Below are 57,671 nucleotides of genomic sequence, written 5' to 3' on the forward strand. Positions count from 1 at the left end.
TTTTAAAGAACTTAATTTTAAACCGTATCGGTCAAATTGGACGGGAATTATAATAGGATTTTTTAGCTTTGTCAAGAGGTTTAACTTAAATTTAGCTTAAATTTTGGGATTCTTTTTGATTTACCTTTTATTTACTAAATTTATATATTATAATGTCCATACTTAATAAAATTTATTAAGTGAAATTTTGTTTTAAACTTTATAATAAGGAAGGGAAAATGTACAACAGAGATTATTTAACTAATCAATCATCTGAATATTCACAAGAATCATCTCAAGCTTCGATAATGAGTTTTCTAAAAGCTACTTATCAACTTTTTGCTGGTTCACTTTTAGCTGCAACTGCAGGAGCATATATAGGATTAGGAATTGTTAATATTTTAGCAGGTCCAATGAAATGGGTTCTATTTGCAATTGAAATTGCTTTAATTTGGTTTGTAATTCCAAGAGTTAAACATACTCCAGGTGTTAATTTGGCTGTATTATTTGTATTTACATTTATAACTGGTCTTACAATAGCACCTTTATTGTATTCAATTTTTGCAATGCCTGATGGTGCAGCTATTGTTGGTCAAGCATTTTTAATGACATCAATTGCTTTTGGTGGAATTTCAATGTTTGCCATGACAACTAAAAAAGATTTTAGTTTTATGGGTAAATTTTTATTTATTGCTTTAATTATAATGATTGTTGCAGGAATTTCAAATATTTTTATTCAATCATCTATGATGCAACTAGTAATAGCAAGTGGTGGTGCTTTACTTTTCTCTGCATTTATTTTGTATGATACGCAAAATATAATCAAAGGAAACTATGATTCACCTGTTGAAGCAGCACTTTCTTTATACTTAGATTTCTTTAATCTATTTATATCTTTACTTCAAATTCTAGGAATTATGAAAAGCGAAGATTAATTAAAGGCTAGACTTTCTAGCCTTTATAAATATAACTTCAAACTCTAAATAATTTAAATCATACTCTTTATATAGTTTTTTTGCCTTTTCAAAAGACAATTCACTACTTCCACTAACACCAGATTTTTTAATATAATCAAACAACTCTTTTTTATTATCAAACTCTAATTTATATGCAATTGTTTCAAACTCACAAATAAAATATTTTGAAAATGCATCTTTGATACTTTTTTCATCTAAAATTGGAGAGTTGTTGTTTGTTATTTCTTGTATTGTTTTAAAAGTATTAGAAGTAAATAAAACAGCATTTATCTCATCTGTTATATCTTTTAATGTACAAACTATTTTTTCCAAATTATTTGACCATTGAAGAGCAGAAGATGACAAAACCATATCATATTTATCTTGTTTTATAAAATCAAAAAACTCAACACTATCAAAATTTAGGCATTCTATCTCAAGGTTTTCTGCCTTTGGATGAAGATTACACATCTCTTGTGAGCCATCAATTGCTAGATATTTTTCAAATTCCCAAGATATATTTGAAAAAACTTGTCCACTACCACAACCTATTTCCAAGATTTTTTTTGGTTTTGTTTTAAGTTCTCTTACAAGTGATTTTGCACAGATTTGCTGGATGATATTGTATGATCTATACTCTTTGGCATATTTTGAAAATTGGTTTTTTACTTGCATCTATCTTTTTTGTTATTTTTATTTTAACAATATTTTAACAAGTTTTAGATAAAATAGACACCATTTTTAAAAAAGGAATATAGATAATGACATCTACACTTTTAATAGTTCAATTTGTTTTAGCAGTACTTATTGTAATTGTTGTATTACTTCAAAAAAGTTCAAGCATGGGGCTAGGAGCTTATAGCGGAAGCAATGAATCACTTTTTGGGGCAAAAGGTCCTGCTAATTTTTTATCAAAAGCAACTATGATTTTAGGTTTAGTATTTGTTTTAAATACACTTTTCTTAGGTTATACATATAATCAAGAGAGAAATAAAAGTGCTATTGATAAAGTAAATCAAGAGTCTTTAATACCAGCAAATCCTATTCCAGTACAAACTGCACCAACGGCTCCAGTTGCACCTACAACTGAAAACAAAGTTCCTGAAAGCAAATAGTTTTAAGCAATGAAGTATTTTTTACTTCTCTTTTTTTTACCTTTGTATCTCTTTGCAGATGCAAAGGTTTTTGTTTATCATAGATTTGATGACTCAAAACACCAAAGCACAAATACAAGTTTAAAAGAGTTAAGAAAAAACTTTGAATATTTCAAAAACAATGGTTATAAAGTTGTAAAGCTTGAAGAGATTTTTGAAAAACTAAAAAACAAAGAAGAGATTCCTTCAAACTGGGTAGCTTTTACTATTGATGATGCTTATAAAAGTTTTTATCAAAATGGTTTAAAAGTTTTCAAAGAGTATAACTACCCTTTTACACTATTTGTTTATGTTAAAGCAACAGATGATAAATATGGCGATTTTATGACTTGGGATGAGCTAAAAGAGACTTCAAAATATGGAAATATTGAACTTCACTCATATAATCACAAATCATTAGTAAAATTAAGCAATGAAGAGATTATTGAAGATACAAAAAAGGCTGCTTTAATATTTGAAAAAAATATGGGCTATAAAGCTAAATATTATACTTACCCTTATGGTGAATATGATGAAAAATCTAAAGAGATTTTAAAAACTTTTGGCTTTGAGGCAATTTTAAATCAAAACAATGGTTCAATCAATAAAAATAGTGATATTTTTGATATAAATCGAATAGCTCTTGTTGGCAATGTTGATATAAATGAAAAAATAAAATACAAAACATTAGATGCAACTTGGATTGAACCAAAAGAGTATCCAAAAGATGGTATTTTAAAAGATATTAAAGTACAAATTGACCCAAGTATTAAAAATGCAAAAATCTTTGTATCAACTTATGGTTGGCAAGATGTAAAAGTAAATAATGGTATAATTGAACTTAAATTTAACAAAAAGCTAAACCTAGCTAGAAATAGAGTTGCTGTTAGTACAGATTATTATACTATTTCAAATAAATTATTAATTAAATAAAGGAGAAACTATGTTGAGTGAAGTTTATTCACAAACTAAAGAGCAAATGGAGAAATCTATTGATGCTTTAAAAAGAGATTACAAAACTCTAAGAACTGGTAAGGTAAATGTAAATATTTTGGATAATATCAAAGTTGATTATTATGGAACAATGACTGATTTATCACAAGTTGGTTCTGTTTTGGCAACTGATGCAACAACAATTACAATTAATCCTTGGGAAAAAAATCTTCTAAGTATTATTGAAAAAGCTATTCAAACTGCAAATATTGGAGTAAATCCAAACAACAACGGTGAAGTAATTAAACTATTCTTCCCTCCAATGACTGTTGAACAAAGACAAGAAACTGCAAAACAAGCTAAAGTTATGACTGATAATGCAAAGGTTGCTATTAGAAACATTAGACAAAATGCAAATACAAAAATTAAAAATATGCTAAAAGATAAAGAGATAACTGAAGACGATAGCAAAAAAGCACAAGATGAAGTTCAAAAAATCACTGATGGTTTTGTAGCAAAAGCTGATGAAACTCTAAAAACAAAAGAAAAAGAAATTTTAACGGTATAAATATGAATATAGAACAAATTTATAAAAACTCTGATGCTCTACTTGAGGGGCATTTCAAACTAAGTAGTGGTAACCACTCACAATTTTATCTACAAAGTGCAAAAGTTTTGGAAGACCCAAAAACTGCTAAACTTTTGGCTGTTGCATTAGCAGATGAGATAAAAAAATCTGGAATTAAAATAGATGCTGTTTGTGCACCTGCTTTAGGTGGATTAATAGCTGGTTTTGCACTTGCAACTGCTTTAGATGTAAGATTTATTTTTGCTGAAAGAGTTGATGGACAAATGAGTATTAGAAGAGGTTTTGAAGTAAAATCTGGTGAGAAATACTTAGTTTGTGAAGATATTATTACAACTGGTGGAAGTGCTTTAGAGGCGGCTGCTTGTATCACTCAAGCTGGTGGAGAAATCGTAGCTTATGCAGCACTAGCCAATAGAGGATTTTGCCAAAGAGTTGGAAGTGATTTAAGCAGAAAAGACAACTGTAAACTTCCACTAGATAAACCTTTCTTCGCTTTAGAAGATTTTGCTTTTGATATGTATAGCCCTGATAATTGTCCACTATGTAAAGATGGAAGTGTTGCTATAAAACCAGGAAGCAGAGGAAATTAATGGCAAAGTGGAGAGATGTTAAAAACAATAGAGTTTCAAAAGAGAATTTAAAAAAAGACTCTTTTAACTCTAACTCTTCACAAAACCTAGCAACATTAGCTCAAAGATTTAAAGCATTTTTAACTGATTTTTTTTTAATCACTACTCCAATTATGTATATTGTTATTTATATAATTATGGGAAGTGGTGATGGATTTGCTCAAAATAGAACTCTTGGTTGGAGTATTATTTTGGGTACTACATTTGTGATTATTGGAATTTTTTGGCTTAAAAATGGTCAAACTCCAGGATTAAAATCTTATGATATAAAACTTGTTGATAATAAAACAGGAGATAGAATCTCAGTTTTACAAGCTCTTGCAAGATATATTGCAACTTTTTTTGCGATTATTTTAATAGCTCCACTTTTTTACTGCTACTTTAATAAAGATAGAAAAACTTTTCAAGATATAGTTTCAAATACAAAAATAATCAAACAAAACTAAATGCTATTTTTTAATATTTCAGCTTTTTATTTCTTCTATTTTGCTGCTGTTGGAATTTATGTAATATTTTTACCAAAGGTTCTAAGCGATATTGGTTATAGTGCTTTTGATATTGGTATTATTTTAGCGGTTGCTCCTTTGATGAAGTTTTTAATGCCATTTTTGTTTTTAAAACATATTAGTTTAAATAAAGAGATGTTTAAAAAAGCTCTTTTCTTAACAGTTTTAACAGTTGCACTTTTTTATCTTACAATAGAGAATTTTTATATATTTATGCTAAATAATGCCGTTTTAGCGGCTTGTTTATCTTTGATTTTGCCATATTTAGAAGTTAGTACCGTTACACTTTTGGGAAAAGATAGATATGGGAAAGCTAGGCTTTTTGGCTCTATTGGATTTACTATTATTGCTTTGGTTTTGGCTAAAGTTCTAACAACTCCTTTTGTGGCACTTCACTACTATTTAGCTGTTGTTGTATTTACAGTTATTTTTGCTCTGCTTTTACTAAAGCATGATTTTGAAGACAAAATCAATCAAACAAGCGATGAAGTTTTCTCATTTTTAAAACATCTTGCATTTTGGGTAAGTATATTTTTTATGCAAGTAAGCTTTGGAAGTTTTTATAACTTCTTTACAATATATGAGCTAGAGCATGGGCTTTCACTGGAGACAATCTCATATTTGTGGGCTTTTGGAGTACTTTGTGAGATTTTAATGCTCTATTTTCAAGCTCCAATTTTAAAAAACAATCTTCTAAGCATAATAAAATTTTGTGTAGGAATTACAGCTTTTAGATGGTTACTTCTGTACTTGTATCCAAATTCACTAGAAATTGTATATTTTACTCAAGCAATTCATGCCTTTTCATTTGCTCTATTTCACAGTGCAGTTGTGATTTATCTATACTCTCTTTATGATAATAAAAAACTAGCACAGCAGTTTATGTTTGGTGTTGGATATGGTTTGGGTGGATTTGTTGGGGCTTTGTTTTCAGGTGCTGTGTATGGAGAAAATCTATTTTTATATAGTACATTTTTTGCTCTTTTATCTTTTATATCTCTTTATTTTATAAAAAAATAATATTTGGCTTTTTGGCAAATATTAAATCCACTTACTTCTTTTAAATATATAAAATTGAAAACTCACAACAAACAGTAAAATCAAGCTAAATATATAAAAGGCATTTTCATTCGATGCACCTGGAATTCCACCAACATTTATCCCTAAAAGTCCTGTTAAAAATGTAAGTGGTAAAAAAATAGCTGAAATTATTGCCATTATGTACATTTTATTATTTAATTCATGGCTTAATCTATTTGTTAATTCATCTTGAATTAAAGTTATTTTATCTCTAATTGCATCGAGTTCTTCTATATGTCTTATTAATTGGTCGTTTGTCTCTCTTAGCTCATTTTTTTGATACTCATTTAACCATGAAATTTTTTCATTGTAAAGTTTTATCAAAGCATCTTTTTGTGGGGCTAAATATCTTTTTAGAATTATAATCTCCTTTCTAATTCCTAAAATATCAATTCTTTGTTCTTTATCTTTAATTTCAAAAATATCATCTTCTAAAATATCGCTTCTATCATGAATATTTTCAATTACATTATCTATTCTATCTATCATTTTATAGGTAAGTTCAACTAAAAATTCTGAAGCACTTTTTACTCCAATACCTTGCTTTAACTCATTAATCATCTCTCTAACAGACAAAATATCTCTTCTACTACAACTAATAATTAAGTTTTCAGATATAAAAAGTCTAATAGATTTCATATCTTCAGGCTTTGAATTAGGGTCAAGATTTACACCTCTTAAAGCCAATAGTAAATTATCTCCTAAAACTATGGTTCTAGGTCTTGTTTCATCAGCTAAAAGTGCATCTATTGCAATATTATCTATTTTACTTTTTTTGCTAATCCACTCTTTTGCTTCGCTTTTTGTGTAGTTAAAATGTAACCATAAAAGCTCATTTGCTTTTTTATATTTGGGTATTTCATCAATATTTATCTCTTTTGCAGAACCCTCTTTGTCAAGTACAAAACCACAAAAAACCTTTGTTTTCATCTTCTATCCTATATTATATTTTCTCATAAAACTTCTCAACAAACTCAACAATCTTATCTAAAACTCTAGTTACAATTTTTTTTCTTTCAAGATATTTTGGAGCATCAATTAAAGTTTTTGCTACATCATTTGCAAGTGGAACTCTTTGTTCATAAATATATGTTTCTATTACTTTTTTTAACTCATCAGGTTTTAAATTTTCATCTTTTACTATAATATCAAATGCTTTTTGTTTTTCCACATCCCAAAACTTATCAAACTCATCTTCAATATTTTCAACATCTACTATATTTACAAGGTTTTCATTTATAAACTTCTCAATTAGCTCTCTTTTACTTCTTAGTTGTGGGTTATTATTTAAAATATTAGTGATATTTTCTCTTTGTTTATTTACTTCATCTTTATCTTGCGTATCTTTTAGTTTTCCTAATAGTTTTAAAATATAAACTACATTTATCTCATCTTTATGGATTAACTCTAGCTCAAAATCAACATCTTCTAATATTGAAACTCTCTCTTTATCTCTATTTGTACTAGGTTTTAAATCAAGATATTTACTCTTATAATCTTCAAACTCTTGTTCACTCATTTTTAAATCAGACCATTTAAAATCACTAAATCCACCCAAAATATTTTTAACTCTTAAAAGCTCTCTAAAAGCCTTTACAAACTCTAGTTTTTCTTCTTCTCCAAATAGCTCACCAACACTTTCAACTGTTGGAGCTATTAGTTTTAGGACATCGTATTTCTCATCAAAGCTTTTTACATAACTCTCATAAGGTTGCATAATTATTATCTCTTTTGCATCTTTATTTGAAAAAAGTGCTATTGAATCATCTGTTGCTTGTTTTAGATTTCTAAAACAAACTATATTTCCTTGAGATTTTTGCTCATTTAGTATTCTATTTGTTCGTGAAAATGCTTGTATTAGTCCATGATATTTTAGATTTTTATCTACATAAAGAGTGTTTAATGTTTTACTATCAAATCCTGTTAAAAACATATTTACAACAAGTAAAATATCTATCTCTTTTTGTTTTACTCTTTTTGAAATATCATTATAGTAGTTGTAAAAGCTTTGTGAATCTTTTGTTGAGTATTTACAAGAAAACATTTTATTATAATCTTCAATAAACTCATCTAGTTTCTCTCTTGAGTGCTTGTTTATATGTGTTTCATCTATAAATGCACCTTCAGATTCTTCAAGTTCTACAATTCCTGTTGCATCCTTATCATCTTCATTTGCACTATATGAAAATATTGTTGCTATTTTTAGATTATGCTCTGTTGCCTTAAAAGTTTCATAATATTTTATTAACATATCAACACTACTTACACTCATCATCGCTGTAAACTCTTTTGAGTGAGTTTTTCTATCATGATTTGCTAAGATATAATCAACTATTTTTGTAACTCTATCACTACTTTCTAATAGCTCTTTTGTATCAATATCTTCAACATCAATATCTATATTTGTGGCACTAGATTCTTTTTGTTTATATCTTCCAATATACTCAACACTAAACTTTAAAACATTTTCATCATTTATAGCATCAGTTATTACATATTTATGCAAACACTCATCAAAAAGCTCTTTTGTAGTTCTTTTACCAAGTGCATTTCCTACTGCATTTTCCACAAAAATTGGAGTTCCTGTAAATCCAATCATCTGATTATTTGTAAAGAATTTTGTAATATTAAGATGAGTTTCACCAAACTGGCTTCTATGACACTCATCAAAAATAAACACTATATTTTTATCTTTTATTTTATTCATTTTTTCTAAATAGTGCTTTTTTGAAATAGCAGTATTTAGTTTTTGAATTGTTGTAACAATTAGTTTTGTATCATCTCCAAACTGTTTTACAAGGGTATTTGTATTATCAGTTCCATCTACACTTCCATCACTAAAGCTATTAAACTCTTTTGTAGTTTGAAAATCCAAATCTTTTCTATCTACCACAAACACAACTTTAAATACTTTTGGAAGTTTCATAAGAATTTGTGCTGTTTTAAAAGATGTTAGAGTTTTTCCACTTCCTGTTGTATGCCAAATATAACCATTTTTATTTGTATCTCTAACTCTTTCAATAATAGCTTCAACTGCCCAAAACTGATAAGGTCTTAAAATCATCAAAATTTTTGGAACTTCTGCTAAAACTATATATTTACAAATCATCTTTGATAAATGACACTTTTCCAAAAAGAGTTGTGCAAAATCTTTTAAACAATCTATTCTATTGTTATTCTTATCACTCCAAAAAAATGTTTGTTTGAAATTCATAGCTTCTAGTTTGCTATTTGCATAATATTTTGTATTTACACCATTTGAGATTACAAATAGTTGTATATAGTTAAAAAGTGCATTGTTTGCACCATAAGAGTGTCTTTTATATCGTAAAGTTTGATTAAAAGCCTCTTTTAGTTCTAATCCACTTCTTTTTAACTCTATTTGACAAAGTGGAAGCCCGTTTATTAGAAGTGTTACATCATATCTATTTTTATAAACTCCATTTACACTTACTTGTGAAGTTACTTGAAATATATTTTGACACCAATGTTCAGAATCTAAAAACTCTATATATTTACTAGTTCCATCATCACAAAGCAGGGCAAATTTATCTCTTAAAATCTTTGCTTTTTCAAAAACATTTCCTTTGTTTAGATGATTTAAAACTCTTTTAAATTCATTGTCGCTAAAAGTTGTTTTATTGTGAATTTCAAGCTGTTTTTTTAGGTTATTTTCTAGCTCTTTATCATCTTTTATAACAACTCTTTCATATCCTAAAGTTTGGAGTTGTTTAATTAAATTCTCTTCTAGTGTTGCTTCATTTTGTGGGTTCATATTTCTACCTTAAGTATATTTTAACTTAATAATTTTATGTTCTGAATCTATATTGTTTATCGCTTCTTTTAAGTTAAATCCTATGTGAAGTAATATTAACTCAATATCTTCAATAATTTTATGTCTTCTTTGTCTAGTTTTATGAAATGGTTTGTGGTGTGCATTATCATTTCTTACTTTTCGTATATCTTCAAAAAGTTTTTCAAAAGTTCTTTTTCCTATTTTAGGGAAATTATGTCCATTAGCTATTTTTTCTTCAAATAAATGTGATAAATCTCTCCAAAAATCTATATAAAGCGATTGTAATTGTCCCAGCATAATATAATCAAAGATTTCAAAACTATCTAAATTATTTATATTTTCTCCATCTTGCAATATCTTTTTTGTAGCTTCTTCTAAAGGTTTTTTTATTTTATTTGGAGTTAAAGTTGAATTATGTAACCAATCATCAGAGTTTAAAGAACTATATTTTAATGACAATTCAACTGCACATTTAGAACGAATAGCTGTTTCAAAAATATTGAATAACAAAAACATAACTTGATGTTCTCTAAGATGTTTATTATAAAGGCTCATCAAAAAATTAAAATTTGAACTTATCTCTTTTTTGGGATTATTCTTCTTTATATTATAAAACTCTTTTAATGCAATTTTTAAATAAGCTTGATTGACAACTGTAACCAATTTTTGAAATTTATAATACTCTTTGTCTAAACTATCAATTTGTAAGCTAGAACATAAATTTTCTAAACTTTTTTGATTTATATTCAAATAATTTTTCCTTATTTTAAACATTTTCTTATACTAACTATTATATAATCCCTTTACTTAGGCTTTCCAACGAACAAGCATAGTTTGGTACTGATTTATCAGCCGAAAGCCAAGTCTTCATTTTAAAATTTCACTCATTGCAAATTTCATACAAACATCTGTTGAAAAAGAGATTTTTTAAACTCTTTTGCTTTTTCTAATACTTTTTGGTTTTCTTCTATTTTATCATCTATATTAGATAAAAAGTTTGCTATTTTATTTTGTTCTTCAATGCAAGGTATCTGCAATATAACAGTTCTTAATATACTAAAGTGTCTTTTATATCCTTCAGCTTGAATATTATTGTAAAGTAGATTGTAGTACATATACTTTAGATTATTGCTTTTTATTGTAGTTAATAGTTTAGTACCATCGGCTCCAACAATAAAATCAAAATCAATATATTTTACTATTGTTGTGTGGTCTCCATATACTATTATTTCTCCATTTCGATAAACCTTATTGTCATCGTTACAATAACCCGCAACTTTATTTTGACCTTGGTCTATGACTTTATAAGTCCCTTTTTCAAGAATATCAGTACTTTTAATCTGATATAATTTAGTTGATACTGTTGATAAAACATCTTCTAGCCTTTTATTTTCCCACTTTGAAAACTCATCACCATTATCATCTCTAAATCTAATCTCTTGATTAAATATTTTTTGCATAATAGATTTTTTGTATTGTTGTAAAAGTTCATCTTTTTTAGATAGTTTTTCTATCTTTTCATCAACACTAGTTAAAAAAGAAGCAATTTTTTCTTGTTCTTGTTTTGAAGGAAAAGAAACTAATAGTTTTCTTATATCTTGAAGTTGTAAATCCATAATAGTAGACTGATTAACTTTAGATATAGCTGTTCTATAAAAACTTTGGGTTTTAAATGTTTGGAGTATAAACTGATGACTATACTTTTCATTTGGTACTCTAATAACTGCTATATTTTGTGTTATAGCTATAGGAAAATCTTCATTAACATATGCACTAAGTCCTACTGTTCCTGTTTTTGTTAAGAAGATATCACCTTTTTTAGCTTTAGCTTTTTCTGATAAATCATTATAAGAATCTTCTGAAATCTTTGGAGCAATATCATAATCAATATTTCCACTTCTAAGCTCTCTAGCTTAGATTAAAGGTATTCCCGTTTCAATATAATCAGGTCTTACAGTCAAACCATAAGATATTTGCTTAGATACACTGCCTAATGTTTTTTCTTCCCATTCTCCAATAAACTCTTTAAATCTCAAGTTTGGTACATTTATATTTTTACTCATTTTAACCTATCCAAAATATCAAAGGTCGAAATTTTCGACCTTAAAAATTCATCATCTTCTTTTTTAAGTTCAAAATAAAAATCATTTAGAAATTTAAGACTCATTGAGTCTTGAATTGTAAATTTGGAACTCACTGTGTACCATTTCTTTTTTATATTTTTACTCATTTTTTCTTCTTTCATTTAGGATTAATTCAAAATTAATCCTAAATATATCATAATGCTTTCACTGGATTGCAGATTGGCGATCGGCATTTAGCCTCAGAGGATTCTCTGGGGCTTTTTGCTTTTTAGGGAAATATTTTAAGCCCAACACCATCTACTTTTCCATTTCCATTTTTATGAAACTTATTTTTCAATATTTCATAAGCTCTATTTTCTTGCTCTGGTTTTAAAACTTTTAATCCAATAGGCCTAGCAACCAAATCAGCTAGTTGTAAACCTGCTGAATTACTCATTTTATTTGCTAAAATTATTTCAAAAGGAAAACTAATATTTCGATAATTTTTACTATCACAAATTCTTCTAAACTCCAACTCTAGTTCTAAATCTTCATTTTTTCCTCTTTGTTCTACTACAATATGAGTGATTTTTTTCTCTTCATTTTTAGATTCTAAAAATCTATATGTTCTTTCCAAACAATATTTTAAAGCAATATCATAAGGGCTATATTTTTGACTCATTAGCTTTTCTTTTTGAATTACAGTAGCAATAATTGTAAAATCTTCATTTTCAATTATTTTAGTTAGTTCTTCTAAAAAACTATCTTTTTTATCTTTAGAATTTAATACTCTAAAATACCCTTTATCTCTTCTTATCTCATTTTCATGCAAGATTACCATGTCATGTCCAAAATGTTTAAACTTAAACTCTTTTAGTTTTTCAACAGCACTTTTTGTATATCTATTTTTTTCAAAAATACAAAAAGCTAAAACAAATATCGGATAATCTTTATTTATCGATGTTAAAGAGTGATCACCACTTTCATCAACATAAACTATATAATCACTATAATTCATAACTCTCTCCTAAAACGGTGTAGGAATACCAAGTTCACTGCAAAAAGCTTCTATTGTTTCATCTGTTTTTTTCATACTAATTTCAAGCTCTTTTAACTCATTTGAGACTTTATCTAAATCTATAATCTCTTCCTCTTCAAATGTATCTACATATCGTGGGATATTTAGGTTGTAGTCATTTTCTTTAACTTCATCAAGTAAAGCAACATAAGAGTATTTATCTATTTGTTTTCTATTTTTATAAGTATCAATAATTTTTTCAATATTTTCAGATGTTAGATAGTTTTGATTTTTGGCTTTCTCAAACTCATTTGAAGCATCAATAAATAAAATATTATCACTATTTTCTCTACACTTTTTAAATACTAAAATACAAGTTGGTATTGATGTTCCATAAAAGATATTTGAAGAAAGTCCAATAACTGCATCAAGATAGTTTCTATCTTCTATCAAATATTGTCTTATATGACCTTCAGCTGCTCCTCTAAACAAAACTCCATGTGGCAACACAATAGCCATCGTTCCATTATCATCAAGATGATAAAGCATATGTTGTATAAATGCAAAATCAGCTTTTGAAGCAGGTGCTAATCTTCCATATTGGCTAAATCTATCATCATTTAAAAATAGTGGATTTGCACTCCAGTTTGCAGAAAACGGAGGATTTGCAACAATAGCTTCAAATCTATGTTCCAAATGTTGTGGGTGCTCTAGTGTATCTTCTTGTTTAATATCAAACTTTCTATAATGAACATCATGCATAATCATATTCATTCTTGCAAGATTGTAAGTAGTTCTATTTAACTCTTGTCCATAAAAATTTGATACATCTTCAACCTCTTTGGCAACTCTTAAAAGTAGTGAACCACTTCCACAAGTTGCATCGTAAACTGATTTTAATCTACTTTTTCCAACAGTTACAAGCTTTGCTAAGATTTTAGAAACTTCTTGAGGAGTATAAAATTCTCCTGCTTTTTTACCTGCACCTGCTGCAAATTGTCCTATTAGATACTCATAAGCATCACCAAGAACATCTCTATCGTGATTTTTTAGTTCAAAATTAATATTATCAAGATGATATAAAACTTTTGCAATAAGTCTGTTTTTTGCTTCTTCTGTTCGTCCTAATTTTGTGCTTGTTAAATCTAAATCTTCAAATAGGTGTTCAAAATCATCTTCGCTTTCTGTTCACATAGTTGAAGTTTCTATATGTCTTAATACTTGAGTTAAATCATCTAAAATGAAGTTATTATTTTCACTATTTCCTTTTTTAGCAATTGCAGAAAATAGCTCATTTGGTTTTAAAAAGTAACCAAGTTGTTCAAGACAATCATCTTTTAAACTCTCTAAAATCTCTTTTTGCTCATCATTGTTTTCATCAAGATTTCTAAATTTAATCTCATCTTCTTTTAGTAGTTCATTTGTAAAGTTTTCAATTTTTTCAGAAAGATATTTATAAAATATAAATCCTAAAATATAATCTCTAAACTCATCGGCATCCATTTTTCCTCTAAGCTCATTTGCTATATTCCAAAGTTGCTGTTCAAGTGCTTTTTTATTCTCTTCACCCATTTTATTTATCCCCTAATGTTAATATTATATATAATCTCAGTTTTTAATTTCTGTTTTTTTATCTCTTCAATTGAAAGATTTTCAATCTCCATATTCATTAATTCATCTATACTTTTAATGTTATTTTGAGCTACTAATCTTAATATTATGCCTCTATAAGCTTTTGCAAAATGGCTTACAACTTTTCCATCTTTTATAAATTTCATTGAGAAGTGCGGTTTTTTTATAGTGTAAAACTTCTCATAAAAACCAGCTCTTAAATCCAAAATATCTTCATTTTCTAAAAACTCATCAAGTTTTAAAGAGAAGTTTTCATTATAAAATTTTTCAAGCTTTAAACCCAAAAAACTCTCACCCTGCTTTAATTTATAGTCTGGAATTTCATCATTTGCTGTTAAAACTCCAAAAAGGTTAGAAAAAATCAGTGTATTTTCATCTATATATTTTTTTTCATTCTCATTTAAATTTGAATAATTTAAATAATCATAAGCAACTCCTGTATATCTTTCTATTGCCTTTTTTGTGTTTTGTGAAAAAATATCTTGTCTGTATTTATTTAAAATATCCTCTTTTTTTGTGCCAAAAAGTTTTTCTAGTTGCTCTTTTGAAGCTGTTTTTAAAAAGTCATTATAAGAGTTCAAAATCTCTAATCTTTTACTGTAAAGTTCTGGAAAAATAAAAGAGTTTTTATTTAAAAAATCCCCTTCTCCACCATCAATTTTTGTCTCACTTGGAGAAAATAGTATCTTCATTTTTATCCTTTTTAGCATAATAAAAGTTTATTATATTTTATTATACAATCTTTGCTATAAAACTATTTTTTATACTACTTTACACTTAAAAATTGGAAAAAACTATGAAATCTATTGAAATAAAACAGTATATATTTTTGATACTTGGTGCATTTTCTTTATCTTTTGGAACTGTTGCTTTTTTATCTCCAAATGAGATAATTACAGGTGGAGGAATTGGTATTTCTCTTCTTTTACACTCTTTATTTCCATCTATAACTTTGGGTATTTTAATGGCACTTGTTAGTGTTCCTTTTTTAATACTTGCTTACATATATTTTGGAAAAAAATATCTATTAAAAACCTTTTTGGTTGTGATTTTACTATCTACTTTTACAGATATTTTAAAGCTTTTTATAAAAATAGAACCTATGACAAAAGATATTTTACTAGCTGCTATTTTTGGTGGGATATTTATAGGTTTAGGTGTTGGATTGATTATCAAAGGTCGTGCATCAACAGGAAGCACATCTGTAATTGGTGAAATTGTTGCAAAAAAAACAAAGTATAAAGCAGCTGAAGTTTTACTTTTGATTGATGCTTCTATTATGTTTGCATCTATTTTTGTCTATAACGATATTAATAAATCTTTGTATAGTTTGCTTAGTGTTTATGTTGGAATAAAGGTAATTGATATAATTCTAACAGGTCGCCCATCTAAAAAAATAGTAAATATTGTATCAACAAATGTAGAAGTTTTAAAAGAGCAAATAAGAGAAAAAATAGAAGAACACGGAACAATTTTAACAGGTATTGGACTTCACCAAGGGCAAGAAAAAACTATAATTTATGTAACTGTTGAAGCCTCTAAAATTGAACTTCTAAAAAATCTAATTAGAAAATATGACCCAGATGCTTTTATGATAATCTCAGAAGCAGCTGAGTTTTTGGGAAGAGATAATAGTTTTTAAACTATTACTTCTTTAATTTATTATAAAAATTTTCCATCAACATATAGCCAAATTTCATTCTCTTTTAAAAATCTACTTTTTTCTATGAATGAAATATCTTGATTTCCTTGAAAAAGTGTTGCTTTAAATGTAACAAAACTTTCAAAGCTATCTTCTTGAAAATCTAAAATTTCTAAATTTCTAAACTCTGTATTTATTGAAAAGTTTTCAATATCTTGTTTCCAATTTAAAATATCATTTGTATAATCTTGATTTTCTTTATGAGTTGTTTTTATAATATATTCACTTAAATTTAAAGCAAAAGCACAATATCTTGATTGCATAAGTTCTAGTGCAGTTTTAGGTTTTGCTATATTTTCATGAAATATTTTGCAACATTTTTTATATTTTATTAAACTACCACAAGGGCAAAGAGAGTTTGAATTAAATTTCAAAATTTTCCTTTGTTTTTTGTGGAATTCTAGCATAGGAAAGTAAACTAAAGCCTTTTGGCTCTAGTTTATATTTTATTAGTTTAAAGCCTTATTTAGTTTTTTGTCAGCTTTTTTGTCTAAATTGTCGATCTCTTTATCAACTTTTTTATTTGCTTTTTTAGATTGTTCATCTTTTAAATCTTCAGCTTTATTTGAAGCCTTCTCTTTAACTTTAACATCACCTTTTACATTATCAACAATGCTATCTCCAAAACCTTTTATATTTTTTAAATCTTCAGGATTTGAGATTTTATTTGTTTTTCTATACTCAATTATCTGCTCAGCCTTTTTCTCTCCAATTCCTTTAATACTCATAAGCTCCTCTTTTGAAGCTGTTTGAAGATTAATCGCACCAAAAAGTAAACTACTACCCAAAGCTAAAATAGCTATAATTTTTTTCATCCATTTCTCCTTTAAAATAATGTAAAAAATTATATCATAAAAATAAAAATTTAGATAGATGTTATTAATTTTTTTAATGAGCTATAATCCAAAATTTTTATAAAACCTTTTTCATTTTGAATAATCTCATCTTTTTTAAGTTTTGCTAACTGTCTTGAAAAAGTTTCTGGAGTTATATTTAAAATTTGTGATATTTTTACCTGCTTTAATGTTGGTAGTAAATCTTCATTTTCAAGTAAAAATTTAGCTATTTTTTCCATACTATTTAATGTGATATTGTAATTTATGAAATTTTCTAGGAATTTTATCTTTTTTGTAAGTGATTTTATAAAAAACATTGCAATTTCTGGTTTTTGTAAGAACTCTTCTTTAAATTTCTTATAGTCAATTAAAATAACCTCTGCATCTGTTTCAAAAGAACAGTTTGCTAAAAAATTCATCTCTTCATAATTCATAATCTCTGCTATTAAAGCTGGTCCTACTAAATTATGAATAATCACTTCATTATCCTTAAAATCGTGTGTGTAAAGTTTTGCTATTCCTTTGATTAAAAGATGTAAATATTTTGATTCATCACCTTTATAAAACAGTATTTCTCCTTTCTTATAACTCTTTTTAAAAGATATATCTTTTAATCTCTCTAAATCTTTTGTTTCTAAGAAACTAAAATATATATAATCATTATTTATTTTTGGTATATTTCCCATTTAATTCTCCATTTATTGATGCCTATCAACTTTATATTAACTATTGTATGTAAAAATCATATAAAGTAAAGTAAAAGTGACCAAAATGACCAGTGAAAAGTTTAAAATAGAGATAGATGTATTAAAAAAATTTTATGAACTATATTGTAAAGATAAACATGAAAACCAAACAACAAAGATAGAAACTCACAATTATAGAGGAGTTGAATTCAAATTGGAGCTAACTTTGTGTAAAGAGTGTTTCAAGATAATTAACTACTCTTGCGATAAGCTACAAACTTGCCCACATGAGATAAAACCTAGATGTAGAACTTGTCCAACTCCTTGTTATGGTAAACAAGAGTGGAAAGAAGCTGCTAGAGTTATGAAATACTCTGCAATAAAGTTATCTTTAGGAAAAATCAAATCAAGAGTTATGAATTTATTTGGTTCTACCAAATAATTGGTTCTTTATTTAAAGATTTCAAAATATCATTTGTTTTAGAGAAGTGTTTGCATCCAAAAAAACCTCTATATGCACTAAGTGGACTTGGGTGAACAGCTGTTAAAATATGATGATTTTGTTTATCTATTAAAGAACTTTTTTTAATAGCTGGACTTCCCCAAAGTAAAAATACAATATCTTTTTTATTTTGACTAATATATTTAATAATATTATCTGTAAAAACTTCCCAACCCAAATTTTGATGACTTGCAGCTTTTGCTTCTTCTACTGTTAAAACACTGTTTAAAAGCAATACTCCTTGTGTTGCCCAAGGTGTTAAATCACCATTTAGACAAAGAGATGGCTTTTGTAAATCTTCATTTATCTCTTTTAAAATATTTTGCATAGATGGTGGATTTTTGATATTTGCTGGAGTTGAAAAGGCTAATCCTTGAGCTTGACCAAAACCATGATATGGGTCTTGTCCTAAGATTACAACTTTTAGATTTTCAAGTTTTGTAAGAGAAAAAGCTTTAAATATATTCTCTTTTGCTGGAAAAACTATTGTAGTTTCATATTTTTTATCTATTTGTTCTTTTAAATTTTTATAGTAATCTTTTTGCTTTTCTTGATTTATTACTTCTTCCCAACTATTCATACATTTTCCTAAAATTAAAAATAAAAAAAGCTAAGGTAAAAAACCTTAGCTTTAAAGTATCAAAAAATTCATAAATTATAAAACTGGTGATTTTATAACCATCATTTTTTCTACACTCATATCGTGCATTGAATGTGGTATTCCACCCATTCCAAGTCCTGAAACTTTTGCTCCACCAAATGGCATCCAATCAACTCTAAATGCAGTGTGGTCATTTACCATAACAGCTGTTGCATTCAGTCTTTTTACAGTTTTTAAAGCTGTATCAATATTTTTTGTAAATACTGCTGCTTGGAAAGAAACATCTAGTTGATTTGCTCTAGCAATTGCTTCATCTAAAGTTTTGTATGAATATACACAAACAACTGGTCCAAATACCTCTTTAGTTGAAACTAGTGCATCTTCAGCTGGATTTAAAATAACTGTTGGTTCAAAGCAAGATGCACTTATTCTTTTTCCACCAGTTAAGATTTTTCCACCTTTTGTTACTGCTTCATTTACCCACTCTTCAACTCTATCAACTTCACCATTATTAATTAGTGGTCCAACTTCTGTTTTTGGGTCAAGTTGATTTCCAACTACAAGTTTTGAAGCAACAGCTGCAAGTTTTGTAGCCACTTCTTCACAAATTGACTCTTGTACAAAAATTCTTTGAACTGAAACACAAACTTGTCCAGCATGGTAGAAACCACCTTTTGCTAAGGCTGGTATCATATCTTCAATATCTGCATCAGCTTCAACAATTACAGGTGCAACTCCACCGTGTTCTAAAACAACTCTTGTTCCATCACTAGCTTTTGAGTTTAAGTACCAACCAACGCTCCCACTTCCAATAAATGTTAAAAATGCAGTTTTTGGTGATGTTGCTAGTAGCTCTCCACCTTTTCTGTCACAAACAACAGCTTGAGCCCAACCATTTGGAAGTCCTGCTTCTTTTAAAATCTCTACAAGTCTTACTGCACTCATAGGAGTTTGAGTTGCAGGTCTAATAATAACTGGACAACCAGCTGCAATTGCAGGAATTACTTGATGAACTGCAAGATTAAATGGGTGATTAAATGCTGAAATTGCAGCAACAACACCTATTGGCTCTTTAAAAGTATATGCCATTCTATTTGCACTTGTATTTGTATGTCCCATAGCAACTTCTTTACCCTCAAATACACTAAGGTGTTCAATTGCTATTTTAATACCATTTATTGCTCTTAAAATCTCAACTTTAGAGTCAATATAAGGTTTTCCACCTTCACTTGCACAAAGAATTGTAAGCTCTTCAACTTGAGAACTCATAATTTTCATAACATTTTCTAAAATCTCAACTCTTTTAAATTTTGGTAACCATCCATCTTTATTTACAAAAGTTTTATGTGCTAAATCAATAGCTGCTTCAACTTCTTCAAATGTATTAAAATTTACACTTCCTACTACTTTTCCATCAAATGGTGATGTAACATCTATTTTACTCATTGTTATCTCCTTTTAATTTTTTAAATTTTTCAAATAAAAAAAGGGGCTTTATTTTAAAGCCCCTTTTGACCGTTTAGATTAAACTAAACAAGTTTTTTGTGGTAATAACTCATTTAAGATTGCATGATTTAAAGAGTAATCAACTGCAAGGTCAATTAAGTGTACACCTTTTCCATTTACACACTCTTGTAAAGTTTTTTCAAACTCTTCAACAGATTTTGGTCTATAACCTTTTGCTCCATAAGACTCAGCATATTTAACAAAATCAGGGTTTCCTAAATCTAGTCCAAATGACTCAAATCCCATACCTGTTTGTTTCCATTTAATCATTCCATAAGCATTGTCATTTAAGATGATAACTGTTAAATCAAGTCCAAGTCTAACAGCTGTTTCCATCTCTTGAGAGTTCATCATAAACCCACCATCTCCACAAACACTTACAACTTTTTTATTTGGGTTAATCATTTTAGCCATCATTCCAGAAGGTAATCCAGCTCCCATAGTTGCTAGTGCATTATCAAGTAAAAGCGTATTTGGTTTTGCACATCTATAGTTTCTTGCAAACCAAAGTTTATAAACACCATTATCAAGTGTTACAATATCTTCATCTGCTAAAGTTTGTCTAATAGCTCTAACTGCTCTTTGAGGTAAAATTGGGAATCTATTATCACCAAAATATTTTGACAATCTAGTTCTAATCTCTTCTGCCATTCTTGTATAGTAATCAAAATCCCAGTGAGCTTGAACTTTTATTTTCTCAGTTATTTTTGCAATATTACTTGCGATATCTCCAACAACATCCATTTGCGGGAAGTAAGTATCATCTACTTCAGATGGGAAGAAGTTAACATGCATAACTTTTGTTGCACCCTCTTTATTTGACATAAAAAATGGTGGTTTTTCAATAACATCGTGTCCAACATTGATAATTAAATCTGCTCTATCAATTGCACAGTGAACAAAATCATCTTTACTTAATGCAGCAGCACTTAAACACATTGGATGATTTTCATCAATAACACCTTTACCCATTTGAGTAGAGAAGAATGCCATACCAGTTTTATTTACTAAATCTGTTAAAGTATTTCCTATTCTTGTTCTGTTAGCTCCAGCTCCAATTAAAAGTAGTGGTCTTTTAGCTTTTTCAATCATAGAAACAGCTTCTGCAATAACCTCATCAACTGCTGCTGGATATTTTACATTGTGTACTGGATAAATTGTTGTATCTGCATCTACTGGTTCGTGTGCAATATCTTCTGGTAATTCAATATGAACAGCACCTGGTCTTTCAGTTGTAGCAATTTTAAATGCATCTCTTACAACAGAAGGGATATTGTGAACATTTACAATTTGTTTTGCATACTTAGTCATTGGTCTCATCATTCTTACGATGTCAATGATTTGGAATCTTCCTTGTTTAGATTTTTTAATTGGTTTTTGACCAGTTATCATCATCATAGGCATTCCACCAAGTTGTGCATAAGCTGCACATGTAGCAAAGTTAGTTGCACCAGGGCCTAAAGTTGCTAAACAAACTCCAACTTTTCCTGTAAGTCTTCCATAAGTTGATGCCATAAATCCTGCACCTTGCTCATGTCTTGTTAATATAAGTTTGATATTTGATTTTCTCATAGCTTCTAAGAAATCTAAATTTTCCTCACCTGGAACACCAAAAATATACTCAACACCTTCGTTTTCTAACGCTTTTATAAATAAATCTGATGCATTCATCTTAATTTTTACTCCGTTTTTATTATTTTTTACTAAGACTATATTCAAAATATGAAAATTTTGTAATTTTACATACAACTATTTATCATATTCGATAAACAATTGATATTATAACCATATTCAAACTATACTTTATATAATATTAAGCTTATTTGTAAAACTGCTCTTTTTTAATTAACAAAAAGTTACACTTTTAAAATAAAGCCCTAAAAATGGGCTTACTTTTCTACACATTTTTTATAAGCTTTGTTACTTATTATCACAAAAATTAATTTTGAAAAATAGTTATTTTTTGATAAACTAATAAAAAGGATAGATTATGAAAAATAAAACAACTTTAATTTTTGATTTAGATGGAACACTATTAAACTCTATAGATGATATTGCAATTTGTATGAATGAAGTTCTAAAAAGTTTGAATTTAAGAACTTATGAAATAGCTGAATATAAATATTTTGTTGGTTATGGTGTTGATATTTTGGTTGAAAATGTTTTAAAAGATAATATGGAATTAAAAGAAGAAGTTTCAAAAAGGTTTAAAAAACTTTATGATGATAATCTTCATCAAAATACAAAACCTTATGATGGAATTTTTGAACTTTTAAATGAACTTGTAAAAATAGATTGTAATTTAGCTGTCTTATCAAATAAACCAGATTTAATGACAAAAAAATATGTAAAAGAGATATTTAAAGATTATCCTTTTATAGAAGTTCATGGTCAAAAAAGTGATATTCCAAAAAAACCAGACCCAATAGCAGCTATAAATATTGCGAAAACTCTAAATATTCCTTGCGAAGAGATATATTTTGTAGGAGATACAAAAGTAGATATGCAAACAGCAAAAAGTGCAAATATGAAAGCAATTGGTGTTTTATGGGGATTTAGAGATGAAAAAGAGTTAAAAGATTTTGGTGCTGATTTTATTGTAAAACACCCTTTAGAGATTTTAGAAATTATAAAATAATATTGACAAATAGGTTTTTTGCTTATATAATGGTTACTCATTTTAATATAAAGGATAGATTATGTCGAGTGTAGTAAAACAATTAAAACAAATTCAAGCAGATGCTCATGCATTGTATGTAAAAATTCACAATTATCATTGGAATGTAAAAGGTATGGATTTTCACCCTGTTCATGCTTATACAGAAGGTGTTTATAACCAAATGTCAGAACTATATGATGATATGGCAGAAAGAACAATTATTTTAGGTGATAAACCTTATTTAACTATTGATGAATTAGCAAAAGCTACAAAAATTGAAACAGAAAAAGCTGATAGCTTTAAATCAAAAGAGATTGTAGAAAAAATAATTGCTGATTTTGAATATCTTTTAAAAGCTTTCAAAAAATTAAGCCAAACAGCAAGTGAAGCAGAAGATAAAGGAACAGAAGCTTTTGCAGATGAAAAAGTTGCAAAACTAGAAAAAGATTTATGGATGCTAAATAGCATGTTAAAATAAATAAAAGAGGATTCTTTATCCTCTTTTAGCTACAATTCTTTTCAAATTTAATCTATTTTACAATATTTAATCTACACTAAATTTAACATATTTTTTAATTTACAAAGAGTTTATTATGAAAAAATCAATTAATCATATATATTTAATTATATTGTTGTCGGTTTTATCTTCTGTTGCTCCAATGGGAGTAGATACATATTTACCATCTATTCCAGAAATTGCAAAATATTTTGATGTAAATATCCATAAAGTTGAGTTGTCTTTATCAATATTTTTAATAGGTTTTGCAGTTGGTCAAATTTTTGGAGGTCCAATTTCAGATAGATATGGAAGAAAATTTGGATCTATTGTAGGGCTTATTGGTTATGCAATTTTTAGCTTTTTAATAATATTTAGTTCAACTATATATGAATTATGGTTTTATAGATTTTTAGAGGCATTTTTTGGTGGAATTACAGTTGTAAATGCAATTGCTGCTGTAAGAGATAGGTTTAGTGGAGCTGAAGCCGCCAAAGTATTTTCAATGATAGGTCTTGTAAGAAGTTTAGCACCACTTTTAGCTCCTGTTATTGGTGCAGCAATTATCCACTTTTTCCCTTGGGAAGGAGTTTTTGTCTTTCTTACAATTTATGCTTTGATAGTTGCATTTTTTATATATAAAGATTTACCAGAAAGCTTTGTAAAAACTTCTCAAAATATTATAGAGTCATACATACAAGTTTTAACACATAAAACTGCTATGAAAGCTATGCTTGTACTTGCTATTGGCTTTGGTGGATTTTTTATAATAATTTCAAAAACTTCATTTATCTATATAGAGTATTTTAATATCTCAACAGACTTATTCCCACTATTTTTTGGAATAAATTTTATAGTTTTAATGCTAATGATAAAGGTAAATTTACAACTTTTGAAAAAATATTCTCCACTATTTATCACAAAAACAGCAGTTTTTATTCAAATAGTTATAGGTCTTATCTTTTTATTTGTACATAAAGATATAAATCTTATAGGAATAATTATTATTTTAGCTAGTTTTATGGGACTTATGGCATTTATTTTTGGAAATTGTATGGCTATGGCTCTTGAACACTTTTCAAAAAATGCTGGAGTCGCTAGTGGAGTTATAGGAGTTTTACAATTTGGTTTAGGAGCATTTATCTCATCAGTTGCTCTTAGTTTTTCTGATGATGGTTTTTTTGTAATTTCCCTTAGTATTACTCTTATATCTACTGTAAATTACCTAATTCTAAGAACTTATAGAGCTTAGAAGTTAAACTTCTAGCTCAAAAAACTCTTCACAAACTTTTTGATATTTTGCAACAGAACAAGATATTTTTATAGCATTTGAATAATCTTTAAACTCATCTAAAAATAGTTTTTTTAGCTTTTCAACTTCTGCTGCTCTAAAAATAAAAAATCCTAAAATATCAGTTTTTCTCTCACCTGCTTTTTCTATTCCAAAGCTATCAAATTTCCAATTTACACCTTTTGAAAAGAAAAAAACTTCACTTACTCTTTTTTCAAGTTCATCTCTTACATTTTGATTGAACTCTTTTAAATGTATATAAAATGCAACATTACAGTTATACTCACTTTGTACTAAATCATCTAAAACTTTGCTCATTTTGTACCTTTTAAAAAATTATTTGTTGATATGTTATCAATATTTAGCTACAATCTTCTTGAACGAGTGCTATATGGGGGTTTTGCAATGTTAGGTTTTATAAAAAGAAGTTTTTCTTTAAGAGGAACTATTTTATCGCTTTTTTTTATTATTTCTTTAATTCTAATATCTATTGTTGGTATTCAACTATTCTATTTTAGTGAAAAAACATCTTTGGAAAGTATAGACTTAAAACTTCATGGACTTACACAAAATATCTCTACAGCTATACAAAATGATGAAAATTCAAATTTTGATACAATAAATATGTTAAGTTTAATGAATGACAAAACACCACATTTGGAACTTTATGTAAATGTTTTAAAATCCCATCCTTATATCTACTCTATTTATTCTGGCTATGAAGATAATAGTTTTTTTCAAGTAATAAATCTAAATAGCCATAAAAATTTAAGAGCATTTTATAATGCAAATGAAAATGATAGATGGTTAAAAATAGAGATGAAGCCAAATAACAAAGGTATTAGAGATATTATTTTACTAGATAAAGATTTGAATATAAATTCTCAAACTACTGAAAATACAAGCTTTAATCCAAAATCAAGACCTTGGTATATAAAAGCTATAGATAGTAATTTTCCTATTAAAACAGACCCTTATAAATTTTACACAATTGATACTATGGGTTTTACTTATGCAAAAAAAATAGCAAAAAGTAAAAATGTTATAGCCTTGGATTTATTAAGTGATTATTTTAGCCATATTTCTACAAATCATATTGAAAATGACTATATGGATGTTTTCTTATTTAATGAAGATGGACTTGTAGTCTCATCTTTAAATCAAGATTTAAGTTTAATAAATGAGTTTTATAGAGAGAACAAAGATTTTTCAATATTTACTGAAGCTCAAGTTTTAAACATTAATTCTAAAAAATATATAGTTCAAGTTAATAAAATCAAAACAGATTATGGATTTAATTATCTTGGGATTTTTGCAGATTATAATAAATCTTTAGAGCCATATAGATCTCAAAGTCTAGCTCTACTAATGATATTTGCAATAACAACTCTTATTATATTCCCAATAATTATTCTTTTTTCAAATAAGATTATAAACCCTATTTATAATCTTGTAGAACAGATAAATAATATAAAAAATAGAAATTATGAAGGTGTAGTTGGTGTAGAAGCTTCAACAATAGAGGTAAATCTCCTTTCAAGAGCATTTAAAGATATGGCTAATTCAATTTTTAAATACCAAAACTCCCTTGAACAAATTGTTGAGAGTAGAACAAAAGAGTTAAAACAGAAAAATGAAGAGTTAGAAAGATTATCAATTACAGATAAACTAACAAATATCTATAATAGAGTAAAACTAGATTCAGTTTTAAATAGTGAATTTATTAGAAGCAAAAGATACGATACAGTTTTTTGTGTAATTATGCTTGATATTGATTTTTTTAAAAAGGTAAATGATAATTTTGGTCACCATATTGGTGATGATGTTTTAGTTGAAGTTGCACAAATTATAAAATCTTGTACTAGAGCTACTGATACATTTGGTAGATGGGGAGGAGAAGAGTTTTTAATTATATGCCCAAATACAAATATTAATGGTGCAAAGTCTTTGGCATATAATATAAATCAAGCTGTAAAATTATATAAATTTAAAACTTATCCAGAGAATTTAACTATTAGCCTTGGGATTGCAAATTTCAATAATGAACATAATAAAGCAGAAGATATTGTATCAGATGCTGACAAAGCTTTATACAAAGCAAAACAAGATGGAAGAGATAGAGTTGTTGTTTTTCAGAATGATATTTAATATTAAAATTTGGTTAATAAAGATATTATAAAATCCAAAAAAATCATTTTAAGGTAAGATATTTTGAACCATATTAAAGCTATTTTATTAATCTTCTTTTCTCTTTTTTTTATATCATGTGAACAAAAAGAGCAAAAAACACAAAATCAAATGCCAATTGAAGTTGGATTTATAAATCTAAAAAAAGAGCCTGTAAACCTAGAAGTAGAGCTAATAGGAAAAGTAAAAGCAAAAGAGATGGCACAAATAAGACCACAAATAAGTGGAATTATTGAAAAACAAAATTTTGTAGATGGAAGCTTTGTAAAAAAGGGCGATATTTTATACACAATAGAAAGCTCAACTTATAAAGCAAGTGTAAATCAAGCTCAAGCTTTATTAAATAGTGCAAAAGCTTCACTTATAAGTAGTGAAGCAAAGAGTAAAAGAGCAGAAGAACTTCTAAAATTTGACGGTATATCAAAACAAGAAGTAGATGATATAAAAGCCTCATATCTTCAAGCAAAAGCTTTAGTTGAACAAAGAGGTGCAGAGCTTGAAAGTGCAAAAATAGATTTAAATAGAACTCTTATAAAAGCACCAATTAGTGGATATATTGGTATTTCAAATGTAACTGTTGGGGCTTTGGTAAATGCAAATCAAAGTGATGAACTTGTAAATATAAAAGATACTCAAACTATTTTTGTAGATTTAACACAATCTTATAATCAAATTTTAAATTTGCGAAATCTTATCGATTTTAATAATAATATAGATGTAACTCTTAGCTTTGATAATGGGCAAGAATACCCACTAAAAGGAAAACTTGAAGCAAAAGAGCTAAGTGTTGATGAGAGTAGTCAAACTGTAACTTTAAGAGCAGTTTTTCCAAACCCAAATAATCTTTTACTTTCAGGTATGATGACAAAGGCAACTTTACAAAGTGATAAAAAAGTTGAAGCCTTTTTAGTTCCACAAAAAGCAGTTTTAAGAGACCAAAAAGCAAATCCTATTTTAACTCTAATTACAGATGAAAATAAAACTATCACAAAAATAGTAAAAATAGAAAGAGCAGTAGATGATAAATGGCTTATTTTGGATAATATTAGTGAAAATGATAGAGTTATTATTGAGGGCTTAAACAAAATAAATACAAGAACAATAGTAAGTCCTAAAGATTTAAATACAGAATATAAAGATTAAAAGATGATTGCAAAGTTTTTTATTTTTAGACCCATTTTTGCTTGGGTTATTTCACTTATTATTATGATTAGTGGAGTTGTAAGCCTTTATATTTTACCAGTTGAGCAGTATCCTGATATTGTTCCTCCTCAAATAAATATAAGCACTTCATATGGTGGTGCTGATGCCAAAACTGTTGAAAATAGTGTAACCCAAATAATAGAGCAACAGCTAACTGGTCTTGATGGAATGTTATATTTCTCTTCAAGTTCAAGTTCCGCTGGGAACTCAAAAATTACAATCACATTTTCTCAAGAAGTAAATGCTGATATTGCACAAGTTCAAGTACAAAATAAAGTAAATCAAGTGCTTTCAAGACTTCCTGATGATGTACAAAGACAAGGTGTTAGAGTCTTTAAATCTCAAAGTGATTTTTTGATGATGGCAAGTATTTATGACTCAACAGGAAAAGCAGATAAAACAGATATTAGCGACTTTTTAGTAAGTAATTTACAAGATAGCATCTCAAGAATTGATGGGGTTGGAGATGTGCAGGTTTTTGGTGGTTCTTATGCTATGAGAATTTGGCTAGACCCATATAAGCTTGAAAAATACTCTTTAATTCCAAAAGATGTGCAAAATGCAATAAATGCTCAAAACTCACAAGCAAGTGCTGGAAGACTGGGAGCTATGCCAACTTTGGATAAACAGCAACTCTCTGTTGTTGTAACTGCTAGAAATATGTTTGAAAATGTACAAGAGTTTGAAAATATAGTTTTAAAATCAAATTTAGATGGAAGCAGTGTAAAGATAAAAGATATAGCAAGAGTTGAAATAGGAGCTCAAAGCTATAACAATGTTACAGCATTAAATGGTTTTCCAGCTTCTGGAATATCTATACAACTAGCAAGTGGAGCAAATGCAGTTGCAACTTCAAATAGGGTAAAAGAGTTTTTAGAAAATGCCCAAACTCTTCTTCCTGATGGTTATAAAATTGCCTATCCTAGAGATACAACATCTTTTATCAAAGCTTCTATAAATGAGGTTGTAAAGACTCTAATTGAAGCTATTGTTTTGGTTGTGTTAGTGATGTTTTTATTCTTAAAGAGCTTTAGAGCAACACTTATTCCAGCAATTGCTGTACCTGTTGTACTTTTGGGAACTTTTGCTATTTTAAATATCTTTGGATATACAATAAATACTCTTACAATGTTTGCTTTGGTTTTAGCAATTGGACTTTTAGTTGATGATGCTATTGTTGTAGTTGAAAATGTTGAAAGAAATATGAATGAAAAAAACTTAAGCCCAAAAGAAGCAACAATTTTATCAATGAATGAAGTAACAAGTGCTTTAATAGGAATTACAACAGTTCTAAGTGTTGTATTCTTACCTATGGCATTTTTTAGTGGAAGTACAGGAATAATTTATAGACAATTTTCAATTACAATAATCTCTTCTATGGTTTTATCAGTTATTGTAGCACTTACTTTAACTCCAGCACTATGTGCAACTATTTTAAAACCTCATTCAAAAGAAGAAGAAAATAATAAAAATAGTGGCTTTATGCACTCTTTTGAAGAGAAATTTACAAGCTTTACAAAAAAATATAGCTCTTGGGTAGAAAAAATCCTTTTAAAACCAAAAAGATGGTTAATATTTTATCTTGCTATTATTGTAGCTTCAAGCTATATTTTTATAAAACTTCCAACTAGTTTTTTACCAAAAGAGGATCAAGGAAGTTTAATGGTACAGTTTACTCTTCCTGTTGGTGCAGTTGCACAAAGAACTGTCGATGTAGCAAATATTATAAGAGATTACTTTATGATAGAAGAAGCCGATGCTTTAAATACAATTTTTACAATTTCTGGTTTTAGTAGTCGTAGTAGTGGGCAAAATGTAGGAACAGCTTTTTTATCTTTAAAAAATTGGGACTTAAGAGATAAAAACAATCATGTTGATGAGATTAGTAAAAGAGCAACAAAAGCTTTTAACAACCCAAATAGCAAATATTTTATAAGAGATGCAAGGGTATTTACTATAAATCCTAGTGTTATTCAAGGTTTAGGAAGTAGTGATGGATTTGAATTTCAGTTATTAGCTAGTTCAAAACTAACTAGAGATGAGTTGAAAATTGCCAAAGATAAGCTAGTAGAAGATGCAAAAAGTAATCCAAAAATAAACTCAGTAAGAGCAGATGGAACAGAAGAATCACCTCAGCTTAAAATCTCTTATGATACAAATAAAGCCTTAGCTTTAGGTCTTAGTTTAAGCGATATAGATAGTACTTTAAGTGCTGCTTGGGGTGGAACTTATGTAAATGATTATATAGATAAAACTAGAGTAAAAAGAGTTTATATTCAAGCAGATGCACCTTATAGAAGTACACCTGAAGATTTATACAAATGGAAAGTAAGAAATAACCATGGAACTATGACTGCTTTTAGTGAATTTAGCTCTTTTTCTTGGGTTTATGCACCAGAAGAGCTAACAAGATTTAATGGCTTTATCTCTTATGAAATACAAGGAAGTGCAGCACAAAAAGTTAGTTCTGGAGATGCTATGAATGAGATGGATAAACTAGCTTCAACTCTTGGAAGTGGTATAATGCACGAATATAGTGGAGCTTCTTATCAAGAAAAAATAGCAAGTAATCAAACTTTGGTTTTATACTCTATCTCTCTTTTAGTTATTTTCTTATGTCTTGCAGCTTTATATGAGAGCTGGAGTGTTCCTTTTTCTGTACTTTTAGTTGTTCCTTTAGGAGTTTTAGGAGCAGTTTTATCTATATATTTACGAGATTTAAGTAACGATGTATATTTTCAAGTAGCTCTTTTGGCTGTTATGGGATTGGCTAGTAAAAATGCCATTTTAATAGTTGAGTTTATTAATAGTGCATATAGCAATGGTATGAATTTAGTTGAAGCAGCTATTCAAGGTGCTAAATTAAGACTAAGACCAATAATTATGACTTCACTAGCTTTTATTGCAGGAATTATTCCTTTGGCAATTTCAAGTGGAGCAGGAGCAAATAGTAGAATTGCAATAGGAACGGCAATTTTAGGTGGAACAATAAGTGCTACAATTTTAGCAATATTTTTTGTACCACTATTTTTTGTAATTATTAAAAAAATATTTGAAAAAGAGGTAAAAAATGTTTAAAAAATCTCTAAGCCTTACATTTTTTACTCTATTTTTCAGCTCTTGTGTATCATTAGCTCCAAATTTAGATTTAAGAAATGAAAATGTTATACCTGAAAATTTTAAAAACTATCAACAAATAGAAGATACAAAAGAGCTAAGTTTAAATGATTTTTTACTAGATTCAAATTTAAAATCTATTATAGAACTTACTCTTGAAAATAACAAAGATATAAGAGTTGCTATTTTAAATATTGAGCAATCAAAAGCTCTATATAGAATTGAAAAATCAAATCTTTTCCCTAAAATAGATGCAAATGGAAGTTTAAATAGAACAAAAGAGAATGAGCAAATAAGCAACAAATATAAAGCTAGTGTTGGAACGGTTTTTGAGCTTGATCTGTTTGGAAAAAATAGAAGTTTAAGCGATGTTGCCAAAAATAGCTTTTTTGCTACACAATATGCACTTAGTTCAACCAAACTAAGCCTTATTTCTCAAACTATAAACTCCTATTTAAGCCTTGCAACAAATCTTGAGAATTTAGCTTTACAAAAAGAGATAGATAAAAATCTAAATAGTGTTTATGAGCTTACAAATAAAAAATTCCAAGCTGGAGTTATAAGTAAAGAAGAGGTTCTTTCAAGTCTTGCCACACTAAAAGAGAGTCAAAACCAAATACTAGAGTATGAAAATCAAGTACAAATAGATATAAACTCTCTTGAACTTCTTTTAGGCAGACAAGTTTCTGAAGATTTACTTCCAAAAAGCTTAAAAAAAGATGATAGCTACTTAGCTTTAGTAAAAGCTGGAATTAGTTCAAAAATAATTCTAAATAGACCAGATATAAAAGAGTTAGAGTATAAATTAAAATCAAAAAATGCAAATATTGGAGCAGCAAGAGCTGCATTTTTTCCAAGTATTAGCCTAACAGCAAATACTGGATTTTCTAGTTCTAGTTTAAATAATCTTTTTTCAAGTTCAAATAGTTTTTGGCAAATAAGCCCATCTATAAACATTCCAATATTTAATGCAGGTGAAAATAGTGCAAAATTAAAACTAAGTGAAACTCAAAAAGAGATAGCTTTGGCTGAGTATCAAAAAGGTATTCAAACAGCTTTTAAAGAGGTAAATGATGCTTTAGTAGTGCGAAAAAATATCTATACAAAACTGCAAAATCAAAAAGAGCTTACAGCTTCAGTAGAAGAAGCTTACAATATTGCTTTAAACTCTTATAAAGTCGGTTATGGAAGCTACTTAAATATGTTAGTTGCACAAAAATCATATATAACTTCACAAAAAACTTTGATAAATACCTATCTTGAAGAGTTAGAAAATAGAGTTGAAATTTTTAAAACTTTAGGTGGAAATTTTAGTGAATAAAATATATGGTAGTTTTATTATATTTTTCTATTTTCTTAAATACCCAATTTTAATCTATCTTGCTATTTGCTACTATAAAGGTTTTGAAGCTGGGATTGTTATGAATATTTTGGGAATTATCTCTATAATTTTAGTATTTAAAGATATATTTTTTAGAAAAAAGAAATGAAATAAAATGGGTTTCCCCATTTTATTCTAAAAGCTCTCCCACTCATCATCATTTGATTTTGATTTTACAGGTTCAACTTTTTTTACTGATTTTGGTTCATTGTAAGAGATATTCTTAGTAACATTTTTTGTCTCATTACTTGTTGATTTTCTAGCTTGTGCAACAACTTCATCTTTACCTAAAAAGCTTTTTTCCATTACATCTTGAACAATATGTTTTGAAATTGCATCTGTATCATTTGCAATTTCATGAGTTCTTGCTGCAATTGCAGCATTTTGTTGAGTTTGTTGGTCAAGCATTGTAACAGCATCATTTATTTGAGAAATTCCACTTTGTTGCTCTTTAGAAGCATTTGAAATTTCAACTATCATAGAAGCAGATTTTTCAATATTTGATAATAAATCTTCATATCCTTTTATCATAGAATCAGATATATTTTTTCCTTCTTGTGCTTTTGATGTTGCAATTTCAACAATATTTTTAATCTCTTTAGCAGCTTCAGCACTTCTACTTGCCAGATTTCTAACCTCTCCTGCAACAACAGCAAATCCTTTTCCAGCTTCTCCAGCTGTTGCTGCTTCAACAGCGGCATTTAAAGATAAAATATTTGTTTGAAATGCAATTTGGTCAATTACAGCAATTGCTTCATTTATATTATTTACTTGATTTGTGATTTCTTCCATAGCAATTGCAGTATTTCTAGCCATTCCTTGACCAGTTTTTGCAGAATTTGAAACTTGATTTGAATAATCTTGCATTTTTAAAACATTATTTGTATTATTTACAACTGTACTTGTAATCTCTTCAAGAGCAGCTGCTGTTTCCTCTAATGAAGCAGCTGCTTCATTTGCACTTGTATTTAATGTATTTACATTTTGAATTAATATTTTTGAAGAGTCTTCAAGTCTTACACCACTTCCTAAACTATCTTTTAACATGGTGCTAATTGCAGCTTGAAGTGTATTTATTCCTGTAATCATCTTTTCAAGAACTCCACCCTCTTCATCATCTTTTCCTAATTCCAAAACAGGTCTATAATCATAATTTGAGTAAGAAGCTAAAACTTCATTTATATGAACAAATCTATCTTTTGTATGATTTATCATATCATTTAGCTCATTTTTAAACTCATTTAATGAATTATTTGGAGTTGATTTATCTATAGTTTGTGAATACCAACCATTTCTTACTCTTATCATTACAGCTTTTGCTTCATCTATTAACTCATTATCTTTTTCTATTGTATCTTGAACAATATCTATATTTTCGTTTATAAGTTTTGCCATCTCTCCAAACTCATCTTTTGAAGAGTCATCCAAAGTCATAACATTATCACTTTTTCTATTTAAAAAGTTAAAGAAGCTTAAAAGTCCTGCTTTAAAATTTCCTAGAGATTTTATAATATTATTTGAGATAAAAATTGAAATTAATATAAATATTGAAATTGCAAAAATCCCAATAAGAGATAATTCTGTAGTAAGATTTTTTATGGCTTTATCTTTTCTCTCATTTACATCAATATTTAAAGATAAAATACTATCTTCAAGTTTTTTTGCAACTTGTATCATTCCTGAAACCATATTTTCAAGTTTAGCATTTGACTCTGAACTATTATCACTCATTTTGATTTTTGCCATAATCTCAAAGCTAGAAAGATAATCATCAACCATAGCAATATTTTCATCTGCTATTTTTCTATTTTTTTCAGATTGAAATTGAGTTTTTAAATCAAGTAAAACTTTTTTTAATTCATTAAACTCTTTTACAACAAACTCTTTCTTTTCAAGAGTTGAATCAAGCATAAATTGATAAACTGTAATTCTAGCTTCTAATAACTCTTTTACACTACTTTCAGTTTTAGTAGCAATTTGTGTTCTCTCTTCTATATAGTTCATTGAACTTGTATATACAAAAGCTACAATCAAAGCTATTAAAATAACTAAAATAGGAAAGGATAAAAGTTTAGTTTTTGTACTAAGATTTTTAAACATTTGAGCACCTTTATAATTTTGTATTATATTTTATATACTTAGTTATTAATCTTTTATTAATATATTTATTTATTCTTGATTTATAAATCATTTTTATAATTAAGTAAAATAAATTTTACTTAATTTTTTTATCTAATACAACTTTAAATGCTTCAACAATAGCAGTTTTTTCAAGCTCTTTTATTCTATTTTCTAAACTCTCAGCCGTTTCATTTTCATTTAATTCCAACTCTTTTATTAAAATTGTTTCACCCTCATCATAATTTTCATCTATATAGTGAATTGTAACACCTGATTTTTTCTCACCATTTTTTACAACAGCTTCATGCACAAAATGCCCATACATCCCAGCTCCTCCATAAATTGAAGGTAAAATTGCAGGGTGAGTATTTATGATTTTTTTTGGAAAAGTTTTTAACAAATTCTCCTCAATTTTTTTCATATATCCAGATAAAAATATATAATCACAATCAAACTTTTTTAAAGTTTGTGCTATTTTTAAATCTAAGTTTTCATCTGGAAATAGATTTTTATTTATTACAAAAGATTCTATACCATATTTTGAAGCTTTTTCAAGAACTCCTGCATTTGAGTTATTTGTGATAATCACACACACTTTTGCATCTAAAATGCCTTGCTCTATTGCTTTTTGTATTATCTCAAAACCACTTCCATTGTATGAAGCTAAAATTCCTATTTTTTTCATCTATTTTTCCTTTAATTTATTAATTTTTTACTCTTTGAGCATGAGTTAAAGCAATTGCTATTGCGTCCGTTATATCAAGTGGTTTTATCTCTTTTTTTATTCCCAAAAGCCTTTTAACCATAAAAGCAACCTGCTCTTTTGTAGCCTTTCCATTTCCTGTAACTGCTTGTTTTACTTGAAGTGGAGTATATTCAGCAAAATTTCCAAAATTTTGTAAGATTTTAAGACTTATTGCTCCTCTAAACTGTGCTAGTTTTATAACAGTTTTTGGATTAAATGCATAAAACATATCTTCAATTGATACTTCATCTATATTGTGGGCTTTAAATATCAAATCAATTCCCTCTGTCATCTCTACAATTTGCTCTTGTAAAATTGTAGTTTTTATTTTTATAAGCCCTGCTTCAATAAGTTTTAAATCTCTTCCACTTTTTTCAACAACTGCATAACCACAGTTTCTTGTTCCTGGGTCAATTCCTAATATTTTCAATATTTCACTCTTTTATTTATAAATTTATTCACATTTGTAAAAATACGATTATATCGAATGTTTTATATAATTATTTTTTTAAGTAATAAAAATTATTCACAACTTATTCACTATGTGAACAAATAATTATTTTCCAACATTTTATACTCTTTTTGCTTTCTTGAAGCTATTTTATAAAATTTTTAGATATAATATTTACCATTACACGAAAAGAGTTTAGGATTAAATGACAAGTAAAGATTTTTTAGAACTTATCAAAAAAGAAGCAAATCAAAACGATTATGAAAGATACTTAAAACAGTTAGTTTATAAAAAAGTATCTTCTGATGAAAATATTGCTATTTTTGAAGTGAATAACAAATATATAGCATCATGGATAAAAAGTAAATTTTCTGATTTAATCCAACACTGTTTCGAAGCTTACGATGGCTCTAAACCAAAAATAGAGATAAAACTTGCAGGTGAAAAAAAGACAAAAAAAGAGATTTTAAAAGAGCAAGTTGAAAATGAAACAGCAGAGAGCACAATTTTAAATCCATCTTACACTTTTGATTCATTTGTCGTTGGTTCTTCAAACCAAATGGCTTATAATGCTTCACTAGCCGTTGCTTCTAAACCTGGAATTCAATATAACCCACTTTTTATCTATGGTGGAACTGGTTTAGGAAAAACTCACCTTTTACAAGCAATAGGAAATTATGCATTAGAAAAAGGTAAAACTGTAATTTATGTAACAATCGAACAATTTATGAATGATTTTACATTCTCTTTAAAAAATAAAAGTATGGAGCATTTTAGAGCAAAATATAGAAATTGCGATGTTTTATTAATAGATGATGTTCAGTTTTTAAGTGGGAAAGAGCAAACACAAGAGGAGTTTTTTCACACATTTAACGAACTTCACAATGCAAAAAAACAAATTGTAATGACAAGTGATAGACTTCCTTCTCAAATTGCTGGTTTAGTTGATAGATTAAAATCAAGATTTGAGTGGGGATTAACAGCTGATGTTCAAATTCCAGGACTTGAAACAAAAATCGCTATTATTGAAAAAAAATCAGATTTAAATGGTATAAAACTAAGTAAAGAGATTATAAATTTTATTGCTACAAGTCTTGATAACTCTATTAGAGAGATTGAAGGTGTAATTATTAGAATAAATGCAAGTGCATCACTTCTAAATCAAGAGATAAATCTAGCCATGGTTCAAGGTCTTTTAAAAGAGCAGATAAAAGAGAATAAAGAGAATATTAAACTTCCAGATATTATAAATATGGTATCAAAAGAGTTAAATATAAAACCAAGCGATATTAAATCAAAAAAACGAACAGTAGCAGTTGCAAATGCTAGAAGAGTAGTAATTTATTTAGCAAGAGAATTAACACCAAATTCAATGCCAGATATTGCAAAAGTATTAGAGATGAAAGATCATAGTTCAATTTCTCATAATATAAAAAAGACAAATGAATTAATGGAAAAAGATGAAAATTTTAAGCTAGTAGTTCAAAATTTAAAGAATAAAATTATAAATAAGGAGTAAAGGTTTTAAACTGTTGTGTGAAAAGATGTGAATATAGTTTCAACTTTAATCACTATATAAAATTTCGATTTTATAGTGCTTTTAGAGATATTTTCATCTTTTCACATACACCTACTACTTTTACTAAAAAATAAACAAACATAGGAGAAAAAATGAAGTTTGTAATTACAAAAAATATACTTGAAAATGTTATATCTTCAATGCAACCTTTTTTAGAAAAAAAAGATTCAAGTGCAATAACATCTCATATATATTTAGAGACACAAAATGGTAAATTAATAATCAAAGCAACAGATTATGAAATTGGATTAGAAACTACAATAGATAGTATTTCTGAAATAGAAGATGGAAAAACAACAGTAAATGGAAATAATTTCTTAGGAATTATTAAAAGATTAAAAAATGAAAATATCACTTTAGAAGCAAATGGAAATAATCTTGTAATAAAACAAAATAAATCAGTATTTAAACTTCCAACTTATGATGCAAATGAATATCCAACTATAAATAAATATGAAAATTTAAAAGAGTTATCAATATCTACTATGAATTTTATTAATTCAATTAAAAAAATAACTCCATCAATAGATAATAACAATCCTAAGTTTGAGTTAAATGGAGCTTTATTAGATATTAAAAGTCAAAAAATAAACTTTGTATCAACTGATACTAGAAGATTAGCATTATCATATTTAGAAAATATATCAAATGATGAGATGCAATTAATAATTCCAAAAAAAGCAATTATTGAGATTCAAAAACTATTTTTAGATAATGCAAAAATATATTGTGATCAAACAAATTTAATTGTTTCAAATGAAAATACTAAATTCTTTACAAAACTGATAAATGGAAAATATCCAGATTATGAAAGAATTATTCCATCAAGTCTAAAATATAATTTTCCATTACCAAAAAATATATTAGTAGAATCTATCAAACTTGTAACTTCGCTATTTTCAAATATTAAAATTACATTTAATCCAAAATATATAATTTTTGAATCTTTAGATGAAGATAGTGTTGCTACAACACAAATTGATATTGATATAAATATTCCAAATGAATTCTATTTAGCTGTAAATGCAAAATATCTTTTGGACTTTTTAAGTACATCAAATAACGAGAAAGTAAAAATAGGATTTAATGAGTCAAATTTACCATTTTATTTAGAAGATGATAAATTTTATACAGTTGTAATGCCAATTGTTTTAGAAAAATAAAAATTAATTAAGGATTTATAAATATGTCACAACAAGAGTATGGTGCTAGTAATATTAAAGTTTTAAAAGGTCTTGAAGCCGTTAGAAAAAGACCAGGTATGTATATAGGTGATACAAATATAAATGGACTTCACCACTTAATTTATGAAGTTGTAGATAACTCAATAGATGAAGCAATGGCTGGATTTTGTAGAAATATTAAAGTTACACTTACAAAAGATGGATGGGCTAGAATTGAAGATGATGGAAGAGGAATTCCTGTTGGAATTCACCCAACAGAAGGAATTAGTGCAGCAACTATTGCTCTTACAGTTTTACATGCTGGTGGAAAGTTTGATAAAGATACATATAAAGTTTCTGGAGGACTTCACGGAGTTGGAGTTTCAGTTGTAAATGCTTTATCAAAACATCTAAAAATGACAATTTATAGAGAAGGAAAAATTCACTTTCAAGAGTTTAAAGAGGGTATTCCTGTTGCCCCTTTAGAAGTAATTGGTGAAAGCCCACGAAAAACTGGAACAGTTATTGAATTTTTAGTTGATGATACTATTTTTGAAGTTACAAAATATGAGTTTAATATTCTTAAAAAAAGATTTAAAGAAGTTGCTTATTTAAATCCAATTATATCTATTACACTTGAAGATGAAGCTCATAAATTAAAAGAAGTTTACCACTTTGAGGGTGGAATTAAGCAGTTTGTTGCTGATATGAATAAAGAAACTGCTCTTTGTGAAGTTATGCATTTTAGTGATAGAATAGATGGTGTTGAAGTTGATATTGCAATGATGTACAACGATACATATATTGAAAAAACTCTATCTTTTGTAAATAATATTAGAACAATAGATGGTGGAACTCACGAAGCTGGATTTAAAGCTGGGCTTACAAGATCTATTTCTAAATATCTAAGCGAAAATGCAGCTGCAAGAGAAAAAGATGTAAAAATTACAGGTGATGATGTAAGAGAAGGGCTTATTGCAGTTGTATCTGTAAAAGTTCCTGAGCCACAATTTGAAGGGCAAACAAAGAGTAAATTAGGAAGCTCTTATGTAAGACCTATTGCACAAAAATTAACAGGTGATGCACTAGATAAATATTTTGAAGAAAATCCAACTCATGCAAAAGCTGTTATGGAAAAATCTTTGATGGCTGCACGTGGACGCGAAGCTGCAAAAAAAGCTAGAGAACTTACTAGAAAAAAAGATTCTATGAGTGTTGGAACACTTCCAGGGAAACTTGCAGATTGTCAAAGTAAAGACCCAACAATTAAAGAGTTATATTTAGTTGAGGGAGATTCTGCTGGAGGATCTGCTAAACAAGGAAGAGATAGAGTTTATCAAGCGATTTTACCACTAAAAGGAAAAATTTTAAATGTTGAAAAATCAAGACTTGATAAGATTTTAAAATCTGATGAGATTAGAAATATTATTACAGCTTTAGGTTGTGGAATTGGTGAAGATTTCGATGAAGAGAAAGTAAGATACCATAAAATCATTATTATGACCGATGCTGATGTTGATGGTAGCCATATTCAAACTCTACTTTTAACATTTTTCTTTAGATTTTTAAAACCAGTAGTTGAAAAAGGTTATTTATATATTGCTCAACCGCCACTTTATAGATATAAAAAAGGTAAAAATGAGATATATTTAAAAGATAATGGTGCTTTATCTTCATATTTAATTGAAAATGGTTTAGAAAACTTTGAGTTTGAAGGTATGGGATATAATGATTTACTAGATTTATTTAAACAAGTTGCACGTTATAGAGCTATGCTTGAGCAATTAGCAAAAAGATACTCTTTGCTTGAAGTTTTAAAACATTTAATTGAAAATAGCGATTTAGTAAATTTAGAGTTTAGCGAACTTTATGAAAAAGTAAAAGAGTTTATTGAAGCTAAAGGGCATAATATTTTATCAAAAACTTTAACTGATGATAGAATTCAACTTTTTGTTCAAACAAAAGAGGGACTTGAAGAGTTAATTATTGATGATGAGCTTTTTGCATCTCCATATTTTAGTGAATCTACATTTATCTACAATAAACTAAAAGAGAGAGATTTAACTCTTTTTGATGGAAGAGATTTAATTGAGCTTCTTGAAGAAGTTGAAAGTTTAGCTAAAAAGGGTGCTTATATTCAAAGATATAAAGGTTTAGGAGAGATGAATCCTGAGCAACTTTGGGAAACAACAATGACACCTGAAAATAGAAGACTTCTAAGAGTAAAAATAGAAGATGCAGAAGCTGCAAGTGATACATTTACTCTATTTATGGGTGATGAAGTAGAACCAAGAAGAAATTATATAGAATCACATGCAAAAGATGTTGAACATTTAGATGTATAAAAGGAAAAGATAATGGCAATAAAATATGGTGAACAAGAGATTTTAGATTTTGATATAAATAGTCCTGAAAATTTCTGGCCAAATGAACACGAAAAAAACTACACAATAGATATTGAATTACCAGAATTTATGGCAAAATGCCCAAGAAGTGGTTACCCAGATTTTGCAACAATAAAAATTCAATATATCCCAAATAAAAGTGTAATTGAGTTAAAAGCACTAAAAATATATATAAACTCATTTATGAATAGATATATCTCTCATGAGAATTCAGCAAATGAGATTTTTGATACTCTATATTCTAAGCTTGAACCAAAATGGCTTAAAGTAATTGCAGATTTTAAACCTCGTGGAAATGTTCATACAGTAATAGAAATAGATAGTTCTAAAATATAAGAGAAATTTCCTTGCAAAGATTAGTTAGTACGGCTGAAGCTGCTGAGATTTTAGGTCTATCTTTACAAGGAATTCACTATCGTATTAAAAAAAATCAACTTAAATCTGAAAAAAAAGATGGTAAAATTTTTGTCTATTTAGATGAAAATTCTACAAAAAACAATCAAACTTCAGCACAAAATACAAAACTAGATTTTAATGCTTTTGATAAGATAATTGAGTCAAAAGATGAACAAATTTCACTATTAAAAAAATCAATAAAATGGATGAGAAAACAGTATATTTCGGAAATAGAAAGACTTGAAAAAAACCAAAAAAGAATAATTGAAGTTTTTAATAGTGAAATAAAACTTCTTCAAAGTGCTTTTAATGAGATGAGAGCTATTTATAAACCACAAATTGAAGAGAAAAAAGAGAGTTCAAAATCAAATGAATTTATCACTATAAAAGAGTTTTTTGCACTTTTAAAAAGAGCAAATAAGAGTGAAATTGAGATAAAATCTATGATTTTTAGTGCAATAAAAAAAGGCGATAAAAGATTTATTTATAATAAAAAAGATAAAAAACTTTTGATTTTAAATGATGATTTTAGGGATTTATTTTAAAAATAGAAGTACAAAAAAGTACTCCTTCCCAGATACCCAATCACAACCATAAAAAAGGTGCCTTGCTATATTCCTATCCTGGGGCGTTGTCTTTAGTATAACTTGAAAGGGTCTAAAAAGGAGCATTCAAAACACTTTATGTTCTCAATGCTACTTTTAAAGATGTGAATTCTAGCTAATATATCTTTAATTTATAATAAAAGAGAAAAATGACATATCTAATACTATTTTTTACAGCATTTTTATCTGCAACCTTGCTTCCACTTGGAAGTGAAGCTTTGCTTATTTATGATATAAAAGCTGGTTACAATCTTTATATTTTACTATTTGTAGCAACTTTAGGAAATAGTTTAGGTTCAATTTTAAACTACTATTTGGGTTTAAAAGGTGAAGAATTTTTAATTAGAAAAAATCTTATAAATGAAAAGTATATAAATTTATCAAAAAAGTATTTTGATAAGTATGGAGCAATTTGCATTCTTTTTGCGTGGTTACCAATAATTGGAGATCCAATTACCTTTGTAGCTGGAGTTTTAAGATATAACTTTAAAATATTTGTGATTTTAGTAGTAATATCAAAGCTATCAAGGTATCTTTTTATAGCTTTGATAGTTTAAATTATTTTTCAACTTCCCATGAAATAAATGCCCAAGTTAAGAACTCTTTTTGCTCTTTATGTTTATAAGTAGTGTTGAAATACTCTCTTAAAATTTTCTCTTCTTTTTTTGATAAAGATCCCAAACTCCATTTTAGACTTTGGATAAATTCATCTTCATTTGGTGTATCAAATTTTGAGTTTTTTGTCTTTATAAAATCAACTTTTGCAAATATTCCCATAGAGTGCAAAGTGTTTACAAGATAGATATAATCAGGTCTTGGAATAACTTTTCGTGGAATTTGAGCTAATATCTCACTATCCACAAAACTTCCACCAACCTTTGTAGTGATATATACTTTTTTATTTGCTTTTTCGTTTAGTTTAAGCAATGCTTTTTTTATATTTTTTACTTCCATAGAACGGCTAGCTACGACTATATCAGCATTTGGGACATCTTCCCAAGAGTCATACCAAGATTTATGAATGGTTACTAGATTTTCAATATTTTTCTCTTTTGCATTTTGTTGTGCATAACTTAACATTTCACTTGAATAATCAAGAGCATAAACCTTTTTTAGTTTTGGAGCAAGTGCCAAAGAAATCGTAGCTGGTCCACTTCCAACATCAAGTAGAGTTTCACAATCTTTTAGGTTCATTTTGCTTATAAACTCTTTTGTATATGGGCTATTTACAACATTTTGACTAAAATATTGTGCTTTTTTATCCCAATCAGAGCTAGATTTACTCTTAAAAGTAGAGCTTTTGATTTGTTTTTTGTATAGTTTTGCAAAGTTTAGTTTGTCTAAATTTGTGTTTTCTAGTGGCATTATTTCTGCTTTTGTCTTGCATTTAGTATTTTTAATATCTTTATATAATCTTTTTCTATTTTATAGTAGATATTATAATTTTCAAAAATCAGTATTTTACAATCTACTTTTATACCTTTTTTCTTACAATCTACTCCCATATAAGGATTTGTTTCTAAAAGCCGAATGTAGTTTTTTAATTTATTAACATACTCCAAAGCAACAGTTGGTTTATCGCTAAAAATAGTTTGAAATAATTTTTCTAAATCTTTATAAGACTTTTTTGTATATCTAATTTCTAGCATATTTTTTTGTTAGTTCATCAAAAATTTCATCGTGGCTTTTATCAATAAGTTCTGATTTTAGTGATTTCTTAATTTTTTTTGATAGCTTTTCTATTTTTTTATTGTCAATTTCTTCTATTTCTAAGCCATCAATTTTTAGATTTTTTAAAAGAAACATAACATTGCCATAAACACTATCATCAACTTTTAATTTTACTGTATGCATATAAAAACCTTTGATTTATTTTGTAGATTATAGACAAAAGAGAGTTAATTCTATCTTTCAAAGTAATATTATGAAAATTTTAGTGAAAGAGTAAAAAGCAAGGTTTGTTTTCAGATTATTTTAGGAATTTTTGAGCTTTTTTATAAGTGTTTTTAATTATCTAAATCTTCAAAAAAAGTAGTTATTGGAATATCTAAAACATAAGAAATTCTATGTAGGTGTTCGATATTGAAATGATAGTTTTTATAGCAAATTTCACAACAAGAAATCATAGTTACAGATTTAAAACCTATTGCTTGACTTAGTTCTAATTGAGTTAAACCTTTTTGCTCTCTTAGTTTTTTAACATTTAAGCCAATTTTTTCATACAACTTTTGAGTTGAATTTTCACCTAAATCTTCAATGTTTTTCAATTTATAACTTTATATAAAAAGTTTTTTATAGTAATAGGTTATAATCTTTTTCTCAACTTTATCTATAAAGTTTGGAGTTAATTTTAGAGATAATATGTGAAGTATTAAATAAATTAAGTAAAATTACATTAAAAATTCAAAAAAATAAGGAAGAAAAAATGAAAATAATAAAATATCTAGCAGGTATATTTTTTATTACTTTATTATTTACTAGTTGTGTTAATAAGATTTCAAAAGTTAAGCAAGAAAATTATACAAATCCTTTAATAAAAGATAAAAATACTGAAAAGCTTAAATTTGAGAATGATAAGTTGGATTGTGAAATTATAGCACATGAAAAAGTTCCTAATGTTTATCATGGAAACAGTAATTCTGGTAGTTTTACAACAACAAATACTTCAACAGGAACAATATATAGAGGTACTTATGGAGATGATAATGTAAATAGTCTTATATTTCAAAGTGTACAAAACTCAGAAATAAAATTGAAATATTTTGAACAATGTATGAGAAGTAGAGGTTGGGTAAAAATAGATTGACTAATTATATGACTTAACTATATTTGTATATATTTTTATAAAGCATTTGCAACAATTATTTAACATTCGGAGTAAATGCCTTTGTACTTACATTTACTATTTGCCCAATTTCTAAATTTTTTGCCTCTTCTTGGCTTATTACAACTTCAACAAGTTGTTGTCCAATAGAGATAATTGCTATATTTATAACATCAACTTTTATGATTTCAAGCAGTTCACCCTCAAAAGAGAATTTTTGGCTACCTTGAGTTTTTAATAAAATCTCTTTTGGCTCTCCATCTTCAATAATTTTTCCATCTTTTAAAACCAAAACTCTTGAAGCCAATTTATACATCTCACTTGGGTCATGGCTTACCATTATTGTTGTAGTTTCAAACTCTTTGTGCAGAGTTAAAATTTCATCTTGAAGTTTTGCTCTCATAGATGGATCAAGAGCCGAAAGAGGTTCATCCAAAAGAAGTATTTTTGGCTTTTTCATCAAAGACCTACAAAGGCTTACTCTTTGTTTTTGCCCACCACTTAAAGAATCTGGGTATCGATTTTTAAGGCTTTCCATATCTGTTAAGCTTAGAAGATATTTTGCTAACTCTTTATCTTTTACTACATAAAGCAGATTTTCAATTACAGATAAATTTGGAAAAAGTGCATAATCTTGAAAAACAAAGCCTATATCTCTTTTTTGAATTGGTTTTTTGATTTTATCATTTAACCAAATTTCATTATCTACTTCTACTCTTCCCTTTGCATCTTCAAGACCTGCAAGTATTCGTAAAATTGTAGTTTTTCCGCTTCCACTAACTCCGCTTAAAGCTACAAATTCACCTTTATTTAATGATAAATCTATATCCAAAAGCATTTTCCCAACTGAGCCATGAAGCTCTTTTTTTATATCTAATTTTATCATCTATAAAACTCTATCTTTTTTTTGTTTTCCATTGAAAATATAAACAGCAAGAAGTGTCATAAAACTCATTACAATCATAATTAAACTATAAATATGTGCATTTTTATAGTCCAAAACTTCAACAAATTCATAAATTGCTATTGCTGCAACTCTTGTTTCATTTGGAATACTTCCACCAATCATTAAAACAACTCCAAACTCTCCAACAGTGTGAGCAAAAGTGATGATTAGAGCTGTTAAAAGTGATGGTTTTATATTTGGTAAGGCAACTCTTAAAACTGTTGTAAACTTGCTTTTTCCACTAAGTAAACTTGCTTCAAGCATATTTTTATTTAGGCTTTCAAAACCACTTTGAAGTGGTTGCACCATAAAAGGTAGGCTATAAATACAACTAGCAATTATTATTCCATAGAAATTAAATACAAGTTTTATTCCAAAATAGTCATTAAAAAATTGCCCAATCGGAGAGTTATGAGATAAGCCCCAAAGAAGATAAAATCCTAAAACAGTAGGTGGAACAACCAAAGGCATTGTACAAAGTGATTCTAAGAAAGGTTTAAATTTTGACTTTGTTTGAGATAAATACCAAGCAAGAGGCATACATAACACAAACAAAATCAAAGTTGTAATAAATGCTAATTTAAAAGATAGCAAAAATGGTGCATAATCAACATTTAACAAATAATCAATCATTTAAAACCCTTAAAATAGATAAATCACTAGCTTTTATCAAAGCTAGAATTTCATCACCTTTTTTTAAATTCATCTTTTGGCTTGAACTTTTTGTAATAATGCTTTCAAGGTAGTATGAGCCAATTTTTAGCTTCATACTACTTAAAAGTTCGCCATTTTCTAGGCTTTGGATAGTTGCAAAAATTCTGTTTGATAAGCTTATTTCTCCTAAAACTCCTTTTGCGATTATCACATTTGTAGGTTTTATTAGAAGTTCTACACTTTTACCAATAGATATACCTTTTGGTAAATCTAAACTCATCATTTTTAAAGTAGTATCTAAAAAATCAAACTCAACTATGTTTAGATTTTGATTACTAGATATTTTTGATACTTTTGCAACTAAATTACTCATTTAACTAAATACCCAAAATCAACAAAGATTTTTTTAGCACTATCGCTTAAGATGAAATCATAAAAAGCTTTTGCTTCTGTATTATCTTTTGCTCTACTTAAAACTACAATTCCTTGATCAATTGGAGTATATAATTTTGGATCAACACTTACCCAGTTTACATTCTCTTTATATTGAGACATTTTTTCATCATATAAAGATGATTTAGCAATAAATCCAACATCAGCAGCAGTCATAGCATAAGTTACTGCTTGAGAGATAGATTCAGCATAAACAAATTTACTTTCAACTTTATCTAAAACATTTGCATTTTTAAGTGCTTCAACAGCAGCTGTTCCATAAGGTGCAGTTTTTGGGTTTGCAACTGCAACTTTTTCTATATTTTTATCAGTTACAAGTGAAATTCCTTTTGAGAAATCTAAAGGTTTTACACTTAACATTGCTAAACTTCCTTGAGCATAAACAACAGCAGGAGTAGCAGTTAAACCATCTTTTTCAAGAGTTTGAGGGAATTTCATATCAGCACTCATAAAAACATCAAATGGTGCTCCATTTTGAATTTGAGTTGTAAATTTTCCACTTGCACCAAGAACAACTTCAACTTTTGTATCTGGATTTGTTTTATTAAATTCTGCGATTAAGTCGTTTATTGCATAACTTACATTTGCTGCAACAGCTATATTAATTGTTCCTGCAAAAACACTTGAACATAAAAATGCTAATCCTAAAATAACTTTTTTCATATTATCTCCTTATTTTCCTATCATAATATCAGATGCTTTAATAACTGCATCAACTTTTGTTCCAACTTTTAAACCCATATTTTCTACAGAATTTACTGTTACGATAGATACAATCTTGTCATCATTTCCAATATTTACTACAACTTCCGCATTTACAGCACCTAAATTTATAGCTTCAATAGTACCTTTTAAACAGTTTCTGGCACTTAGTTTTAGATTCGTCTGCGTCGATAATAAAACATTGCTAGATTTTATAACAGCAATAACTTCATCACCAATAGCTAAACCAAGATTTTCAGTAGAACTATTTGTGATAATAGAAACTAAACTATTTCCACTTTTTAGTTTAATTTTAACCTCAGCATTAACAGCACCTAGAGAAATATGTTCAACTACACCAATTATCTGGTTTCTAGCACTAATTTGCATTGATAATCTCCTTATAGTTTTTAAAGAACCACTATTTAAATCAGTAATTCGATTTAGGTTTTCAATAAACTTTCTTTGCTCCTCTTTTAACAAAAAATATGTTTCCAAAAGGTTCTCTCCATATTTTGTAAGGCTTGTTCCACCACCACCAGCACCACCTGTTTCTCTTATAACTATTGGAGTAATAGATAAATTATTCATCGATTCAATAGCTTCCCAAGCAGCTTTATAGCTCATAGGAACTTCTTTTGCAGCTTTGTTTATAGAACCAGTTTTTTTAATTGCTAATAGTAATTCAATCCTTTTTTCAAGTAAAAATGGTTGATTAAAAAGCTCTAAAGTCAAATTTGATGATATTGACATAATAATCCTTTGTTATATCATATAATATATAACGCAAGAAAATATTAGCCTTATATACCTTAATAAATAATGATAAGATATTTTTATTAAATAATTTCTAAAATATATAAAAATTATTATATTATTAGAAAAATTAATCTCTAGGAAATGATATGAATCTAAATGATTTATTGACATATTTTATACCAACACTTATCTTTAGTTTTTTGATAGGATTGGAAGTTAGAGCATATATTACAAAGTTTCATGAAAATGATGAGAAGGTATTTTTTGGTACAACAAGAACTTATACTTTTCTAGGAATTTTAGGTTTTATTCTTTATGAATTAGAGCCAAATAATTTTTCTATTTTTATAATTGGTTTTATATCAATTACTTTTCTTTATTCAATCTTATTTAAAAAATTGATTGAAAATAACAAAAATAGTATAGTTTTATATATGGTTTCAATGATAGTTTATAGTTTTGGACCACTTGTAAATTTATATCCACTTTGGCTCTCATCTTTGATTTTTGTTATATTGGTATTTTTGCTTAATTCAAAAGATAAACTTATTAATCTAAATTTAAAAATAAATATCTATGAGTTTGAAACTTTTGGAAAGATTTTACTACTTTCAGCTGTTGTTTTACCGCTTTTACCAAATGACAATAATATTCCATATCTTGGAATATCTTTATACAAAGTTTGGCTTACAGTTGTTGTGATTGCTATTATCTCTTATATTTCATATATTATTCAAAAATATATTTTCCCATCAAAAGGTATTTTTCTAATGGGACTTTTAGGAGGTCTTTATTCATCAACTGCCACAGTTATTGTAATATCTAAAAAGGCTTTAAATTTAGAGAAAAATAATATTATAGGTGCTTCTATTTTTGCAGCTATTTTGATGATGTATGTTAGGGTTTTGATTATTTCATATATTTTTAATTTTGAAGTTGCAAAAGCTCTTACACCAGCTTTTATAGTTTTAATTTTGGTCTCTTTATCTATAACTTTAGTTTTATATTTTAAATCAACAAAACTAGAACATTGTGTTTCATCTCTTGATTCAAATCCCTTGGAGTTAAAAACAGCTTTTGTCTTTGCAATTTTATTTATGTTTACAATGCTTATTACAAATCTTGTAATAGAACACTTTGGTATGACAGGATTGAAATTTTTATCAATTCTAGTTGGATTTACAGATATAAATCCTTTTATTTTATCTTTATTAACAGCAAAATATAGTGTAACAAATGCAACTATTGTATCTTCAATTCTTGTAGCAATTGGAAGTAATAATATTTTAATCGCTATTTATTCGTTGTTTTTTGGAAAAGATAAGACAAAGATAGCTGCAACTTTGTTGATTTTATTAGGAATAGTGACTATTTTAGTAGGATTTATTTTATAAATTCTACCAAAAGTTACATTTTGCTTAAAATTTAAATATTAAATTCTAAAACTAATAAAAAATAAATGAAAAACAGATATAATCACAGAAATAAATGAATAATCGATGAGTATAAAACTTACAGCAGAAGTTTAACTAAAACACCTATACTCATCGCTTATTTATATAGTTAAAATCCTTTATAAATCTATCTTTTGTAAATAATCACTAATCTTTGGAATATTATCTTTTCTACAAATCAAACAAGTTGGAATATTTGCTTCATCTTTTGGTAAAACTGTAATTTTTATATCTTTATCATAACCCATTTTCTTAACTATACTTGTAGGAAGCAAAGATTTTCCCATTCCTACTTTTATACAAGATAAAATAGTTTCTAAGTTCCCAAAAGATAAGGTTTTTTCTATAAATATATTTTTCTGTCTATTATAATTTCTTAAGAATTCATCATAAACACAGCCCTCTTTAAAAGTTAGAGTTACATTTGGACTACTATTTTCATTTGGCTCTAAAATTGCTATCTCCTCTTCAAATTTTTTTAATATCATTAAACTATCATTTGTTGGCTCTCCACTTATAAAAGCAATATCAACTTTATAATCTAAAATTAATTGCATAATATCTTTTGTCGTTCCTGTAAAGAGTTCAAGTTGCATTTTTGGAAAATCTTTGTGAAGTTGAAGTAAAAAAGGAGATATTCTTACAACAGCATTACAATCAGTTGAGCCAATTTTAAGAGAGTTTATACTCTCATCTTCACATAAACTTGCGATTGAACTCTCCATTTTATGAATTATTTCTAAAGCTTGTGGGTAAAATTTCTCTCCACTTGAAGTCAAAATAACACCTTTTGGAACTCTATAAAAAAGCTCTAAACCTAAAATCTTCTCAAGCTGTTTTACTCTTGAAGTTACATTTGATTGAGTACATTTTAGCTCATTTGAAGCTATTGAGATACTTTTATTGTTTGCAACACTTACAAAAACTTTTAATAAATTTAAATCCATATCATTTTTCCTTATATCATCTATCATTATTGATTATTTGACATAGAATAATCTTTAGTGATATGATACCAAAAAAACTAAGGAAGAGAGTTTTATGAAGTTAGGGTTATTTAATAGAAACAATAATATAGCAATCTTAATAGCAGGTATTTTTTCTATAATTATTGGGCTAGGAGTTGCACGATTTGCCTTTACAGGGCTTATCCCTGCTATGCTTGATGATTATTTGAGTATTAAATTTGTAGGAATTTTAGCCTCTTTAAATTTTGCTGGGTATTTAGCAGGTTCTATTTTTTCAATGTTTGTAAAAGATATAAATGTAAAAGTTTATCTATATAGATTTGGAGTTGTTTTAGCTATTTTGACAACTTTTGTTTTAGCTTATAGTGATAACAACACACTTTGGATGATAGCAAGAGTAATGGCTGGATTTGCAGGAGCTATGTGTTTGATTGTTGGAACAGCAATTGTGATGCAAAAACTAACAATAAAAAGTAAAACAAAAGCTATGGGAATTCATTTTAGTGGAATAGGTTTTTCTATTTTAACAACAGATTTAATAGCAAGATTTGTTTTGAGTTTGGACTACTCTTGGAGAGATTCTTGGAGTGTTTTGGCATTTTTTGCTTTGATTTTATCTTTTTATAGTGTTTATATTTTATCATTTGACAAAGAAGTAAAACAAAATGCAGTGAAAGTAAAATTTGATACTTCTATTTTTACACCTTTTGTAATAGTTTTGATTATGGCATATTTTGCTGAAGGTGTTGGATTTGTGGTTCAAGCTACATTTTTACCTGATATTATAAACAATCTTAAAGGTCTTGAGGGCTATGGAAGTATCACATGGACACTTGTTGGAGTTGCTGGAATTCCCTCTTGTATTATTTGGATGTTATTAGCTCATAAATTTGGAAGCTCAAATATTATTATAATTGCTCTTTTGCTTCAAGCTATTGGGATTTTAATTCCTGTTTTTAGCTCAGATATTTATCTAAATTTGCTAAGTGGAGTTTTATATGGTGGAACATTTATTGGACTTGTTGCACTTTTTATGAATTTAGGTGGGCAACTTTCAAAGGGAAATCCTGTTGTTTTAATGGGAGCAATGACTAGCTCTTATGGAATAGGACAAGTAATAGCACCACTTTATAGTGTTTATTTTATTGAAAAATATGGAAGTTATGATTATGCACTTATTTTAACAGCTTTTATCGTAGTTGGTGGAGCAGTTTTACTTTTAATGGCAAAAAAATTTGAGCCAAAAGATATAGATTAAAATCTATATCTTTTTACATCATAGAGCAAGGACTCATTCCTGTTTGGAAAAATCTTGCAGTTACAGTATCCATACTTCTAATATGATTTACAAGCCAGTTTACTAAATCATATTCTATATAAGTTTTTAAAGAAACAATATCTCTTTTTGCTTCAAATTCATTCCAAACAGATTTTATTTCATTTAAATTATTATCGTGTTCACCTTTATGAAAAGGATAAGCAAAAAAACCTCTTTTTTGCATCTCCTCTTCTTCTATTGCAAAGTGCTTTATAGTATGATTTACCCAAACTGTATAAGAAGATTTTAGATTTTCATAGTTTTCATTTGAAGAATTTTTCTCAAACTCTTCAATATCTTCATAGATTTTATTTATCAAATCAACATCTTCAAAGTGAGTTACATTCATAAACTCTTCTGCTACAAGTGGCAAATTATTTTTATCTATTAGCATAAATCATCCTTTTATAGTAATAGATGATTATATAAAAAGCTTTTGTAGATTTTATTGATAATAATCAATTAAATTCCTGCTCCATCTTCAAAGCTTCTTAATTTTCTTGGTCTAATTCCTACAATATCACCTATTTTCAACTGTTTTTCTGCAAAATCATAGTGAGATAATTCTACAAAAACCAACTTCTTCTCATCGTCTAATTGTGATAACTCTATTTTTACAAAAGAACCTGCTTGTTGTATATATTTTACTCTTAATTGTAAAATTGCATCATTGTCATTTACTGAAACTATCTCCAATTCGTGTGGACGAATAAGATATTTACTATCTTCTTTTGTGCTTATATTTTTTAATACTTCAATATCTCTTGAGTGAAATAGATTTACATTTCCTAAAAAGTTTATTACAAACTCATTTTTAGGATTGTGGAAAACTTCTTGCGGAGTTCCTATTTGTTCTATTTTTCCTTTTGAGATTACAACTATTCTATTTGCAACTTCAAGTGCTTCTTCTTGGTCATGAGTTACTAAAATTGTTGTAATTCCTAACTCTTCTTGAAGCTCTTTTAACCATCTTCTTAAATCAGATCTTACTTTTGCATCTAATGCACCAAAAGGTTCATCAAGCAATAATACTTTTGGCTCAACTGCCAAAGCTCTAGCTAAGGCAACTCTTTGTCGCTGTCCACCAGAAAGTTGCCAAGGGAAACGGTTTGCAAAGCCATCAAGTTGAATTAGTTTTAAAAGCTTTGTAACTTTATCTTCAATCTCTTTATTTGAAAGTCTTTGTTTTTTTGGTTTTACTCTAAGTCCAAAAGCGATATTTTCAAAAACAGTCATATGACGAAAAAGTGCATAGTGTTGAAATACAAAACCAATATCTCTATCTCCAATATCTTTTTTTGCAACATTTATATTATTAAATAAAATCTCTCCACTATCAGTTTCATCTACTGTTTCAAGTCCTGCTATCATTCGCAAAAGTGTTGTTTTTCCGCTTCCAGATGGTCCTAAAAGTGCAAGTAATTCACCCTCAACAATATCTAAATTTATATTTTCTAAGGCAACAAAGTTGCCAAAATGTTTTGTTAAATTTTTTACTTCTATTTTCATATTTACTCTTCATTATCTAATTTATTAAGTTTTCTAATTCTTTGCTTTTCTTTGGGCTTTCCACTCTAAAATATATTTTAAAACTAGAGTTAAAAGTGCCAATATTGCCAAAAGTGTTGAAACTGCAAAAGCTGCAACAAAGTTGTATTCATTGTATAAAATCTCAACTTGTAGTGGCATAGTGTTTGTAACTCCTTGAATATGTCCAGAAACTACTGAAACAGCTCCAAACTCTCCCATGGCTCTTGCATTACACAAAATTACTCCATAAAGTAATCCCCACTTTATATTTGGCAAAGTTACTTTCCAAAATGTCTGAAATCCACTTGCACCCAAAAGTAAAGCTGCTTGTTCTTCATCATTTCCCATCTCTTGCATAAGTGGGATTAACTCTCTTGCAACAAAAGGGAAAGTTACAAAGATAGTTGCAAGTACAATCCCTGGGACTGCAAAAATAATTTGTATATCATTTGCAATCAAAAATGAGCCAAACCAACCTTGAGCACCAAAAAGCAAAATATATACAAACCCCGATATTACTGGACTTACAGCAAAAGGTAAATCTATTAAAGTTATTAAAAAACTCTTACCAAAAAATGAGTATTTTGCTATTGCCCAAGAAGCACAAACTCCAAAAACAACATTTAAAGGAACTGCAATAGCTGCAGAGATAAATGTAAGTTTTATAGCACTTAAAATATAAGGGTCATCAAAACTTAAAAAATATGCTTCATAACCTTTTCTAAAAGCTTCTGCAAAAATTGTAATCAAAGGAACAACTAACATTATCATTAAAAAAGCTAAAGCTATGAAGATTAAAGTATATTTTACTAATCTTGACTCATTTTGTGAACTCTTTGTATTGCTTATTGTTTTCATATTGCCTCCATACCTTTTCTTCTTGAACTCCATCTTTGAAGTATGTTTATAAATAGTAACATTACAAAAGAGATTAAAAGCATAACAACTGCTATTGCTGTTGCTCCTGCATAATCGTATTGTTCTAGTTTTGTAACTATTAAAAGTGTACTAATCTCTGTTTTAAATGGCATATTTCCAGCTATAAAAACAACAGAACCATACTCACCTAAAGCTCTAGCAAAAGATAGTGCAAAACCTGTTAAAACTGCTGGAAAAATAGTTGGAAGTATCACCTTATAAAAAGTTTGCCATCTACTTGCACCCAACGATGCACTAGCTTCTTCTTGTTCTATTTGTATCTCTTCAAGTGCTGGTTGAACTGTTCTCACTACAAAAGGAAGCCCTATAAAAATCAGGGCAATTGTAATTCCTATTGGGCTAAAAACTATTTTTACTCCAAGTGGTTCTAAAAACTGCCCAAACCAACCTTGACTTGAATACAAAGTTGTAAGTGCAATTCCTGAAACAGCTGTTGGAAGTGCAAAAGGTAAATCAACAATTGCATCAAAAACTCTTTTTCCAAAAAATGTATATCGCACCAAACACCATGCAACAATCACTCCAAAAATAGTATTTACAAGAGCAGCTACTAAAGAAGTAACAAAAGTAAGTTTATAACTTGCTATTACTCTTTCATTTGTCGTTGCATTTAAAAAAGTATCAAATCCCATACTAAATGCTTCTGTAAATAGTGCAATTAAAGGAATAATTACAATAATGCTTAGATAGAAAACTGTATATCCCATAGTTAATCCAAATCCAGGGATTGATGATTTTGGTCTTTTTATTATTCCAAAATTTAATCTCATTTAACTCCTTTTTATTCTAATATACATCTTATTGGTGAATATTAAAAATTGATAAAAAATAGGCGATTAAAATAATCACCTATTAAGTTGGTGTAATATTAGCAGAATCTATTTTTTATGTCAATAGTTTATTTTCTTATATTTTAAATCAAAGACTATAAAAGCAAAAAATTATGTATGATAAAAGCTAAATTGATTATCTTCTTCGCCTAACTCATATCTTTTTTGTAAAGAGTTTTTAAATTGGTATCCTAACTCTTGACAAGATAAAGCTTTTAAAGTTAATCTTTTATCTAGTTTTGGATTAAGTATTAGTTGATTTAGTTTTTCAATAGTTAAAGTAGAATTTACCCTACTTTCCAAAAAAACTTCATCATTTTTAGCAATATATCCCTCTTTTAAAACTTTTGCATAAAAGCCAGTAAAACCACTTTCAAAGATAAATTTTGTCATATTTTTTTGATTTGTATTAAGACTTAGTTTATAGCAAGGTTGTCTTGGTTGTGTGATTTGTACCTTTGTTTCCCCTATTTTTAATATATCTCCAATACAAATATCTTTTTCACAAATCTCATCAAGTATTAGATTTTCTCCAAAATATGCCATCTTGTTTAGCTCAAAAATATTATTAAAATGTGAATTTATTTTTTTGTAAGTTAGTTTTGAAAATAAAAAAAGTGCCTTATTAATTCCACCATGGTGCAATAAATCAGCTTGAAAATCATCTATAAAACCAGTTTTTGTAAGATATGCTTTTTCTACTGGATATTTTTTGATAGCTGAAACCAACTCCTTTCTTTTTTGGTCTTCAAGTTTTGTTGTGGTAACCACCCCTATTTTTACATATAAAACTTTTGATATTTGTGTAGCCATTTTGTTGTATTTACTTCTTTAACTTAAGTCATTTATCCAAGATGTTATTCCACCTCTTAAACTATAAAGTTCTCCTTTATATCCAGCTTTTTTTAACTTTAAAATAGCCTCTTTGCTCTTAAGCCCAATAGTGCAAACTATTATAGTTTTTTTTGAATTATCCAGTAAGTTTATATTTTCTAGCAAAGTAGGAATTTGTATATTTTTTGAATTTTTTATAGCTTTTAAAGCTTCACTTAAATCTTGTCTAATATCGATTATATCTATATCTTCATTGTTTTCTATAAGAGTTTGTAACTTATTTATACTTATATCTTCAATCGTAAAATTCTCATCAAGATTTTTTAGCCCACAAAACTCTTCATAATCTATAAGCTCTTTTATTGTTGCATTTTTACTACAAACAGCACAGTTTTCATCTTTTGTGATTTTATACTCAGAAAATTTCATTTTTAGTGCATTTAAACTTAGAAGTCTATTTTTTAAACTATGTCCTATATTTAAAAGAAGCTTTATAGTTTCACTTGCTTGAATTGTCCCTATAATTCCTGGTAATACTCCCAAAACTCCAGCTTCAGAGCAAGATGGAACTTGTCCCGCTTTTGGTGGGTCTTTAAAAATACATCTATAACAAGCTCCATCTTTGTGATTAAATACAGATGTTTGCCCTTCAAATCTAAAAATTGCACCATAAACAAAGGGTTTATTTAAAAAAACACAAGCATCATTTATCAAATATCTTGTAGGAAAATTATCTGTTCCATCTACAACAACATCGTAATCTTTTATGATTTCTAGTGCATTTTGACTTGTTAATCTATCGTTATAGGCTAAAACTTTAATATTTGGATTTAGTGCATTTATTTGTGCTTTTGCTGATTCGACTTTTAGATTTCCAATAGTTTTTGTAGAGTGAATAATTTGTCTTTGTAAATTTGATTCATCAACTATATCAAAATCAATTATTCCAATAGTTCCAATTCCAACAGCACTTAAATATAGTAAAACAGGAGAACCTAAAGCTCCAGATCCAACAACTAAAACTTTTGAATTTTTAAGTTTTAGTTGTCCTTCAAGTCCTACTTCTGGCAAGATGAGATGTCTGCTATATCTAGTTATTTCTTCTTGTGAAAGTCTATTGTGTTTTGACATCAGGCACTCCTATTTCAAATTTGAATAGAAGAATATCATAAGAGCAATTTAACTTCTCTTTTTAAAATAAAGCTATGAAGCTTGAGATAAGATTATCTTGTCATCATCATAAACTTTTGTATCAAAATTATCTAAACTATTGATATTTCTTTCGTTTAGATAGATATTTATATAGTTTTTTAGCTTTCCATTATCTGTATAGATATGATTTTCTAAATCTCTATGCTCTCTTACTAAATTTCCTACAATATCTTTTATATTTTCACCATTTAGCGAAATCTCAAAAATACCATTTGTGTATGTTTTTAAATCTCTTGTTATATAAACTTTTGCCATTTTATAACTCCTTTATAGGAACTTGACTCAATCTATTTATAGATTAA

Annotated in this window: 63 protein-coding genes, 1 other RNA gene and 2 pseudogenes (1 of these 66 running past the window's edge); 26 read left to right on the top strand and 40 right to left on the bottom strand. The window is 27.7% G+C overall.

What is annotated here, in order from left to right; genetic code table 11:
• Positions 1-218: 218 nt before the first annotated feature.
• Entirely contained in the window at positions 219-914 is a 696-nt protein-coding gene (locus IQC44_RS08570; RefSeq protein WP_198305952.1) for a Bax inhibitor-1/YccA family protein, read from the top strand.
• Here IQC44_RS08570 and IQC44_RS08575 read toward each other — a convergent pair whose 3' ends face one another.
• Positions 915-1,610, bottom strand: a complete 696-nt coding sequence (locus IQC44_RS08575) for a methyltransferase (protein ID WP_198305953.1) — start codon at positions 1,608-1,610, stop codon at positions 915-917.
• 86 nt (positions 1,611-1,696) lie between these two features.
• Here IQC44_RS08575 and secG point away from each other — a divergent pair.
• The 6 genes and pseudogenes from secG to IQC44_RS08605 all read left to right on the top strand — a co-directional run.
• Positions 1,697-2,041 (top strand): annotated as a pseudogene (gene secG / locus IQC44_RS08580) (preprotein translocase subunit SecG); the annotation flags it as partial.
• An 18-nt stretch (positions 2,042-2,059) separates the two neighbouring features.
• Positions 2,060-3,001 (top strand): polysaccharide deacetylase family protein, encoded by a 942-nt coding sequence (locus tag IQC44_RS08585; RefSeq protein ID WP_198305955.1) that lies wholly within the window; start codon positions 2,060-2,062, stop codon positions 2,999-3,001.
• 10 nt (positions 3,002-3,011) lie between these two features.
• Complete coding sequence (gene frr / locus IQC44_RS08590) at positions 3,012-3,569, top strand: ribosome recycling factor (RefSeq protein WP_198305956.1); 558 nt, start codon at positions 3,012-3,014, stop codon at positions 3,567-3,569.
• A gap of 2 nt (positions 3,570-3,571) precedes the next feature.
• Complete coding sequence (gene pyrE, locus IQC44_RS08595) at positions 3,572-4,180, top strand: orotate phosphoribosyltransferase (RefSeq protein ID WP_198305957.1); 609 nt, start codon at positions 3,572-3,574, stop codon at positions 4,178-4,180.
• Entirely contained in the window at positions 4,180-4,665 is a 486-nt protein-coding gene (locus IQC44_RS08600; protein ID WP_198305958.1) for an RDD family protein, read from the top strand. The genes pyrE and IQC44_RS08600 overlap by 1 nt, the downstream gene beginning before the upstream one ends.
• The gene (locus tag IQC44_RS08605; protein ID WP_198305959.1) at positions 4,666-5,745 is read left to right on the top strand and encodes an MFS transporter; all 1,080 of its coding nucleotides are present in this window, start codon (positions 4,666-4,668) and stop codon (positions 5,743-5,745) included. It begins immediately after the preceding gene.
• Positions 5,746-5,766: 21 nt separating this feature from the next.
• Here the strand turns inward: IQC44_RS08605 and IQC44_RS08610 are convergent, their stop codons facing one another.
• The 10 genes and pseudogenes from IQC44_RS08610 to IQC44_RS08650 form a co-directional block, all read right to left on the bottom strand.
• Positions 5,767-6,735 carry a zinc transporter ZntB gene (locus IQC44_RS08610; RefSeq protein WP_198305960.1) on the bottom strand — a complete coding sequence of 323 codons (969 nt, stop codon included), beginning with the start codon at positions 6,733-6,735 and terminating at the stop codon, positions 5,767-5,769.
• A gap of 13 nt (positions 6,736-6,748) precedes the next feature.
• A complete protein-coding gene (locus tag IQC44_RS08615; protein ID WP_198305961.1) occupies positions 6,749-9,580 on the bottom strand; it encodes a type I restriction endonuclease subunit R in 2,832 nt (943 codons plus the stop codon).
• 9 nt (positions 9,581-9,589) lie between these two features.
• The gene (locus IQC44_RS08620; RefSeq protein WP_198305962.1) at positions 9,590-10,351 is read right to left on the bottom strand and encodes an Abi family protein; all 762 of its coding nucleotides are present in this window, start codon (positions 10,349-10,351) and stop codon (positions 9,590-9,592) included.
• A gap of 146 nt (positions 10,352-10,497) precedes the next feature.
• Complete coding sequence (locus IQC44_RS11780) at positions 10,498-11,490, bottom strand: restriction endonuclease subunit S (protein WP_338078988.1); 993 nt, start codon at positions 11,488-11,490, stop codon at positions 10,498-10,500.
• A gap of 24 nt (positions 11,491-11,514) precedes the next feature.
• A complete protein-coding gene (locus IQC44_RS08630) occupies positions 11,515-11,664 on the bottom strand; it encodes a hypothetical protein (RefSeq protein ID WP_198305964.1) in 150 nt (49 codons plus the stop codon).
• Entirely contained in the window at positions 11,661-11,831 is a 171-nt protein-coding gene (locus IQC44_RS08635) for an ORF6N domain-containing protein (protein ID WP_198305965.1), read from the bottom strand. Before IQC44_RS08635 ends, IQC44_RS08630 begins: the two co-directional genes overlap by 4 nt.
• A gap of 122 nt (positions 11,832-11,953) precedes the next feature.
• Positions 11,954-12,682, bottom strand: a complete 729-nt coding sequence (locus IQC44_RS08640) for a DUF3800 domain-containing protein (RefSeq protein WP_198305966.1) — start codon at positions 12,680-12,682, stop codon at positions 11,954-11,956.
• Between the two features lie 9 nt (positions 12,683-12,691).
• Positions 12,692-13,855: pseudogene (locus IQC44_RS08645) on the bottom strand (type I restriction-modification system subunit M); the annotation flags it as partial.
• Positions 13,856-13,870: 15 nt separating this feature from the next.
• On the bottom strand, positions 13,871-14,254 hold the full coding sequence (locus IQC44_RS11560; protein ID WP_228286309.1) for a type I restriction-modification system subunit M N-terminal domain-containing protein: 384 nt from the start codon (positions 14,252-14,254) through the stop codon (positions 13,871-13,873).
• A 5-nt stretch (positions 14,255-14,259) separates the two neighbouring features.
• Positions 14,260-15,006: a YaaA family protein gene (locus IQC44_RS08650; protein ID WP_198305967.1), complete on the bottom strand. Its 747-nt coding sequence runs from the start codon at positions 15,004-15,006 to the stop codon at positions 14,260-14,262.
• A gap of 104 nt (positions 15,007-15,110) precedes the next feature.
• Here IQC44_RS08650 and IQC44_RS08655 point away from each other — a divergent pair, with 104 nt between their 5' ends.
• Positions 15,111-15,956, top strand: a complete 846-nt coding sequence (locus tag IQC44_RS08655; RefSeq protein WP_198305968.1) for a YitT family protein — start codon at positions 15,111-15,113, stop codon at positions 15,954-15,956.
• A gap of 20 nt (positions 15,957-15,976) precedes the next feature.
• On the opposite strand, the gene IQC44_RS08660 is transcribed toward IQC44_RS08655, so the two are convergent.
• The 3 genes from IQC44_RS08660 to IQC44_RS08670 all read right to left on the bottom strand — a co-directional run bounded on the left by IQC44_RS08660 (position 15,977) and on the right by IQC44_RS08670 (position 17,538).
• Positions 15,977-16,390, bottom strand: a complete 414-nt coding sequence (locus IQC44_RS08660; RefSeq protein ID WP_198305969.1) for a YchJ family protein — start codon at positions 16,388-16,390, stop codon at positions 15,977-15,979.
• Positions 16,391-16,465: 75 nt separating this feature from the next.
• Positions 16,466-16,831 carry a ComEA family DNA-binding protein gene (locus tag IQC44_RS08665; protein ID WP_198305970.1) on the bottom strand — a complete coding sequence of 122 codons (366 nt, stop codon included), beginning with the start codon at positions 16,829-16,831 and terminating at the stop codon, positions 16,466-16,468.
• 50 nt (positions 16,832-16,881) lie between these two features.
• Complete coding sequence (locus IQC44_RS08670) at positions 16,882-17,538, bottom strand: Crp/Fnr family transcriptional regulator (RefSeq protein WP_228286310.1); 657 nt, start codon at positions 17,536-17,538, stop codon at positions 16,882-16,884.
• A gap of 85 nt (positions 17,539-17,623) precedes the next feature.
• Here IQC44_RS08670 and IQC44_RS08675 point away from each other — a divergent pair, with 85 nt between their 5' ends.
• The gene (locus tag IQC44_RS08675; RefSeq protein ID WP_198305971.1) at positions 17,624-17,980 is read left to right on the top strand and encodes a nitrous oxide-stimulated promoter family protein; all 357 of its coding nucleotides are present in this window, start codon (positions 17,624-17,626) and stop codon (positions 17,978-17,980) included.
• Here IQC44_RS08675 and ung read toward each other — a convergent pair.
• The 3 genes from ung to IQC44_RS08690 all read right to left on the bottom strand — a co-directional run bounded on the left by ung (position 17,970) and on the right by IQC44_RS08690 (position 21,818).
• Positions 17,970-18,620 (bottom strand): uracil-DNA glycosylase, encoded by a 651-nt coding sequence (ung, locus tag IQC44_RS08680; RefSeq protein ID WP_198305972.1) that lies wholly within the window; start codon positions 18,618-18,620, stop codon positions 17,970-17,972. The two genes, IQC44_RS08675 and ung, sit on opposite strands and share 11 nt — an antisense overlap.
• Positions 18,621-18,695: 75 nt before the next feature.
• Positions 18,696-20,087 (bottom strand): aldehyde dehydrogenase family protein, encoded by a 1,392-nt coding sequence (locus IQC44_RS08685; protein ID WP_198305973.1) that lies wholly within the window; start codon positions 20,085-20,087, stop codon positions 18,696-18,698.
• Positions 20,088-20,165: 78 nt separating this feature from the next.
• Positions 20,166-21,818 (bottom strand): acetolactate synthase large subunit, encoded by a 1,653-nt coding sequence (locus tag IQC44_RS08690; protein WP_198305974.1) that lies wholly within the window; start codon positions 21,816-21,818, stop codon positions 20,166-20,168.
• A 319-nt stretch (positions 21,819-22,137) separates the two neighbouring features.
• Here IQC44_RS08690 and IQC44_RS08695 point away from each other — a divergent pair, with 319 nt between their 5' ends.
• From IQC44_RS08695 to IQC44_RS08705, 3 genes are all read left to right on the top strand, one after another.
• Entirely contained in the window at positions 22,138-22,785 is a 648-nt protein-coding gene (locus IQC44_RS08695; protein WP_198305975.1) for an HAD family hydrolase, read from the top strand.
• A 61-nt stretch (positions 22,786-22,846) separates the two neighbouring features.
• Complete coding sequence (locus IQC44_RS08700; RefSeq protein ID WP_198305976.1) at positions 22,847-23,284, top strand: Dps family protein; 438 nt, start codon at positions 22,847-22,849, stop codon at positions 23,282-23,284.
• A 115-nt stretch (positions 23,285-23,399) separates the two neighbouring features.
• Positions 23,400-24,554 carry a multidrug effflux MFS transporter gene (locus IQC44_RS08705; RefSeq protein ID WP_198305977.1) on the top strand — a complete coding sequence of 385 codons (1,155 nt, stop codon included), beginning with the start codon at positions 23,400-23,402 and terminating at the stop codon, positions 24,552-24,554.
• A 3-nt stretch (positions 24,555-24,557) separates the two neighbouring features.
• Here IQC44_RS08705 and IQC44_RS08710 read toward each other — a convergent pair whose 3' ends face one another.
• Complete coding sequence (locus IQC44_RS08710) at positions 24,558-24,911, bottom strand: hypothetical protein (RefSeq protein WP_198305978.1); 354 nt, start codon at positions 24,909-24,911, stop codon at positions 24,558-24,560.
• A gap of 87 nt (positions 24,912-24,998) precedes the next feature.
• Between IQC44_RS08710 and IQC44_RS08715 the strand changes: the two genes are divergently transcribed.
• The 5 genes from IQC44_RS08715 (at position 24,999) to IQC44_RS08735 (ending at position 32,590) form a co-directional block, all read left to right on the top strand.
• Entirely contained in the window at positions 24,999-26,741 is a 1,743-nt protein-coding gene (locus IQC44_RS08715) for a sensor domain-containing diguanylate cyclase (protein ID WP_198305979.1), read from the top strand.
• A gap of 63 nt (positions 26,742-26,804) precedes the next feature.
• The gene (locus tag IQC44_RS08720; RefSeq protein ID WP_228286311.1) at positions 26,805-27,923 is read left to right on the top strand and encodes an efflux RND transporter periplasmic adaptor subunit; all 1,119 of its coding nucleotides are present in this window, start codon (positions 26,805-26,807) and stop codon (positions 27,921-27,923) included.
• Between the two features lie 3 nt (positions 27,924-27,926).
• Entirely contained in the window at positions 27,927-31,061 is a 3,135-nt protein-coding gene (locus IQC44_RS08725; RefSeq protein WP_198305980.1) for an efflux RND transporter permease subunit, read from the top strand.
• A complete protein-coding gene (locus IQC44_RS08730; RefSeq protein WP_198305981.1) occupies positions 31,054-32,421 on the top strand; it encodes an efflux transporter outer membrane subunit in 1,368 nt (455 codons plus the stop codon). The genes IQC44_RS08725 and IQC44_RS08730 overlap by 8 nt, the downstream gene beginning before the upstream one ends.
• Positions 32,414-32,590 (top strand): hypothetical protein, encoded by a 177-nt coding sequence (locus IQC44_RS08735; RefSeq protein ID WP_198305982.1) that lies wholly within the window; start codon positions 32,414-32,416, stop codon positions 32,588-32,590. Before IQC44_RS08730 ends, IQC44_RS08735 begins: the two co-directional genes overlap by 8 nt.
• Positions 32,591-32,616: 26 nt before the next feature.
• On the opposite strand, the gene IQC44_RS08740 is transcribed toward IQC44_RS08735, so the two are convergent.
• The 3 genes from IQC44_RS08740 to ruvC form a co-directional block, all read right to left on the bottom strand.
• The gene (locus IQC44_RS08740; RefSeq protein ID WP_198305983.1) at positions 32,617-34,581 is read right to left on the bottom strand and encodes a methyl-accepting chemotaxis protein; all 1,965 of its coding nucleotides are present in this window, start codon (positions 34,579-34,581) and stop codon (positions 32,617-32,619) included.
• Between the two features lie 115 nt (positions 34,582-34,696).
• Positions 34,697-35,287 (bottom strand): phosphoribosylglycinamide formyltransferase, encoded by a 591-nt coding sequence (gene purN, locus IQC44_RS08745; protein WP_198305984.1) that lies wholly within the window; start codon positions 35,285-35,287, stop codon positions 34,697-34,699.
• A 19-nt stretch (positions 35,288-35,306) separates the two neighbouring features.
• The gene (ruvC, locus tag IQC44_RS08750) at positions 35,307-35,777 is read right to left on the bottom strand and encodes a crossover junction endodeoxyribonuclease RuvC (protein WP_198305985.1); all 471 of its coding nucleotides are present in this window, start codon (positions 35,775-35,777) and stop codon (positions 35,307-35,309) included.
• A gap of 226 nt (positions 35,778-36,003) precedes the next feature.
• Here ruvC and dnaA point away from each other — a divergent pair, with 226 nt between their 5' ends.
• From dnaA to IQC44_RS08775, 5 genes are all read left to right on the top strand, one after another.
• A complete protein-coding gene (dnaA, locus tag IQC44_RS08755; protein WP_198305986.1) occupies positions 36,004-37,317 on the top strand; it encodes a chromosomal replication initiator protein DnaA in 1,314 nt (437 codons plus the stop codon).
• Between the two features lie 152 nt (positions 37,318-37,469).
• Complete coding sequence (dnaN, locus tag IQC44_RS08760; RefSeq protein ID WP_198305987.1) at positions 37,470-38,540, top strand: DNA polymerase III subunit beta; 1,071 nt, start codon at positions 37,470-37,472, stop codon at positions 38,538-38,540.
• A gap of 23 nt (positions 38,541-38,563) precedes the next feature.
• A complete protein-coding gene (gene gyrB / locus IQC44_RS08765) occupies positions 38,564-40,885 on the top strand; it encodes a DNA topoisomerase (ATP-hydrolyzing) subunit B (protein ID WP_198305988.1) in 2,322 nt (773 codons plus the stop codon).
• Positions 40,886-40,903: 18 nt separating this feature from the next.
• The gene (gene queF, locus IQC44_RS08770; RefSeq protein WP_198306024.1) at positions 40,904-41,281 is read left to right on the top strand and encodes a preQ(1) synthase; all 378 of its coding nucleotides are present in this window, start codon (positions 40,904-40,906) and stop codon (positions 41,279-41,281) included.
• A gap of 11 nt (positions 41,282-41,292) precedes the next feature.
• On the top strand, positions 41,293-41,886 hold the full coding sequence (locus IQC44_RS08775) for a DNA-binding protein (protein ID WP_198305989.1): 594 nt from the start codon (positions 41,293-41,295) through the stop codon (positions 41,884-41,886).
• Positions 41,887-41,908: 22 nt separating this feature from the next.
• On the opposite strand, the gene ffs is transcribed toward IQC44_RS08775, so the two are convergent.
• Positions 41,909-42,005, bottom strand: an RNA gene (ffs, locus tag IQC44_RS08780) — signal recognition particle sRNA small type.
• A gap of 90 nt (positions 42,006-42,095) precedes the next feature.
• Here ffs and IQC44_RS08785 point away from each other — a divergent pair.
• A complete protein-coding gene (locus IQC44_RS08785; RefSeq protein ID WP_198305990.1) occupies positions 42,096-42,503 on the top strand; it encodes a YqaA family protein in 408 nt (135 codons plus the stop codon).
• Between the two features lies 1 nt (position 42,504).
• On the opposite strand, the gene IQC44_RS08790 is transcribed toward IQC44_RS08785, so the two are convergent.
• The 4 genes from IQC44_RS08790 to IQC44_RS08805 form a co-directional block, all read right to left on the bottom strand.
• Positions 42,505-43,311, bottom strand: a complete 807-nt coding sequence (locus IQC44_RS08790; protein WP_198305991.1) for a class I SAM-dependent methyltransferase — start codon at positions 43,309-43,311, stop codon at positions 42,505-42,507.
• Positions 43,311-43,595 carry a type II toxin-antitoxin system RelE/ParE family toxin gene (locus IQC44_RS08795; RefSeq protein ID WP_198305992.1) on the bottom strand — a complete coding sequence of 95 codons (285 nt, stop codon included), beginning with the start codon at positions 43,593-43,595 and terminating at the stop codon, positions 43,311-43,313. Before IQC44_RS08795 ends, IQC44_RS08790 begins: the two co-directional genes overlap by 1 nt.
• Complete coding sequence (locus IQC44_RS08800) at positions 43,582-43,800, bottom strand: hypothetical protein (protein ID WP_198305993.1); 219 nt, start codon at positions 43,798-43,800, stop codon at positions 43,582-43,584. Before IQC44_RS08800 ends, IQC44_RS08795 begins: the two co-directional genes overlap by 14 nt.
• A gap of 152 nt (positions 43,801-43,952) precedes the next feature.
• Positions 43,953-44,213 (bottom strand): helix-turn-helix domain-containing protein, encoded by a 261-nt coding sequence (locus tag IQC44_RS08805; protein WP_228286313.1) that lies wholly within the window; start codon positions 44,211-44,213, stop codon positions 43,953-43,955.
• Positions 44,214-44,371: 158 nt separating this feature from the next.
• Between IQC44_RS08805 and IQC44_RS08810 the strand changes: the two genes are divergently transcribed.
• Positions 44,372-44,752 (top strand): hypothetical protein, encoded by a 381-nt coding sequence (locus tag IQC44_RS08810; RefSeq protein WP_198305994.1) that lies wholly within the window; start codon positions 44,372-44,374, stop codon positions 44,750-44,752.
• 55 nt (positions 44,753-44,807) lie between these two features.
• On the opposite strand, the gene IQC44_RS08815 is transcribed toward IQC44_RS08810, so the two are convergent.
• Genes IQC44_RS08815 through IQC44_RS08835 form a run of 5 tightly spaced genes read right to left on the bottom strand, consistent with a single transcriptional unit; the run spans position 44,808 to position 48,278 of the window.
• Positions 44,808-45,656, bottom strand: coding sequence for an ABC transporter ATP-binding protein (locus tag IQC44_RS08815; RefSeq protein WP_198305995.1), 849 nt, complete (start codon positions 45,654-45,656; stop codon positions 44,808-44,810).
• A complete protein-coding gene (gene modB / locus IQC44_RS08820) occupies positions 45,657-46,349 on the bottom strand; it encodes a molybdate ABC transporter permease subunit (protein WP_198305996.1) in 693 nt (230 codons plus the stop codon).
• Positions 46,342-46,743: a TOBE domain-containing protein gene (locus tag IQC44_RS08825; protein WP_198305997.1), complete on the bottom strand. Its 402-nt coding sequence runs from the start codon at positions 46,741-46,743 to the stop codon at positions 46,342-46,344. Before IQC44_RS08825 ends, modB begins: the two co-directional genes overlap by 8 nt.
• A complete protein-coding gene (gene modA / locus IQC44_RS08830) occupies positions 46,740-47,486 on the bottom strand; it encodes a molybdate ABC transporter substrate-binding protein (protein WP_198305998.1) in 747 nt (248 codons plus the stop codon). The genes IQC44_RS08825 and modA overlap by 4 nt, the downstream gene beginning before the upstream one ends.
• A 9-nt stretch (positions 47,487-47,495) precedes the next feature.
• Positions 47,496-48,278 carry a TOBE domain-containing protein gene (locus tag IQC44_RS08835; RefSeq protein WP_198305999.1) on the bottom strand — a complete coding sequence of 261 codons (783 nt, stop codon included), beginning with the start codon at positions 48,276-48,278 and terminating at the stop codon, positions 47,496-47,498.
• Positions 48,279-48,430: 152 nt separating this feature from the next.
• Here IQC44_RS08835 and IQC44_RS08840 point away from each other — a divergent pair, with 152 nt between their 5' ends.
• Positions 48,431-49,678, top strand: a complete 1,248-nt coding sequence (locus tag IQC44_RS08840; RefSeq protein WP_198306000.1) for an MgtC/SapB family protein — start codon at positions 48,431-48,433, stop codon at positions 49,676-49,678.
• 179 nt (positions 49,679-49,857) lie between these two features.
• On the opposite strand, the gene IQC44_RS08845 is transcribed toward IQC44_RS08840, so the two are convergent.
• A complete protein-coding gene (locus IQC44_RS08845) occupies positions 49,858-50,685 on the bottom strand; it encodes a LysR family transcriptional regulator (protein ID WP_198306001.1) in 828 nt (275 codons plus the stop codon).
• Between the two features lie 94 nt (positions 50,686-50,779).
• On the opposite strand from IQC44_RS08845, the gene IQC44_RS08850 reads away from it, so the two are divergent.
• Positions 50,780-51,964 (top strand): YbfB/YjiJ family MFS transporter, encoded by a 1,185-nt coding sequence (locus IQC44_RS08850; protein WP_198306002.1) that lies wholly within the window; start codon positions 50,780-50,782, stop codon positions 51,962-51,964.
• Between the two features lie 13 nt (positions 51,965-51,977).
• On the opposite strand, the gene IQC44_RS08855 is transcribed toward IQC44_RS08850, so the two are convergent.
• The 8 genes from IQC44_RS08855 to IQC44_RS08890 form a co-directional block, all read right to left on the bottom strand.
• Positions 51,978-52,418: a hemerythrin family protein gene (locus IQC44_RS08855; protein ID WP_198306003.1), complete on the bottom strand. Its 441-nt coding sequence runs from the start codon at positions 52,416-52,418 to the stop codon at positions 51,978-51,980.
• 68 nt (positions 52,419-52,486) lie between these two features.
• A complete protein-coding gene (locus tag IQC44_RS08860) occupies positions 52,487-53,533 on the bottom strand; it encodes a sulfate/molybdate ABC transporter ATP-binding protein (protein ID WP_198306004.1) in 1,047 nt (348 codons plus the stop codon).
• Between the two features lie 33 nt (positions 53,534-53,566).
• A complete protein-coding gene (cysW, locus tag IQC44_RS08865) occupies positions 53,567-54,412 on the bottom strand; it encodes a sulfate ABC transporter permease subunit CysW (RefSeq protein ID WP_198306005.1) in 846 nt (281 codons plus the stop codon).
• On the bottom strand, positions 54,409-55,263 hold the full coding sequence (gene cysT / locus IQC44_RS08870) for a sulfate ABC transporter permease subunit CysT (protein WP_198306006.1): 855 nt from the start codon (positions 55,261-55,263) through the stop codon (positions 54,409-54,411). Before cysT ends, cysW begins: the two co-directional genes overlap by 4 nt.
• Positions 55,264-55,434: 171 nt before the next feature.
• Positions 55,435-56,136, bottom strand: a complete 702-nt coding sequence (locus IQC44_RS08875; RefSeq protein ID WP_198306007.1) for an MOSC domain-containing protein — start codon at positions 56,134-56,136, stop codon at positions 55,435-55,437.
• 18 nt (positions 56,137-56,154) lie between these two features.
• A complete protein-coding gene (gene moeB, locus IQC44_RS08880) occupies positions 56,155-57,288 on the bottom strand; it encodes a molybdopterin-synthase adenylyltransferase MoeB (protein ID WP_198306008.1) in 1,134 nt (377 codons plus the stop codon).
• A gap of 72 nt (positions 57,289-57,360) precedes the next feature.
• Positions 57,361-57,624 (bottom strand): ubiquitin family protein, encoded by a 264-nt coding sequence (locus IQC44_RS08885; RefSeq protein ID WP_198306009.1) that lies wholly within the window; start codon positions 57,622-57,624, stop codon positions 57,361-57,363.
• Positions 57,625-57,656: 32 nt separating this feature from the next.
• Positions 57,657-57,671: the 3' portion of a sulfate ABC transporter substrate-binding protein gene (locus tag IQC44_RS08890; RefSeq protein ID WP_198306010.1), read on the bottom strand. 1,065 nt of this gene lie beyond the right edge of the window; only the last 15 of its 1,080 coding nucleotides appear in the window; the start codon falls outside the window, past its right edge — the gene reads right to left on this strand; its stop codon occupies positions 57,657-57,659.

It is taken from the genome of Arcobacter vandammei, assembly GCF_016106035.1.
GTDB lineage: Bacteria > Campylobacterota > Campylobacteria > Campylobacterales > Arcobacteraceae > Aliarcobacter > Aliarcobacter vandammei.

Bases quoted from the DNA above. Each gene is read 5' to 3' on its own strand.
- IQC44_RS08570 (WP_198305952.1), top strand. From the start codon at position 219: ATGTACAACAGAGATTATTTAACTAATCAATCATCTGAATATTCACAA.
- IQC44_RS08575 (WP_198305953.1), bottom strand. From the start codon at position 1,610: ATGCAAGTAAAAAACCAATTTTCAAAATATGCCAAAGAGTATAGATCA.
- IQC44_RS08585 (WP_198305955.1), top strand. From the start codon at position 2,060: ATGAAGTATTTTTTACTTCTCTTTTTTTTACCTTTGTATCTCTTTGCA.
- frr (WP_198305956.1), top strand. From the start codon at position 3,012: ATGTTGAGTGAAGTTTATTCACAAACTAAAGAGCAAATGGAGAAATCT.
- pyrE (WP_198305957.1), top strand. From the start codon at position 3,572: ATGAATATAGAACAAATTTATAAAAACTCTGATGCTCTACTTGAGGGG.
- IQC44_RS08600 (WP_198305958.1), top strand. From the start codon at position 4,180: ATGGCAAAGTGGAGAGATGTTAAAAACAATAGAGTTTCAAAAGAGAAT.
- IQC44_RS08605 (WP_198305959.1), top strand. From the start codon at position 4,666: ATGCTATTTTTTAATATTTCAGCTTTTTATTTCTTCTATTTTGCTGCT.
- IQC44_RS08610 (WP_198305960.1), bottom strand. From the start codon at position 6,735: ATGAAAACAAAGGTTTTTTGTGGTTTTGTACTTGACAAAGAGGGTTCT.
- IQC44_RS08615 (WP_198305961.1), bottom strand. From the start codon at position 9,580: ATGAACCCACAAAATGAAGCAACACTAGAAGAGAATTTAATTAAACAA.
- IQC44_RS08630 (WP_198305964.1), bottom strand. From the start codon at position 11,664: ATGAGTAAAAATATAAATGTACCAAACTTGAGATTTAAAGAGTTTATT.
- IQC44_RS08635 (WP_198305965.1), bottom strand. From the start codon at position 11,831: ATGAGTAAAAATATAAAAAAGAAATGGTACACAGTGAGTTCCAAATTT.
- IQC44_RS08640 (WP_198305966.1), bottom strand. From the start codon at position 12,682: ATGAATTATAGTGATTATATAGTTTATGTTGATGAAAGTGGTGATCAC.
- IQC44_RS11560 (WP_228286309.1), bottom strand. From the start codon at position 14,254: ATGGGTGAAGAGAATAAAAAAGCACTTGAACAGCAACTTTGGAATATA.
- IQC44_RS08650 (WP_198305967.1), bottom strand. From the start codon at position 15,006: ATGAAGATACTATTTTCTCCAAGTGAGACAAAAATTGATGGTGGAGAA.
- IQC44_RS08655 (WP_198305968.1), top strand. From the start codon at position 15,111: ATGAAATCTATTGAAATAAAACAGTATATATTTTTGATACTTGGTGCA.
- IQC44_RS08665 (WP_198305970.1), bottom strand. From the start codon at position 16,831: ATGAAAAAAATTATAGCTATTTTAGCTTTGGGTAGTAGTTTACTTTTT.
- IQC44_RS08670 (WP_228286310.1), bottom strand. From the start codon at position 17,538: ATGGGAAATATACCAAAAATAAATAATGATTATATATATTTTAGTTTC.
- IQC44_RS08675 (WP_198305971.1), top strand. From the start codon at position 17,624: ATGACCAGTGAAAAGTTTAAAATAGAGATAGATGTATTAAAAAAATTT.
- ung (WP_198305972.1), bottom strand. From the start codon at position 18,620: ATGAATAGTTGGGAAGAAGTAATAAATCAAGAAAAGCAAAAAGATTAC.
- IQC44_RS08685 (WP_198305973.1), bottom strand. From the start codon at position 20,087: ATGAGTAAAATAGATGTTACATCACCATTTGATGGAAAAGTAGTAGGA.
- IQC44_RS08690 (WP_198305974.1), bottom strand. From the start codon at position 21,818: ATGAATGCATCAGATTTATTTATAAAAGCGTTAGAAAACGAAGGTGTT.
- IQC44_RS08695 (WP_198305975.1), top strand. From the start codon at position 22,138: ATGAAAAATAAAACAACTTTAATTTTTGATTTAGATGGAACACTATTA.
- IQC44_RS08700 (WP_198305976.1), top strand. From the start codon at position 22,847: ATGTCGAGTGTAGTAAAACAATTAAAACAAATTCAAGCAGATGCTCAT.
- IQC44_RS08705 (WP_198305977.1), top strand. From the start codon at position 23,400: ATGAAAAAATCAATTAATCATATATATTTAATTATATTGTTGTCGGTT.
- IQC44_RS08710 (WP_198305978.1), bottom strand. From the start codon at position 24,911: ATGAGCAAAGTTTTAGATGATTTAGTACAAAGTGAGTATAACTGTAAT.
- IQC44_RS08715 (WP_198305979.1), top strand. From the start codon at position 24,999: ATGTTAGGTTTTATAAAAAGAAGTTTTTCTTTAAGAGGAACTATTTTA.
- IQC44_RS08725 (WP_198305980.1), top strand. From the start codon at position 27,927: ATGATTGCAAAGTTTTTTATTTTTAGACCCATTTTTGCTTGGGTTATT.
- IQC44_RS08730 (WP_198305981.1), top strand. From the start codon at position 31,054: ATGTTTAAAAAATCTCTAAGCCTTACATTTTTTACTCTATTTTTCAGC.
- IQC44_RS08740 (WP_198305983.1), bottom strand. From the start codon at position 34,581: ATGTTTAAAAATCTTAGTACAAAAACTAAACTTTTATCCTTTCCTATT.
- purN (WP_198305984.1), bottom strand. From the start codon at position 35,287: ATGAAAAAAATAGGAATTTTAGCTTCATACAATGGAAGTGGTTTTGAG.
- dnaA (WP_198305986.1), top strand. From the start codon at position 36,004: ATGACAAGTAAAGATTTTTTAGAACTTATCAAAAAAGAAGCAAATCAA.
- dnaN (WP_198305987.1), top strand. From the start codon at position 37,470: ATGAAGTTTGTAATTACAAAAAATATACTTGAAAATGTTATATCTTCA.
- gyrB (WP_198305988.1), top strand. From the start codon at position 38,564: ATGTCACAACAAGAGTATGGTGCTAGTAATATTAAAGTTTTAAAAGGT.
- IQC44_RS08785 (WP_198305990.1), top strand. From the start codon at position 42,096: ATGACATATCTAATACTATTTTTTACAGCATTTTTATCTGCAACCTTG.
- IQC44_RS08790 (WP_198305991.1), bottom strand. From the start codon at position 43,311: ATGCCACTAGAAAACACAAATTTAGACAAACTAAACTTTGCAAAACTA.
- IQC44_RS08795 (WP_198305992.1), bottom strand. From the start codon at position 43,595: ATGCTAGAAATTAGATATACAAAAAAGTCTTATAAAGATTTAGAAAAA.
- IQC44_RS08800 (WP_198305993.1), bottom strand. From the start codon at position 43,800: ATGCATACAGTAAAATTAAAAGTTGATGATAGTGTTTATGGCAATGTT.
- IQC44_RS08810 (WP_198305994.1), top strand. From the start codon at position 44,372: ATGAAAATAATAAAATATCTAGCAGGTATATTTTTTATTACTTTATTA.
- IQC44_RS08815 (WP_198305995.1), bottom strand. From the start codon at position 45,656: ATGATAAAATTAGATATAAAAAAAGAGCTTCATGGCTCAGTTGGGAAA.
- modB (WP_198305996.1), bottom strand. From the start codon at position 46,349: ATGATTGATTATTTGTTAAATGTTGATTATGCACCATTTTTGCTATCT.
- IQC44_RS08825 (WP_198305997.1), bottom strand. From the start codon at position 46,743: ATGAGTAATTTAGTTGCAAAAGTATCAAAAATATCTAGTAATCAAAAT.
- modA (WP_198305998.1), bottom strand. From the start codon at position 47,486: ATGAAAAAAGTTATTTTAGGATTAGCATTTTTATGTTCAAGTGTTTTT.
- IQC44_RS08835 (WP_198305999.1), bottom strand. From the start codon at position 48,278: ATGTCAATATCATCAAATTTGACTTTAGAGCTTTTTAATCAACCATTT.
- IQC44_RS08840 (WP_198306000.1), top strand. From the start codon at position 48,431: ATGAATCTAAATGATTTATTGACATATTTTATACCAACACTTATCTTT.
- IQC44_RS08845 (WP_198306001.1), bottom strand. From the start codon at position 50,685: ATGGATTTAAATTTATTAAAAGTTTTTGTAAGTGTTGCAAACAATAAA.
- IQC44_RS08850 (WP_198306002.1), top strand. From the start codon at position 50,780: ATGAAGTTAGGGTTATTTAATAGAAACAATAATATAGCAATCTTAATA.
- IQC44_RS08855 (WP_198306003.1), bottom strand. From the start codon at position 52,418: ATGCTAATAGATAAAAATAATTTGCCACTTGTAGCAGAAGAGTTTATG.
- IQC44_RS08860 (WP_198306004.1), bottom strand. From the start codon at position 53,533: ATGAAAATAGAAGTAAAAAATTTAACAAAACATTTTGGCAACTTTGTT.
- cysW (WP_198306005.1), bottom strand. From the start codon at position 54,412: ATGAAAACAATAAGCAATACAAAGAGTTCACAAAATGAGTCAAGATTA.
- cysT (WP_198306006.1), bottom strand. From the start codon at position 55,263: ATGAGATTAAATTTTGGAATAATAAAAAGACCAAAATCATCAATCCCT.
- IQC44_RS08875 (WP_198306007.1), bottom strand. From the start codon at position 56,136: ATGGCTACACAAATATCAAAAGTTTTATATGTAAAAATAGGGGTGGTT.
- moeB (WP_198306008.1), bottom strand. From the start codon at position 57,288: ATGTCAAAACACAATAGACTTTCACAAGAAGAAATAACTAGATATAGC.
- IQC44_RS08885 (WP_198306009.1), bottom strand. From the start codon at position 57,624: ATGGCAAAAGTTTATATAACAAGAGATTTAAAAACATACACAAATGGT.